Below are 57671 nucleotides of genomic sequence, written 5' to 3' on the forward strand. Positions count from 1 at the left end.
GGGGTTGGGTGGGGCCGGCGATGACGGTGGTGGTGGGGCCGTTGTGGGCGGCGATGGTGAGGTGGGGGTGGTGTTGGAGGTGGTGGTGGAGGGTGATGGCGGGGAGGGTGATGGAGGCCATGGCGCCTTGGCCGGCGAGGTGGTGGGCGATGATCTGGCTGCGGAGGGCGACGATGCGGGCGGCGTCGTCGAGGGTGAGGATGTCGGCGATGGTGGCGGCGGCGATTTCGCCTTGGGAGTGGCCGATGACGGCGTCGGGGCGGATGCCGAGGTCTTGCCAGGTGTGGGCGAGGGAGACCATGACGGCCCAGAGGGCGGGTTGGACGATGTCGACGCGGTCGAGGGGGGCGTCGGGGTTGCGGAGGATGTCGGTGAGTGACCAGTCGACGTAGGGGGTGAGGGCTTGTTCGCAGCGGTTGATCCAGTGGGTGAACACGGGGGAGGTGTCGAGGAGTTCGGCTCCCATGCCGGGCCACTGCGAGCCCTGTCCGGGGAACACGAACACCACCTTGCCCGGAGCGCTGGCGGTGCCGCGGACGACGGCGGGGTGCGCCGTGCCGTCGGCGAGCGCTGCCAGCGCCTCGGCGCGTTCCGTGACGGTGGCACCGAAGACCGCGGCCCGGACTGCGAAGGCGTCCCGGGCCACCGCGAGCGTGTGGCCGACGTCGGCGGGATCCGTGTCGGGCTGCGTGGTCAGCTGGTCGAGCAGGCGCCCCGCCTGCTCCCGCAGCGCGCGCTCGTCGAGTGCTGAGAGCAGCCACGGCGCGTCGAGGTGCTGTTCCTCCGTCACCTCGTCCCGGGTGTCGACGGGCGGCTGCTCCAGGATGACGTGGGCGTTGGTGCCGCTGATGCCGAAGGAGGAGACGCCCGCGCGGCGGGGGTGGTCGTGGTCGGGCCAGGGCTGCGGTTCGGTGAGGAGGGAGACCGCGCCCGCCGTCCAGTCGACGTGCGGGGTGGGCTGGTCGGCGTGCAGGGTGCGGGGGAGTACGCCGTGCTGCATGGCCAGCACCATCTTGATGACGCCGGCGGCGCCGGCGGCGGCCTGGGTGTGGCCGATGTTGGACTTGAGCGAGCCGAGCCAGAGGGGCTGTTGGCGGTCCTGTCCGTAGGTGGCGAGGAGTGCCTGGGCTTCGATGGGGTCGCCGAGCTTCGTTCCGGTGCCGTGGGCTTCGACGGCGTCGACGTCGGAGGGCTGGAGGCCGGCGTTGGCGAGGGCCTGGCGGATCACCCGTTGCTGCGAGGGCCCGTTGGGCGCGGTGAGCCCGTTGGAGGCACCGTCCTGGTTGACGGCCGAGCCGCGGACGACGGCGAGGACGGGGTGCCCGTTGCGCCGGGCGTCGGAGAGCCGCTCCAGGACGATCAGGCTGACGCCCTCGCCCCAGCCGGTGCCGTCCGCGTCGGCGGAGAAGGCCTTGCACCGCCCGTCGGGGGAGAGACCGCCCTGCCGGCTGAACTCCACGAAGATGCCGGGGGTGGACATCACGGTGACGCCGCCTGCCAGCGCGATGCCGCACTCGCCGCGCCGCACCGCGTCGGCGGCCAGGTGCAGGGCGACCAGCGAGGAGGAGCAGGCGGTGTCGACGGTGACCGCGGGCCCCTCCAGGCCGAGGGCGTAGGCCACCCGGCCCGACACGACACTCGTCGTGGCACCCGTCAGCCGGTACCCGTCGGTTCCGTCCGAGGGCTCGTGCAGCCGCGGGCCGTAGTCCTGTGCCATCGCGCCGACGAACACCCCGGTGGCGCTGCCGCGCAGGCTCCGGGGATCGATCCCGGCCCGTTCGAGCGCCTCCCACGAGGTCTCCAGCAGCAGCCGCTGCTGCGGGTCCATCGCCTGCGCCTCGCGCGGGGAGATCCCGAAGAACGCCGCGTCGAAGTCCGCGACGTCGTAGAGGAATCCGCCCCGGGACGTCGCCGAGGCGGTCGTCACGTCCAGGTCCCAGCCGCGGTCGGCGGGGAACGCCCCGACCACGTCGCGGTCGTCGAGGAGCAGTTGCCACAACTGTTCCGGCGTCGACGCACCACCGGGGAGACGGCAGGCGAGACCGACGACCACCACCGGGTCGTCGTCGCCCGTCGCCGGCCGGTGGGCCCGTACCGGCTCGCTGACCGTCGTGCCGCGCACCCGCTGAGCCAGGTGCTCGGCCAACGCGACGGGCGTCGGGTGGTCGAACACCGCCGTCGCGGGCAGCGCCAGGCCGGTGGCCCGGGCCAGGCCGGCGCACACCTCCGCGCCGCCGACCGACGTCAGCCGCTGCTCCCGGAACGGCGTCGTGTCCTCGACCGCCTCCGGAGCGTCCAGGCCCAGGACCACCGCGGTGTGCCGGCGCACCAGGTCGAGCAGGACCTCGCGCAGGTCCGCGTCGCCTTCCTGGCGCAGCCGCAGGGCCAGCGCGGACTCCTCGCCGGTCGCCGGCGCGTCCACGGTGTCGAGCCAGTGCCGGACGCGCTGGAACGGATAGGTCGGCACGGGCACCCGGCGCGCGCCGCTGCCGTCGAACAGCGTGGCCCAGTCGACGGCGACGCCCGCGGTCCAGGCCTCCGCGACCGAGGCCGTCAGCCGGGTGCGGGAGCCGTCGTCGCGGCGCAGCGTGCCGATCGCGGTGACCGCCGCCCTCGCCCGGTCCGCGGTGTCCTGGATGTGCACGGTGAGCACCGGGTGCGGGCTCGGTTCGACGAACACCGCGTGGCGGCCCATCAGCGCCTCGACGGTCGGATGGAACCGCACCGTGTGACGCAGGTTGCGGCACCAGTACTCGGCGGTGAGTTCGGTGCCGGCCAGTTCGGTGCCGGTCACCGTGGAGTGGAAGGCGATCTCGCCCGCCCGCGGGGTGATCGGGGCCAGGGCGTCGACCACCTCGTCGGTGACGGCGTCGACGTAGGCGGAGTGCGAGGCGTAGTCGACCGGCACCCGCCGTACCCGCACCCCGTCGGCCTCGAGCCGGGTGAGCACCCGCTCGAGCGGTTCGGAGGGGCCGCTGACCACGGTGGACCGCGGCCCGTTGAGCGCCGCCAGGCTGACCTCGGGGTACTCGGCGAGGAGGTCGCCCAGCTCGTCGGCCGGCAGCGCGACCGATGCCATGCCGCCCTTGCCGGCGAGGTGCCGGGCGATGATCAGGCTGCGCAGCGCCACCACCCGCGCCCCGTCGGAGCGGGACAGGATGCCCGCCACGGTCGCGGCGGCGATCTCGCCCTGGGAGTGGCCGACGACCGCGGCCGGCCGGACGCCCAGCGCGGCCCACACGTCGGACAGCGCGACCATCACCGCCCACAGCGCCGGCTGCACCACGTCGACCCGCTCCAGGTCGGCGGGGCGCCCGGCGCGCAGCACCTGGTCGAGGGACCAGTCCACGAACGGCGCCAGTGCCTGCGCGCTCCGGGAGATCGACTCGGCGAAGACCGGTGAAGTGTCGAGCAGTTCGGCGGCCATGCCGGCCCACTGCGACCCCTGGCCGGGGAAGACGAACACCGGGCCGGTCGGGTCCGAGGCGAGCCCGGTCACCACGGACGCCGAGGGCATCCCCGACGCGATCGCGGCCAGCCCGTCGCGGACCTGGCCGACGGCGCCGCGGTCCGCCCCGAGCACGACGGCCCGGTGCGCGAACTCCGAACGCGTGGTGGCCAGCGACCACGCCACGTCGAGCAGGTCCGGGTCGCCGTCGAGGGCGGACGCCAGCCGCGCCGCCTGGGCCCGGAGCGCGCCGGCGTCCGCGGCGGAGAGCACCACGGGCACCGGGGACGGCCCGCCGCCCGGGGCCGGGTCGGCCTGCCGCGGCTGCGGCGGAGCCGCCACCGCGATGTGGCAGTTGGTGCCGCCGAGGCCGAAGGAGCTGATGCCGTAGACCGCGTCGTCGGGCGCCGCCTCGACCGCGTTCTGGACGCGGAGGTTCAGGTCCGCCAGCGCGATCCGCGGGTTCGGGGTCCGGAACCCGGCGGTGGGGACGAGGGTCCTCGCCCGCGCGCACAGTGCGGTCTTGATGAAGCCGGCGATGCCCGCCGCGGCCTCCAGGTGGCCGATGTTCGACTTGATCGAGCCGACCCGCAGCGGATCGTCCGCCGCGCGCGCCGTGCCGATCACCGAGCCGAGCGCGGCGGCCTCGACCGGGTCGCCCGTCGGGGTGCCCGTGCCGTGCAGTTCGACGTGTACGACCTCGGCGGGGTCCAGGCCCGCCCGGCGGTACGCGGCCCGGATGGCCTCGGCCTGGCCTTCGGCGGTCGGCGTCACCAGCAGGTCGCCGCCGCCGTCGTTGGTGACGGCGCTGCCGCGGATCACGCAGTACACGTCGTCGCCGTCGGCGAGCGCGGCCGCCAGCGGCTTCAGCACGACGGCGCCGCCGCCCTCGCCCTGGGCGAAGCCGTTCGCGCGGGCGTCGAAGACGTGGCACCGCCCGTCCGGGGACAGGGCTCCGAGCCGGTTGGCGGCGATGGCGTGATGCGGGGTCATCCGGAGGGCGACGCCGCCGGCGATGGCGATGTCGGATTCGCCGCGGAGCAGGCTCTCGGCGGCGAGGTGGACCGCGACCAGCGAGGAGGACTGCCCGGCGTCGACGATGAGGCTGGGCCCCTTCGCCTTCAGGAAGTAGGACACGCGGTTGGCCACGATGGAGCGCTGGGAGCCGGTGAAGGTGTGCGCGGTGATCGCCCCGGTGCCCCGGGTGCGGACGAGCGTGCTGTAGTCGTCCGTGGCGACGCCGAGGAACACGCCGGTGCGGCTTCCGGTCACGGACGGCCCGGTGATCCCGGCGTCCTCGAGCGCCTCCCAGCTCAGCTCCAGCATCAGCCGCTGCTGAGGGTCCATCATCGCGGCTTCCCGGGCCGGCACCCGGAAGAACCCGGCGTCGAACCCGGCGACGTCGTCCAGGAACGCTCCGCGCCGGATGACACCGGCCTCCGACTCCGACAGGCCCCGCAGGGCGTCGGGCTCCCAGCGCCCCTCGGGCAGCGGTGCCTCGACGGCGGTTCCGGTCGTCAGCAGCGACCACAGGGCGTCGGGGCCGTCCGCGCCGGGAAATCGGCAGGAGACGCCGACCACCGCGATGTCGGCTTCGTGGCGCAGCGACATCCACATCCTCCTTCATAGAGCACCGCGCACATCGGACCGAGTGCGTGGCCCCGGTCAGCGGGCGTGCGGGCGAGCCCGCATGGACGGTGATTCGAACGGCTTGGCCGGGAGCGGGGCGGTCGGCGTTCCGCGACATTCGCGAGCGACACGAGTCGAAGCCGAGGATTGTCTTTGCGCACTATGCCCCGTACCTATTTTTTATACAAAATCGACCCCGATACGTGAAGTGAACCTTGGTACACGGACGGCGGTTGACCTGCGGAATCATGTGGTACGAAGGTCCACTTGACGCCTCTGCGGAATATCGCGTAAAAAAACTTCCGACATCGACCGAGTGCGCCGGAGGAGTCCGGCGTGAGCGTCTTCACACGTGCGCATTCGACGGACATGGGGGTGCTGGGTGCGCATTGAGCTGGACACCGACAAGTGCCAGGGGCACCTGCGCTGCATGGACCTGGCGCCGGAGCTGTTCGACTGCAACGACCTGGGCTACGGCACGTTGCTGACGAGCGGGCGGATACCCGGGGAACTGGAGCCGGTGGCGCGCCGCTGCGCCGCGAATTGCCCGGAACGGGCGATCACGCTCCGGCCCGCGGATATCGGGTGACGGCTGTGCGAGTGGAGAGATCCGGCCGGCGGTCGGGACGAAGAAGTAAATCTGAAAGTGTCGAAAAGGGGTCGGTGTGATGGCAAACCTGGAGAATGCGGGCGGCAGACCGGAGGGAGCGGTCCGGGACAGCGTGGGAAAGGGCCCGCTGTGGTACGTCGCGGCGATATCGTGTGTCGCCTACTTCATGGTCCAGTTCGACAATGCGGTCGTGAGCATCGCGCTGCCGTCGATCCAGCGCAGTCTCGGCCTGGACGTGACCGGGCTGCAGTGGGTCGTGAACTCCTACAGCCTGGCGTTCGCCGGGCTCCTGCTGCTGAGCGGTCGCCTGAGTGACCTGTTCGGCCGGCGGGAGGTCTTCCTCGCGGGGCTCTGGCTGTTCACCTTCGGCAGCGTGCTGGGCGGGTTCGCGCAGAACGGCTGGGAGTTGGTGGCGGCGCGCGCCTCGCACGGCGTCAGCAGCGCGATCCTGCTGCCGTCCTCGCTCGGCCTGATCATCGCCGCCTACCCGGAGAAGCACCAGCGGAACCGGGCGATCTCGGTCTGGGGCGCGGCCAGCATCATCGGCGGTGTCAACGGCGCGGTGCTCGGCGGTGTCCTCACCCACCACTGGGGCTGGCGCTCGACGCTGTTCTTCTGCCTGCCGATCGGCTGCGTCCTGCTGGTCTTCGGCACCCGGACGCTGACCCGCCGGGTCGCGGTGGCGCGCACCGGGATGCCGTCCCTGGACCTCCCGGGAGCGCTCTGCGTGGTGAGCGCGGTGACCGCCGCGGTGTACGCCACCATCGGTCTCAAGGACCACGCGTGGCTGTCCGCCCACACGCTCCTCTCGTTCGCCGTCTCGATCCTCTTCCTGGCCGCCTTCCTGCTGATCGAGTCGCGGTCGAAGCACCCGATGGTGCCGCTGGGCATCTTCCGCTCGCGGTCGATCTCGATGGCGAACCTGGTGTCGTTCGTGGCCACCACGGCGATGGCCTCCCAGGTGATCCTCGTCGTGCTCTACATCCAGAAGGTGCTCGGCTACGACCCGCAGGAGGCGGGACTGGCCGAACTCCCGGGCGGTCTGACCACGTTCGTCGTCGCGATCCTGACGGCGCGGTTCGTGAAGCGGATCGGTGCGCGGCCGATGCTGATCGTCGGGCTCCTGGTGTACGCCGCCGGTGTCGTGTGGATCGCCCGGGTGCCGGTGCACGGCGACTACTGGGGCGCCATCTTCTTCCCGATGGAACTGCTGTGCGCCGGCATGGGCCTCGCCCTGCCGTGCATGACGATCACGGCGACCGCCGGGGCCCCCAAGGAGAGCGCGGGCCTCTACTCGGGCGTGGCCACGACGACGCGTCAGATCGGCAGCGCCATCGGTGTCGCCGTGTTCACGAGCATCGCCGCGACGGCCAGCATGAGTGCCACCGGCAGCAAGCAGGCCGTGCTCGCCTCCGGTTACCGCACGGCACTGCTGGCCGGTGCCGGGGTCGCCGTCGCCGCCGCCCTGCTGGCGCTCGCGATCCCGCGTGAACGCCGGTCGGAGGCCCAGGCGGACGTCCGGGTGAGCGTCGAGGCGAACGCCTAGCACCTGCCCGACCCGCAGGGCCCGCGGACTGCCGCGGGCCCTGCGGGCGTTACGGCTGCGGGCGTTACGGCGGCCCGGCCGGGCGCGCGGTCACCGGGGCAGCGTGGCGGAGAACAGGTAGGTGGCGAAGGTCATCTCGAACGAGCCCCCGAAGCGGTCGATGGTGCTGCCGATCTCGTCGAACAGGTCCCGGCGCACATCGGGCGGCAGCGCCGCGTGGTCGGTGTGCGTGCCGATCTCGTCGAGCCACTGGTCCCGGGTGTAGGTGGCGGTCCACGGGACCGACCTGGCCGGCGCCTCCACCAGGTGCCGGAACGCGCGGGGGGATCCGGTCACCACGCTGAAGTCGAGCGGCAGGTCGCTGGACCGGCTCACGGCGTAGCCGAGGGTCTGCTTGGGGGTGCCGGGCGGCAGGACCCGCCGGTAGGTGTCCGCCAGGGCGTCCGCGAGCTCGTCCGGATGGAACCCCGCGCTCCAGAACAGGCAGAGCCGGCCGCCCGGCCGGAGCACGGATGCCGCCTTCTCCGCACTGCTGAACGGATCCATCCAGTGCCAGGCCTGCGCGCAGGTGACCCGGTCGAACGTCCGCCCCGCCGGATTCCAGGTCTCGAACGGGACGATTTCGGTGGAAATGCCGTGCCGTTCGGCGACCGCGCTCATCCCGGGGCTCATGTCGAGTCCGAGGACCCGGGCGCCCCGCTTCGCCAGCTGGCGCGAGGCGATCCCGGTTCCGGAGCCCACGTCGAGCACCGACAGGATGTCCGCGGAATCTCCCAGGATATCGTCGATGACCTCGTCGGGATAACTCGGCCGCGATCTGTCGTAGGCATCGGCCATCTCGTCGTACAGCTTCACCCGTTCCCGACGGTCCATCTATTCCCTCGCATCTCTCCGGGTATTCGGCTATACGCCTAATCCACTCCTATCAAATTGCATTCGATTATGTACAGTGCACCTTCGTCCACTGGCACGTGGGGCGCCGCACCGGCAGGATCGCAGCGTGTGCCTCCCCTCGGACGGCGGCGATACCAGCTCCGGAAAAGTCTCCGTACGAATCCGGAAGTTTGCCCAAGGCCGGGGCGGCCGCGGCCGCGGCCGAGATTCCAGCGGAATGTCCGGATGCGGACGGAACCCTGCGGCCTGCCTCGAAAAACCAGCGACGTGGACCGGGAGTAAGCGGTGACGGAATCCAGCCAGGTAGCACCGGGTTCGGAAAACGAAGAGGAATACTCCGCGCCGACGGCGGTCCGCGAGTTCTGGCGGGAGGCCCCCGTACGGGAGGTCACCACCGCGGACGGCGGCAAGGCGTGGCTGATCAGCGGCATGGCGGAGGTGCGGACCGTGCTGTCCGACCCCCGGTTCAGCCGGGCCGAGGCGCACCGCCGCGGCTCGGTGACCGGCCGCGCGGCGGTCTTCTCCCGACCCGGGATGCACGACCTCGACCCGCCCGAGCACACCCGGCTGCGCCAGGCCGTGGCGTCGGCGTTCAGCGTCCGGCGGATCCGCGCGCTGCGGCCGCGGGTCGAGCAGATCACCGACGAACTGCTGGCCGGGGTACGCGACTCGGGCCCCTCCGCGGACCTCAGTGCCGCCCTGTGCTTCCCGCTGCCGGTCGCGGTGATCTGCGAGATCCTGGGCGTGCCCTTCGAGGACCGGCACCTGTTCCGCCCGTGGTCCGAGCAGATCACCTCGACCAACGCCTACCCGCCGGAGCAGGCGATGGCGGCCCGGCGGGCCCTGGTCGACTACATCGGCGGCCTGGCCGCCGAGGCCCACCGCTGCCCCGAGGGCAGCCTGCTGCGGGACCTGGTGACCGCGCGCGACGTCGACGGCCGGCTGAACGCGGAGGAGGTCGTCCAGATCGTCTTCGGCGTGCTGGTCGCCGGGCACGAGACGACGGCCAACATGCTGGGCAAGGGCCTGGTGGCCCTGCTCGACCACCCGGACCAGTTCGAGGCGGTGCGCGCCGACCCCTCGCTGGTGCCGTCCGTCATCGACGAGGTGCTGCGGTACGTGGTGCTGAGCCCGAGCACCGATCCGCACGAGGGCCTGCACCTGGTGACGACGACCGACGTCGAACTGGGCGGCCTCACCATTCCCGCGCACAGCGTGGTCCTCGCCAGCCCCACGGCCGCCAACCTGGACCCGAGGGCCTTCCCGGAGCCCGACCGGTTCGACCTCGGCCGGACCAACGCCGGCGACCACGTGGCGTTCGGGCACGGCCCGCACCGCTGCCTGGGCGCCCAACTCGCCCGGCTGGAGCTGGAGGTGGCCTACACCGCGCTGCTCCGCGGGTTCCCGGGGCTGCGGCTGGCCGTACCGGTCGACGAGCTCGCCTACACGAGCGGGATGCTGCTCAAGGGGCTGCGGGCACTGCCCGTCACCTGGGACGTCTAGCAGTCCGGCCGGGCCGGCCCGGCCGGACTGAACCGAAGTGCACCGAAGCGAACAGAACCGAACTGAACCGAACGGGAGAGTGCCCCACGTGACCACGCGCGGTGCGGACCGGGATCTGTGGATCCGCCGCTACCACCCGGCCGCCGAAGCGCGGGCACGGCTGCTCTGCCTCCCGCACGCGGGAGGCTCGGCAAGCTTCTTCTTCCCGGTCTCCCGGGCCCTCTCGCCACAGGTCGAGGTGCTCGCCGCGCAGTACCCGGGACGACAGGACCGGCGGCAGGAACCCTGCATCGACAGCATCCCCGAACTCGCCGACCGGCTGCTGCCGTTGCTGGTCGGCGAGTGGACCGACCGGCCGCTGGCCCTGTTCGGGCACAGCATGGGCGCGTCGCTGGCGTTCGAACTGGCCGGGCTGCTGGAGCAGCGGGCCGGGATCGTTCCGGCGATGCTGTTCGCTTCCGGCCGCCGGGCGCCGTCCCGGTTCCGGCCGGAGGACGACGTGCACCACCTGGGGGACGAGGCGCTGCTCCGCGACGTCGGACAACTGGCCGGCACGGACAGCCGGGTGCTCGGTGACGACGAGGTGCTCCGCATGGTGCTGCCCGCGCTCCGCAGCGACTACCGGGCGGCCGAGCTGTACCGGCCGGAGCGGGTGCACCGGGTGGGCTGTCCGGTGACGGCACTGGTGGGCGACGACGACCCCAAGGCGCCGGTGGACGACGTCCGGGCGTGGCAGGAGCACACGAGCGGTGCGTTCGCTCTGGAGGTGTTCCCCGGCGGCCACTTCTACCTCACCGAGCAGGCACCCCGGCTGATCGCGAGGATCGCGGACGCGCTGGCGGACGTGCCGTCGGGAGCACCGGCGGACCGCTGACGGACGGTACGGACAGGAGCCGCGGGCCGCAACGGCCCGCGGCTCCTCGCGTCGTGCCCAGCCGCACCCAGCCGCACCCAGCCGCGCCCTGCGTGCCGTATCGGCACATGCCGCTGCCCCCGCCGGGAGACCGACGGGGGCAGCAGGCGTTCCGTCCCGGGCTCAGGCCATCTGTTCCTGGTCGGCCCGGTCGCTGCGGTCGAAGAAGGTCGAGTTGAACACCGGCTTCGACTCGAGGCGGGGCCCTTCGAGCGCCTCCGACTCGCGGCCGTCCGGGCCGACCGGCACCTCGCCGACCAGGGTGACCCGGTGCAGCACCCGCTCCACGTCGAGGTGGTCGAGGTCGCGCGGCGGGATGTGGCAGGTGGCCCGGTTGTCCCAGAAGATGACGGTTCCCGGGGCCCAGCGGAACCGCACCGTGTACTCGGGACGGGCGATCTCGTCGAAGAGGTAGCCGAGGACGAGACGGCTCTCGATGGGCGACAGGCCGACGATGTGGTCGGTGTAGATCGGGTTGACGAACAGCCCCTTCTCCCCGGTCCGCGGGTGCACCCGGACGAGCGGGTGGTGGGAGACGAGGGCGTTCTCCTCGACGCGCTTCTTGAACCCCGCCACGCTGGGCTGCGGCATACCCGACCAGTTGGCGCCGTACCGGTGCTCCGCGCGCAGCCCGTCCACGAACTCCTTGAACGGCTCGGAGAGGCCGTCGTAGGCGGCCGCCAGGTTCGTGTACTGGGTGTCGCCGCCGTAGTTCGGCAGCACCTCGGCGCGGAGGATGGCACCGGCCGGCGGGTTGACGAACGGGGTCAGGTCGGAGTGCCAGCCGTTGTTGCCGGCGTAGGCGTACTTGCGCAGCTGCCGGGTGGAGTCGCCACCGAGCTGCTTCTCGAAGCGGCGGTGCTGGATCGTGTAGATCTCCGGCGCGTCCTTGGGCGGCTCGTGGTGGGGGTGACCGTACGTCAACTCGCCGAACTGGCGGCCGAACGCGGTCTGCGTCACGTGGTCGAGCTGCTGGTTCCGGAAGATCACGACCTTCCACTCGTCAAGCGCCTGCTGGATGGTGCTGATCTGCTCGGCGTCGAGTGGGCGGGAGATGTCCACGCCCTCGATCTCGGCGCCGATGCGCCCGGCGGCAGGGTTGACGGTGATGCCAGTCATTCTGCGGTACCTCCGTGGGTGTGGCGGCGAGACGGGTCTCCGCTGCCGCGCTGTGGGGCGGGACGGCACTGTCGTCCGGACGGGGCGCCCGCACCGGCCTTCGGCTGGGAGCTCGCGGTGGCACCCAGACCTGGTCGGCGGAGATTCCGAGGTGTCGATCGACGCGCAGCTGGAGCGAAGTCCGTTCCCGGCCGCCGAAGTCAAGGGATTCAGAATGCGATGGCGGGAGCCGATTTCGTTTCCGCTCTGCGGACGGCGAGTTCCCCGGAGGCCGGGGAATCGTTGCGCGCGCGTCCGGACCGGAGCCGGTGCGCCTTCCCGCGTTGAGCCGGTGACCTCCATATTCCCGCCCTATGGAATTCACCGTGCAAAACCACAGCGTACGGTGTCCGGGGATGCGGCGGGAATGGAACCTTCGTACATGTCTTCGTCCATGTGACGTGCGGTGACGCCGGTCGCAGGGAGCCCCGTGCGGGAGTGGTCGGGGCAGTGGAAGGGCGTCATCCGGTTTGGCTTGATCAGGTACCCGTCAAGCAAAAAAGACCGGCTGACCCCGAATCAGGAGATCGCCACCAAGCTCGAGTTGACGGAGGGCGGGTTCGCGGCCCCGGGATTCGCCGGCGGCCCGCGCTCGCCGCGCGGTGCCTCCCGTCAGCGGAAAAGCCCACGGTGCAGCGTTCGTTCGGGTGGAGACGGCCCGTCAGATCCGAGCTCGGCGGAGTTTACCGCCGCCGGCTTTCGCACAAACGCTCTTCATTAGGCCAGTTTGCCGACTACGCTGCTACGCACCGAACTTCGGCTGGATCCCGTCGGTCGAGGGGGAAACCCCCCGCCGGGGTCCGTCGCGTCTCGAAGCGCACCCGGTCAGCCGGGGTACGCCCAACCGTTTCCTCATTCCAGAGATTGAGATCGTCATGCCGATAACCACTTCGCTGGCCCGGAGAACCGCCGTCGCCCTGCTGGCCGCTGCGAGCTTCGCGACGGTGGCCGGAATCGCCCCGGCTTCCGCCGCCACCGTTCCCGCGCCGCCCCGCGACGGTCTGACCGCCGTCGACGCCCAGCGCTCGAGCGTCGCCCTGGAGCGCAACAAGAGTGTCGCCGTCGAGGTGCTCACCCAGCTCTTCGAGAAGGGCAACACCAAGGTCGCGGACCAGCACGTCCGCGCCGACTTCATCCAGCACAGCCCCACCGTCCCGGACGGACGCGACGCCCTCAAGAGCCTGGCCGGCGACCTGCACGCGCGCTACCCGGGGCTCACGTACAACGTCAAGCGGGTCCTCGCCCAGGGCGACCTGGTCCTGGTGCACTCCAACCCCGTCCAGGAGCCCGGCACCCGCGGCGAGGCCGTGATGGACATCTTCCGTTTCGACGAGAGGGGCAGGATCGCCGAGCACTGGGACACCCGCGAGAACGTGCCGGCGACCACGGCCAACGGCAACGACATGTTCGGCACGGTCAGCAACCCGACCACGAACCAGCCGAGCGGGCCCTGCTGGCTGACGGCCCGCAGCCAGCAGGTCGTCCTGGACTACTTCAACACCCTGCTCGTCCAGAAGAACCCGGACGCCGTCAGCTACCTCAAGCCGGAGTACTACCAGCACAACCCGACCGTCCCCAGCGGAACGGTCGGCATGCGTGACGGATTCGCCCAGTTCTTCAAGCTGTTCCCGAACGTGACCACGGATCTGAAGCGCAGCATCGCGGACAAGGACTACGTCGCCGTCCACTTCCGCTACCGCCTCCACCCCGAGGACAGCGGTCAGGCCATCATGGGCATCTTCCGCGTGGAGCAGCAGCCGAACGGCGAGCTGAAGATCATCGAGCACTGGGACGTCATAGAGAACGTCCCGGCCACCTCCGCCAACACCAACACCATGTTCTGATCCCTGCCCGGATCGCTGCCCGGATCCCGCCGGGATCCCTGCTCGTGGCCCGCCGTCGCACTGCCGGCGGGCCACGAGCCCCCGGCCGGTTACGGACGGTTGCTCAGATCCGTTAGCCGGCCGTCCGGTTCGACGGCCGGCGCCGGCGGAGCGGCCGGAGTCCGGGGGAGCAGGAGGGGGCTGGTGAGGATGGCGAGTCCGGCGACCCCGAGCGCGATGCGCGGGCTGGTGGCGTCGGCGAGCAGCCCGGCCAGCGCGGTGAAGACCGCGATGCCCGCCTGCTGGCCGATCAGCCAGGCCGAGAGCGTGCGGGCGACGCGGTGCGGGGGAGTGTGTTCGAGCCGGTAGGTGGCGACCACCGGCGTGAAGAGGCTCATGTTCAGGATGATCGCCAGCTCCACGGCGATCACCGTCACGAGGCCGACGGGGCCGGGGCGGACGAGGACCAGGCCGATCAGCCAGACCACGCGCAGGGTGCCGGCGACCCGCAGGACCCGGTGCTGCCCGTACCGGGCCACGACGCGGGGTGCCAGCCGGGAGCCGATCAGCCCGCCGACGCAGGGGGCGGCGAAGGCGAGGCCGTACTGCCAGGGGGCGAACCCGAGGTCGCGCAGCAGGATCACGGCCAGCAGCGGCTCGGTGGCCATGATGAGCCCGGAGACGAGCATGTTGTTGAGGAAGAGCGCCCGCAGACCGTGATGGGCCATGATGTGCCGCCAGCCGTCCAGCAGGTCGGCGGACCGGAGCTTCTTCCCGCCGGACCTCTGCGGGGGCTCCTCCCGGCCGCGGATCGCGGTGATGCCGAAGGCGGAGAGGAGGTAGCCCGCCGCGTCGGCGACGATGGTGACGACCGGTCCGAAGACGCCGATCGCCGCGCCGCCCAGTGGCGGCCCGATCGCGATGGAGCTCCAGTTGGTGGACTCGAACCGGGCGTTCGCGACGAGCAGGTGCTCCGGCCGGACGATGGTCTGGAGGTAGGCGCCACTGGCCGAGTTGAAGGCGATCTTGGCGGCGGCCACGATGGCCGAGGTGATGAGCAGTTGGGCGAAACTGAGCCAGCCGAAGGCGTAGGCCACCGGGACGGTCAGGATGACCGCGCACCGGGTCAGGTTCATCGCGATCATGACCGGCCGCTTGCGGCGGTACTCCACCCAGGGCGCGAGCGGCACCGCGATCAGTGCGCCCACGGTCGGCGCCACCGCGGACAGCGCGGACACCTCCGAGGTGCTGGCGTGCAGCGCCAGCACGGCGATCAGCGGAAACGCGCCGAACCCCAGCCCGGACCCGTAGGCGCTCACCGCATAGGACGCCCACAGCCAGCCGAACGGCCGGCCCAGGGATCGTTTCGTCATGGAGCCTCGTGCCCCCTCATGTCCCGTCGCGGCCCTCGCTGCGGGTCTCCGGGCATCAAAGCAAGGCTTCGGGAGGAGGAGCAAACAACCGATCGACGGAGTATCCCCAACCATGCGTTGTGTCTCTAGCGGAGTGTGAACCATCCGTTGGAGAAGGAGTCCGTCGGTGCGGTGCGGTGCGGTGCGGTGCTGGCGCGGGTGCCACCCGCGATCAGACCGGCAGGCCGCCGCGCAGGGCCGCGGCCAGCGCGGTGAGGTCCGGTGCGCTCGGGAGCCCACCCGCCAGTTCGGCGACCAGCTCGGCCTGGGCGCGGGAGAGCGTCCGTTCGGCGTTGATCCGGAACTTGGTGGTCAACTCCGCCGCCGTCAGCGGGTTCTCCGGGCCGCCCCGGTTCACCTCGACCCGTTCGACGTGCCGGGAGCCGTCGGCGAGCTCGGCGGTCAGCACGGCGGGGAACTGGTGGGGGAAGATGCCGGTGCACCGCTCGTCCGCCACCACCCGGACCTTCTCGGCCAGGGCCAGCCGGTCCGCCGACCGCACGGCGGCATCGGTGAAGTCCTCGTGGGACACGCCCAGTCCGCCGCCGCCCAGCAGCGCCGCCGCGATCGTGAACGGGCCGCTGAACGCGCCGTGGTAGCCCGACTCCGGCCGGACCTTCGCCGCGTGGGGTTCGCCGATCGTGTGCACCACCGGCGCCGGAACCCCGAGGGTCAGGGCCGTGATGGCAGCCGGATCGACCCCCTTCGCCCGCAGCCGCAGGGCGGCGTCGATGCCCGCGTGGGTGAAGTGGTTGCACGGATACGGCTTGACGAACAGCCGCCGGGCCTCCCAGCGGCTCCCGAGACCGTCGGTGAGCCGGCTGACGTCGGCGCGATCACCGCAGAACGCGGTGAGGAAGCCGAACCGCCCTTCCAGCGCCGTCGTCGGCCCGGTGATCCCGTGCCGGGCCAACTCGGCGGCGACCACGCCCGCATGGGCCGACCAGCCGCAGTGCGTGCGCTTGACGGTGCCGCCGGTCCGGTTCGCCTCGATGATCCCGGAGCCCATGCTGCAGGCGATGCCGATGACCGAGGTCAGCTCCTCCTCACCGAGCCCGTACAGCATCCCGGCGGCGACGGCCGCGCCGACCGTGCCGCAGATCGCGGTGGCGTGCAGGCCGCGGTCGAAGAAGATCGAGTTGTTCGCCTCCGGGTCGTACCCGGCCATGCCGAGCCGGCAGGTGACCTCGACGCCGATCGCGGCGGCGTCGAGCAGCGCGCCGCCGGACGCCCCCACGGTCTCGGCGACGGCGAGCGCGGCCGGCAGCACCGCCGCGGACGGGTGCAGCACCGAGGGCAGGTGGGTGTCGTCGAAGTCCAGACCGTGCGCGAGGGTTCCGTTGACCAGCGCCGCCGCGGGAGCGGGCAGCCGCCGGGCCGAGCCGATCACCGTGGCCTGCGGGGCACCGCCCCAGGCCCCGGCCATGGCGGTCACGGCCGCGGCGACCCCGGTCGGAACGGCGGCGAGGCTGTTCCCGAGGAGGTCCAGGACCCGCCCGGCCAGCTCCGCACGGAAGTCCCGGGGCAGGCCGGTACGGGCGGTGGTGTGGGCCAGCTGCGCCAGCCGCTGCGCGGGAGTGCGGGTCATGCGCCGGCCTCCCGTCGGGCGAGTGCGTCGGCGAGGTCGACCAGCCACCTCGCGTTGGCCAGCAGCGCGGCGTCGACGAACCGGCCCCGGTCGTCGAGCCACGCGACGGCGTCCCGCCCCACCTGGCCGGCGAGGCGTACCCGGGCCGCGGCCACCTCCTCGGGATCCGGGGTGAAGATCCGGTTCACCACGTCCACCTGTTTCGGGTGCAGGACCGAGCGGCCGAAGAAGCCGCGCCGGCCGGCCGCGACGGTGTCCGCGGCGAGGCCGGCCACGTCCGCGACATCGGTCCAGGCGGCCAGCGGCGGACTGGGCAGCCCCGCGGCCCGGGCGGCGTTGACGATGCGTTGGCGGGCCCAGTCCAGTGCACCCGGATCGCCGAGCCGGAGGTCCGCCATGAGGTCGGCCTCACCGAGGGAGAGCAGAGCGACACCGTCGTGGGCCGTGGCGATCCGGTACGCGTTCTCCACGCCCAGCGCCGACTCGATGATCGCGTGCACGGCCAGCCCGGAGCCGGCCGCAGCGGCCCGGACCAGGTCCGGGTCCTCGACCTTGGGCAGCCGCAGCCCGGCTGTGGCGGTTCCGGCCAGCGCCGCCAGATCGGCCGCACCCCACGGCGAGTCGGGCGAGTTGACGCGCACCCAGACCGGCTTGGGCCACTTCTCGGCCAGCGCCTCCAGGACCTGGTCGCGGGCGAGCCGCTTGGCGTCCGCGGGCACCGCGTCCTCCAGGTCCAGCACCACGGCATCGGTCTGCCCGGCCATGGCCTTGCCGAGCAACTCGATCCGGTGGGCGGGAACGTAGAGCCAGCTGCGAATCGGTTCCACCGTCACCACTCCTCAGGGGGACCGCCGGTGCCCGGCGGCGGTTCGCGTCCGCCGAGCACCCGTCCCCGTCGTCGATGCCCGCGCGCCGACCGGCCCGGGCGGCGTTGCCCGGCGTCGGGCAACGCGGATCTCCGGAGGCGAACCCGGTCCTCGCCTCCGCCAGGCCTCCGCCTCGCCTCCGCCAGGCCTCCGCCTCGCCTCGGTCAGGCCTCCGCTACGCCTCGGCCCCGCCGAGCAGCAGGTCCAGCCGGCGCGGCCCCCAGACGTGCCCGGTCGACCACTTCACGGCGTCGCCGGGGGCGAGCGTGAACTCCGGAATCGCCCGCAGCCATTCCTCCAGGGCGATGCGCATCTCCATCCGGGCCATGGAGGACCCGATGCACCGGTGGATGCCGACCCCGAAGGCCAGGTGACGGTTGACCTCCCGACCGATGTCGACCCGGTCCGCGGCCGGGAACTCCGTGGCGTCCCGGTTGGCCGACGGCATCCCCAGCAGGATGGAGTCGCCCGCGCTGAGCTGCGCACCGTGGAACTCGGTGTCGCTGGTGACCACGCGGGCGATCTGCACGGGGGAGAAGGCGCGCAGGAACTCCTCGACAGCGGTGGGGATCAGCTCGGGCTCGGCCACGAGCCGCTTGCGGTCCTCCGGGTGCTGCGCCAGGTGCCACAGGCTGCTGCCGAGGGCGCTCCACGTGGTGTCGATGCCCGCGGTGATGATCAGGACCAGGGATCCGATCAGTTCGGGGCCGGTCAGCGTGCGGCCGTCGATCTCGGCGGACAGCACGCAGCTCACCAGGTCCTCGCCGGGCTCCCGGCGCCGCTGCTCGATCAGGTCCTCGAGGAACGGCTGGGTCAGCGCCATCGCGGCCTGGATCTCCGCCATCTCGTTGGCCTCGAGGAGGGCGCGCATCTGCTCGGCGAACTCGTCCTGGCGGTCGTCGTCGCAGCCGATCATCCGCGCCATGAAGCGCGACGGGATCTTCTTGGCGTACTCGGACGCGGCGTCGCAGCGGTCCCGGCCCGCGATGCCCGCCAGCAGGTCGCGGGCGTGTTCGCGGACCGACGGCTCCAGCGCCTTGATCTGCCGGGGGCTGAAGGCGGGGAGCAGCGTGCGCCGGAACGCGCCGTGCCGCGGCGGGTCCAGGGTGATCGGCGGCCGTTCCGCGAGGTCGTCGCCGAAGGCGTTCTTGGGCACGCTGATCGACACCGACGAGAACAGCTCGGGGTTCTTGGCCACGTCGTCGACCGCCTGGTAGCTGGCCGCGATCCAGTAGCCGCCGTGCTTCTCGCTGCGGGCCACCGGACAGCCGCTGCGCATGTCGTCGTACACCGTGAAGGGGTTCTCCGCGGCGGGCGGGGAGAACAGGTCGAAATCGTCGTCGTAGGGCACGGTCGTGCTCACCTGCTTAGGAGTGCGAGGGGGCGAACGGGGGATCCGGTGCCGCCGACGATCGGCAGCGGCGCCAGGACGAAGCCGAATTCCACCGCGGCACGACCGGCGAGCCCGTCGAACCGCATGTTCTCCACGATGTGGACGCCGGCGTCGACGAGCATGATCCGGTGCACCGGCATGATCGTGTGGCCTCGTCCGGCCGGGATCTGCTCGAAGGCCGTGGTGTCGGTGCCCGCGGCGCGGATGCCCCGCTCCACCAGCCACCGTGCGGCGTCCGGGGTGATGCCGGGGACGCCGGTGTCGAACCCGAGGTAGGCCTGGGGCTCGCTCCACCAGCGGCTCCAACCGGTGTTGACCAGGCAGACCTCGCCCGGCCCCGGTTCGACGCCGGCGCGCCGGGCCGCGGCGGCCAGTTCGTCGGCGGTGACGCCGTGGCCCGCGGGAAGGCAGTCCGTGCCGTGCAGCGCCGCGATGTCGAGGAAGGTCGCCCGGCACACCATCGGTTCGACGGTGTCGATGCCGTGCACGGAGAAGGCGCCACCGCGCTGAGCCTCGGCGCTGTCCAGGCCACCGTGCAGGAGGCCGTCCTGGGAGACGTGGGAGAGGGCGTCGATGTGGGTGCCGACGTGGCCGCCGGTGGTGATGATCTCGCTGGCCGACGAGCCGCCGTCGGCGCGGACCGCGTCGCCGTGCCGGCGCGCCAGCGCCATCCGGAAGCCCGGATGGTTCGGCGAGCAGGGCATGCCGTTCGCCAGGGGCTGCGCCAGGTCCACGACCTCCACTCCGCCCGCCAGTGCGGCGAGCAGGCGGTCGGGGCCGGCGGGGGAGCCCGTCATGACACGTCCGGGAGGAGTTCCAGCGAACGGGCCAGTTCGAGCACCCGGCGCGCATTGGCGACGATCGGCGGCGCGACCAGCCGCTGACGGTCCGACACCACGACCGCGGTGTCCTGCTCGCCGGCCCGGTCGGCCGCCTCGCAGATGCCGACCGCCTCGGCGATCTCGTCGGGCGCCGGCCGGTAGACCTCGTGGATGATCGGCAGTTGGCCGGGGTGGATGGCCATCCGCCCCAGGAAGCCGAGCCGCTTGCCGTGCAGGCAGCTGTCGCGCAGGCCCTCGGGGTCGCGGACCTCGGCGTAGACGCTCTGGCAGGGGCTCGGCAGCCCCGCCGCGCGGGAGGCCATGACCACCCGGATGCGGGCGGCGTCCATCGTCCGTCCGTCCAGGTCGCAGCCCAGGTTCACCCGGAGGTCCGACTCCCCCAGCCCCAGCATCGTCACGGCGGGCGACGCCGAGGCGAGCGGGTAGGCGAGTTCCAGCGCGGCGGCCGACTCGATGAGGAGCTGGACGCCGGCCGGATGGCCGAGCTCGGCCAGCAGCCCCGTGACGCGGGCCAGATCGTCGAGGCCGCGCACCTTCGGCAGCCGCAGCCCGCTCAGCGCGGGCCCGGCGACCGCGAGCACGTCATCGGTGCCCAGTCCGCTCGCGAGGGAGTTCACCCGCACGAACGTCGGCTTGGCGACGGGGCCCGAGACGACGTCGGAAACCAGCTCGCGGGCGTATTGCTTTTTCGAATCCGGTACGCCGTCCTCCAGGTCGAGCACGACCGCGTCAGCATCCGAGGAATATGCGCTTCCGATTCGCTTCAGGTGGTGGCCCGGTACGTAGAGGTAGCTCAGGAACAGTGAGCGAGTACTCGCGGACTGCCCGGCGGAATGCTGTGGCTTGGAAAGTTGCACTACACCCCCAAGGCGGGTATCGTGGCGGCGTCACAATTTGACATGCAAAAGCCGGTAAATGTCGAATAATTTTTACGCAGGACACGTCGGGGAGGTAAGTGGACCTTGGTGCAGGACGAAAATTGTGCACCAAAGGCCACTTCACCTGGATCGTCCCGCGTGGTAGGACTCAAGGCTGTCGTGCCGAGCGGTCGGCAAGTGGGCGCGCACAATGCGCGAATGCGGTGAATGGGATGGTTCATGAGTAATTCGGGCGATGAGCAGCAGCAGGGGACGTCGTTCGGGTCGAATGCGGCCGGGTACGCGGAGCACCGGCCGGACTACCCGCGCGAGGCCATCGAGTGGGCACTCGCGCCGGTCGCGGGGCGGCCGCAGCTGACGGTCCTCGACCTGGGCGCGGGGACCGGCCAGCTGACCAAGGGGCTGCGGGCCGCCGGGATCGCGGTCGTCGCCGTGGAGCCCGACGCGCGCATGCGGGACGAGCTGGTCCGCAACCACCCCGGCGTCGAGGCGCACATCGGATCGGCGGAGAGCATCCCGCTGCCCGACGCGTCCGTCGACGCGGTCCTGGCCGGCAACGCCTTCCACTGGTTCGACCAGGACAAGGCCTTCCCGGAGATCGCCCGGGTGCTGCGCCCGGGCGGGGTGGTCGCCGCGCTGTGGAACGACGACGACGCGCGCGTCGACTGGATCGCGGGGCTGGCGCGGATCTTCGGCTGGGACAGCACGACGTCGGCCACCGACCGGCTGCGGCAGCACCCGCTGTTCACCGACCTGGAGCACACCGACTTCAAGCACGGCCAGCGCTGCACCACCGACTCGATGGTCGCCCGGATGGGGACGCTGTCCCCCGTCCTGAGGCTGTCGGAGCAGGAGCGCGGCGAACTGCTGGGCCGCATCCGCCGGCACCTGGACGAGCACCCGGACACCCAGAAGGGCGAGTTCGACCTGCCGATCCGCCTCACGGTGACGCGGGCGGAGCTGCGCGGAGCGGGCGAGTAACAGCGCGGGTAAAAGATATCCGAGGAATTCTGGCGGCGGCTGCGGACACCCGGTGAACGGGGCCCGCAGCCGCCGCCTTTCCATTCTTCACGCCGTTTCCCGAGGCCGTTTCCCGAGGGCATTCCCCGAGGTCATTCCCGGGGTGTTTTACCGGTTTCGTGGCGGCCGTGTCGGAATCCGCCGGAACGCCGTGGGGAATGCGCTTCGGGTCCGCTCCGCTTAGCGCTCCGGACGCGGGCCCGATTGCCGCGGTCCGGGAATCCGCCGGCGAACCCTTCGTGTGAGAAAAAGTGTGATGTACCAAGGTCCACTTTACGCATATCGACCGGCCGGGCGAAACTGGCGGCATGCCAACCCAGCTCGATGATCCATTTTATCCGATGGACCGGACGCCCGGGTGCCCGCTCGATTTGCCGGTGAAACTCCGTGAACTCGCCGAAACCGCCCCGGTGTCCCGGGTGCGGATCTGGGACGGCAGTGCACCCTGGCTGGTCACCGGGTACGCCGAGGCCCGAGCGGTGCTGACCGACGCACGGGCCAGCTCCGATCAGCGGCTGCCGGGATACACGTTCGCGGCGCCGCAGGCGAAGGCGTTCCACACCCGTAACCGCTCCATGCCCACCGTCGACGACCCGGAGCACGCGTACCTGCGGCGCATGGTCACCGCGGACTTCTCGAACCGGAAGGCGGAGGCCCTGCGCCCGGTCTTCCAGCGGACCATGGACGAGCTGGTCGACGCCATGCTCGCCGCCGGGAACACCGCGGACCTGTTCGCCGACCTCGCCGTGCCGATGTCGTCCAAGGCGATCTGCGAGGTCCTCGGCGTCCACCACAGCGAGGGCGAGCGGTTCGCCGCGCTCGGCCGGATCATGGCGGTGCCCGGGTCTCCCGACTCGGTGCACGCCAAGGTCGTCGAGGACATGCGCGCACTGCTGGGCTCGCTCGTGCAGCAGGCCCACACCGAGCCGGGCGACGGCGTGATCGGCCACCTGGTGAGCGCCGGCGAACTGCCCGACGAGGAGATCGTCGCCACCGCCCTGCTGGTGATGGCCGCCGGGCACGGCGCGACCGCGCACATGACCACGCTCGGGACGATGGCCCTGCTGACCCACCCCGACCAGCTCGAACTCGTCCGGGAGTCACGGGATCCGGCGTTCATCGCGAACGCCGTCGAGGAACTGCTGCGCTACCTCAGCGTCGCGCACCTGGGCAGGCGCCGGGTGGCCAAGGAGGACCTCGAGGTCGGCGGTGTGCTCATCCGCAAGGGCGAGGGCATCATCGTCGCGACCGACACGGCGAACCACGATCCGCGGGCCTTCGACGGGGATCCCGACGTACTCGACCTGCACCGGGACGCCCGGCACCATCTCGCGTTCGGGTTCGGTGTGCATCAGTGCCTCGGACAGCAGCTTTCGCGGGTTCTGCTGCAGGTGGTGTTCGGAACGCTCTACCGGCGCATTCCGACGCTCGAACTCGCGATTCCGGTGGACCAGATCTCGTACAAACTCGATCTGGCCATCTACGGGGTGAACCGACTTCCGGTCAAGTGGTGACCGTCAACGCGGGGAGAGGCTTCGTGCGCATCAATCTGGACAGGGAAAAATGCATCGGTTCCGGTCAGTGTGTGCTGGCCGCACCCGATTGGTTCGACCAGGACGAGGACGGAATCGCCGTCGTCCTGGAGGAGGAGACGTCTTCCGCGGAGGACGCGGAGGACGTGCACCAGGCAGCGTTCACCTGCCCGGCGCTGGCTATCAGTCTGGACTCGGAATAACAGGATGACCGTGGAGCCCGTAACCGGCGAACTCGCCGACCTGTCACCCAGCGCCGTCTCCCTGAGAGGCAGTTGGGACGACCTGCCCGCGACCGTCGTCGCCGCGATCGAGTCGAACGTCGGACCCGTCGAGCGGGTTCAGCCGGCACGGGACGGTTACAGCAGCCACGTCGCGGCCACGGTGTGGAGCGGCCGTGAGCGCGTCTTCGTCAAGGGGCTGCGCACCGACCATCCGGCGGCGGTCGCCCAGGGCTGCGAAGTGGCGGTGAACCCGTTCGTCGTCCCGCTCGGGCCGCGCGTGCTGTGGCGCGTCGAGGCCGACGGCTGGGACGTGCTCGGCTTCGAGCACCTGGAGGGCCGCCGCGCCGAGTACCACGCCGGATCGCCCGACCTGCCGCTGGTGGTCGACGTGATGGCGGAGCTCGGCGCGGTCGCCGGCCGGGACGCCCCGGTCCCCCGGGCCGAGCAGCGCTGGGCGCCGTACCTGGACGATCCGGCGGAGGCCCGGATACTGCACGGGGACACCCTGCTGCACACCGACTGGCACCACACCAACATGCTCGTCACGCCGACCGGGCAGGTCCGCCTGGTCGACTGGGCCACCGCCACCCGGGGGGCCGGGTGGCTCGACCCGGCCTGCTGGGTCGTGTGGCTGGTCTACGCAGGGAACTCGCCGCGCACGGCGGAGCAGTGGGCCGGCCGGGTGCCCGCCTGGCGGACCGCGGAGCCCGGCGCGCTCGACGCCTTCGCGGACGTGCTGGCCAGGTACTGGCAGTACGTCGCGGTCCACCATCCGAACCGCATGACCGGCGAGCTCCGCGACGCGAGCGCGCGATGGGCGGCCTACCGCCGGACCGCCGGTCCGGCAGGCCAGTGAGGACGAACCGATGAAGTATGTCCCCCTCGGCGCGAGCGGACTCGCCACCTCGCTCTACGCGCTCGGCACCGCGACCTTCGGGGGCAGTACCGACGAGGCCGAGTCGGTCCGGGTGCTGGACACCTTCGCCGACGCCGGCGGCCTGCTGATCGACACGGCGGACGCGTACGGCGACGGCATGGCCGAGGTGCTCATCGGCCGCTGGCTGCGCACGCAGACGGCGGAGGTGCGCGACCGGATGCTGCTGTCCACGAAGGGCGGTGGCTTCACCACCTCGGCGGGCCGCAACCAGTGGGGCAACACCCGGCACAACCTGACCCGCGCGCTGGAGGCGTCCCTGCGCAACCTCGGCGTCGACTGCGTGACGCTCTACCAGGCGCACACCTGGGATCCCCTGACGCCGCAGGAGGAGACCCTGCGGTTCCTGGACGACGCGGTGCGCGCCGGCAAGATCCGCTACGTCGGCATCTCCAACTACACCGGCTGGCAGCTGCAGAAGGCCGTCGGCCTGGCCGACGCCATGGGGTCGGCCAGGCCGGTCACGTTCCAGGCGCAGTACAGCCTGCTGTGCCGGGAGGTCGAATGGGAGATCGTCCCGGCGGGCCGGGCCAACGGCCTGGGGATGCTGGCGTGGTCGCCGTTGTCCGGCGGCCTGCTCAGCGGCAAGTACGCGCCGCAGGCCGTGCCGGACGGCCCGGCGAGGTTCGCCGACCAGCGCGAGCGCGGGAAGATGCACGCCGCCTACGTCAGCGCCCTGTACCGCTCGCACGCCGCCAGCGACCGCACCTGGCAGATCCTGAAGATCCTCGACGACATCGCCGGCGCGCGGAACGTGTCGCCGGCTGCTGTCGCGCTGGCCTGGGTGACGGCCCAACCGGGCGTCAGCGGTGCCGTGCTGGGTGCGCGCGACGCGCGGCAGCTCGCGGACAACCTCCAGGCGCGGTGGATCACGCTGGAGGACGACGAGGTCGCCCGCCTCACCGAGGCGAGCGACCCGCGACCGGCCGGCTACCCCTACGGCGCCTTCGGGGCGATGCAGCGGAGCCGGACGATCGAATGAGCCGACCGGACGGGTCAGCCCAGCGTCGCGGAGACGAGGACGTAGCCGAACTCCGGCGTCTCGGAGAAGTCGCGGGTCGCCGTGATCAGGGCGTCGACCTTGTCGGAGTTCCCGTCCTCCACCAGCTGGTCCCGCACGTCCTCCCAGGCGTCGGCGAGGAGGTGCCCCGTGCGCGCCACGTTGTCACTGATGTCGAGGACGTCGAAACCGGTGAAGCCGTGCGAGGACAGCTGGGCGAGGTAGTCGTCCAGGGGGCTGATGGTGTGCACCCCGAACGTCTCGCAGATCCGCTTGACGGCCTGCAGGCCGTCCTCGCTGATCGGGGTCCGCAGCACGAAGTCCGCGATCACCAGCCGGCTGTCCGGCCGCAGGACGCGCGCCGCCTCGGCCAGCGCCCGGTCCCGGTCGGGGACGTGGAACAGCGATTCCAGTGCCCACGCGGCGTCGAACGAGTCGTCCGGGAACGGCAGTTGCTGGGCGTCCGCGTACTCGAACGTCGCCCGGTCGGCGAGGCCGGCCTCGGCCGCACCGGCCCGTGCCTGGGCCACCTGGGACTCACTGATCGTGATGCCGACCACGTCCACCGGGTGGGCCCGGAGCAGCCGGGCGGCCGGCTTGCCGATGCCGCAGCCGATGTCGAGCACGCGCTGTCCGGGCTGCGGGGCCAGGCGCTCGATCATCAGATCGGTGAGCCGGTCCGTCGCCACCTCCGGGGGAGCGTCGTCGGCATCGTCGTGCCAGTACCCGTTGTGCAGGTTACCGCCCCAGCGGTCCCGTATTTTTCCTGCTACGCGAACTTTTCCACTGCCGTTGTAGAAATTCGCGACGTCGCTGTTCGCGCCGGCTGGTCCGACCGTCATGGCGTCACTTCCTTGCGAGATTCGGATACCGCTGAGGTCCGGGTAGAATTTAATGGCTCACGGGGGGTGGTCAGAAGTGGACCTTCGTACACGCGCACCCATATATGTACGAAGGTATTATTCACCCGCCCGCGCGGATCCGATAGAACCGAATGAGGATTCCGGCATGCCGGGCGGAAGGGCGGGACGATGTCCGAAGAGCGGACTGAAACAGATTTCGATCATCACTCGGCGGAGTACGCCGCAGACCCCTGGGCCGCGAACATCGCGATGAACACCCAGTGTCCGGTGTCCTACAGCCGGAAGCACGGCGGCTTCTGGCTGGTCTCCGGGTTCGAGCAGGTGTCCCGGGTCGCGCACCAGCCCGTGCTGTTCTCCTCCGCACACGAACTCCCCAATGTGCCGGGCCGCCCGCAGGGCACCGTCGTCCCGTCGTCGTCGTTCCGCGGCCTGCCGCTCGAAATCGACCCGCCCGAATACACGGAATGGCGCAAGGCGCTCAACAGCTTCTTCTCCCCGCCGGCCGCCCGCCGGCTGCGCCCGCGCATCCAGCAGTACGCCACCTGGTGCGTCGACAAGTTCATCGAGAGCGGCGAGATCGACCTGGTGCTCGACCTGTCGAACCCGGTGCCCGCGCTGATCACGCTCGAACTCGTAGGACTGCCGATGGACGACTGGCGGGTCTACGCCGACGTCCTGCACGCACTGGTCTACACCCACCCCGGAACCCCGGAGTTCGACCGCGTGGAGGCCGACTTCGCGCGGCTGATCGAAGAGGTGCGGGCCCTGGTCCCGAAGCGCCGCGCCCACCCGGGCGACGACTTCATCAGCTTCCTGACCCAGGTCGAGATCGGCGGGGAGAAGCTCTCCGACGAGGACGTCGTCGGCGTCTGCAACGCCGTCATCCCCGGCGGGGTCGACACCACCACCGCCCTGCTCGCCTCGACCCTCGACTACCTCGACCGCAACCGGGACGCCCGGCAGACGCTCATCGACTCGCCCGAGCGGATCCCCGAGGTCTGCGACGAGTTCCTGCGGTACTTCACCCCGGTCATGGGCGCCGGCCGCACGGCGATGGCGGACACCACGGTGGACGGCTGCCCGATCCGCAAGGGCGAGCGCGTCCTGCTGTCGTGGGCCGCGGCCAACCTGGACGCCAAGGTGTTCCCGCAGCCCGAGGTCATCGACCTCGACCGGGACGCCGGCCGGCAGGCGGCGTTCGGCGTCGGAATCCACCGGTGCATCGGCCGCCACATCGCCCGGATGGACTTCGAGGTCGTGATCGGCGAGGTCCTGGCGCGCATGCCGGACTACGAGATCGTCACCGGCGAGGCCGAGAAGTACCCCACCGTCGGGCAGATCCACGGCTACCTGCGGATGCCGGTGCGGTTCACCCCCGGCGAGCGCATCGGTGCGCAATCGGCGACCAACCCACTGCCGGCAGCACTGTCCGAGTGACCGGCCGGAGAACATCTGCGGGAGGCGACATGGCACGGCAGCCCAGAGTGCTGCGGCTGGGAGCGATCATCGACGGTCCGGGAGGCCACATCGCCGCGTGGCGGCACCCGTTGACCCGGCCCGACGCCCAGCTCGACTTCGAATTCCACCGCCGCAACGCGCGCACGCTCGAACGCGCGGTCTTCGACTGCCTCTTCGTCCCCGACGTCGTGGCGTTGTGGGGCACCGACGTGGAGCACCTGAGCCGGACCGCGCGCAACGAGCACTTCGAGCCGCTCTCGCTGCTCTCCGCGTTCGCGGCGGTCACCGACCACATCGGCCTCGCCGCGACCGCGACCACGACGTACAACGAGCCCTACGACATCGCCCGCAAGTTCGCCTCCCTCGACCACCTCAGCGGTGGCCGGGCCGGATGGAACGTGGTGACCTCGGCCGCGCCCTGGGAATCGCGCAACTTCGGCTTCGACGAGCACATGGAGCACGACCTGCGCTACGTCCGGGCGGACGAGTTCATCTCGGTGACGAACCGGCTCTGGGCCAACGGCAGCGAACCGGTGGACCACACGGGGCGGTTCTTCAGCGTCCGCGGACCGCTCGACGTGCCGTCCCCGCCGCAGGGCCGGCCGGTGATCTTCCAGGCCGGCGCGTCCCCGGTCGGACGGGACTTCGCCGCCCGGCACGGCGAGGTGCTGTTCACCCGGCACACCAGGCTGGCGGACGCCCAGGAGTTCTACGCCGACCTCAAGAGCCGCGCGGCCGCGTACGGCCGCGATCCCGAGTCGATCCAGATCTGGGTCGGTCTGCAGCCGATCGTCGCCGACACCGAGGCCGCGGCCCGGGACCGGTTGCGGGAGCTGCAGGAGTTGATGCCCGACATCGTCGCGCTGCGGGCGCTCCAGGACCAGCTCGGCGACGTGGACCTGACCGGCTACCCGCTGGACGGACCGGTGCCCGACCTGCCGGTGTCCAACCACTCGCACAGCACCGCGCAGCGCTGGATCGAGCTGGCCCGGCGGGAGAACCTGACGCTCCGTCAACTCTCCCTGCGCACCGCCGGCGACATCGTCGCCGGCACCCCCGGGCAGCTCGCGGACCACATGGAGTCCATGTTCACCCAGGGAGCGGCCGACGGGTTCATCGTCGACTTCCCCTACCTGCCGGGATCGTTGGACGACTTCGTCGACCACGTCGTGCCGGAGCTGCGCCGCCGCGGCCTGGTGCGGACGGCCTACACCGACGGCACCCTGCGGGACAACCTCGGACTGACCACCGCGTCACGGGTAGGTGTGAAATGACGATCGCGCTGTTCACCACGCTGCCCGCCGGCCCCCACGGGGGCGGCGGATTCGCCCGGGCGCGCGACCGGGCCCGCGCCGCGCAGGACAGCGGCATCGACGCCCTGATCCTGCCGGACCGGCGCTCGGTCGGCCCGGCGGGCCCCGACGGCTTCGAGGCGGGCACGCTCGCCGCCGCGCTGGCGGTGGCGACCGAGGAGATCGGCCTGGTGCCCACGATCTCGACGGAGTACGCCGCGCCGTACCACGCCGCCCGGGTGCTCGCGACGATCGACCAGCTCGGTGGCGGCCGGGCGGGGTGGGCGATCGCCTCCCCGGCGGTGGCGGCGGACGCGGCGAACCACCACACCGACGCGCCCGCCCCGGTCGCGGCGCAGCGGGCCCGCGCGGACGAGTTCGCCCGGGTGCTGGCCGGGCTCTGGGACAGCTTCCAGGACGACGCCTTCCTCCGGGACCGCGAGTCGGGCGTGTACTTCGTGCCCGAGCGGCTGCGCAGCCTCGACCACCGCGGCGAGCACTTCGCGGTGGCCGGTCCGCTGAACATCGCCCGCCCGCCGCAGGGCCACCCGGTGCTGGTCCGTCGCGTCTCCTGCGCCGAGGACGCCGCCTCCGCCGCCGGGCTCGGAGACCTGGCGGTCGTGCCGCTGGAGTCCTCCGACGCCGCGGCGGAGCTGGCGCACGCGTGGGACGGCGCGTGCACGGCCGCCGGGCGGCGCCGGGAGGACGTGCGGCTGCTCCTGGAGCGGACGGCCGACACCCCCGTGGACGAGCTGCTGCGCGAGGCGGAAGCCGGGCCGGCGGACGGCTTCGTCCTGGTCGCGTCCTCCGACGCCGGGTTCGAGACCGCGCTGGAGACGGCCCGCGCGGTGCGGCAGAAGTTCCCCCAGGGCTCCGGCGCCACGCTGCGCGCCCGCTTGGGACTGCCCCGCCCGGCCGGCCGCTGACCGACGACAGCGACGGGCCTGCCCGCCACCTCGGTGGCGGGCAGGCCCGTCCGCGTGCGGACCACCCGGCGATCAGTCGAGCAGACGCCCGGCCAGCGCCCGCTGGTCGTCCTCCGTCCACCCGTGGGCGGTGAGCCACGCGCGGACGCCGCCGAACCGCTCGTCGAACGTCCCGAGCAGGTCCTGCATGTAGGCGGGGCGGGGGAGGAGGCTCGCGAACGGCCGGGAGCTGATGTCGGCGGCGTACAGCGGGTTGTCGCGCAGCCGCTCCACGATCTCGGCCATCTGCTCGCCGGAGCGCACGTAGTCCGCGACGACGGCCTCCCTGCTCACCCCGACCGCGTCGAGGGCCAGCGCGCACACCACCCCGGTCCGGTCCTTGCCCATCGCGCAGTGCACCACCGTCGCTCCGGTGCCGTGCGCGATGACGCGAAGCGCCGCCAGCACGGAGTCCGGCCGTTCGGTGCAGTAGCGGAGGTAGTGCCCGGTCGATCCCGCGGGCTTGGGCTGCCCGTCCGCGCCCGCCCGGTTCCAGGGCATCGCCCGCTCGGTGTCCACCCGCACGGTGTCCACCCGGTCCACCCGGTCCGCGCCCCGGCCCGAGGCGTGGGCGGAGTCCGGGGGAGAGTCGGCGAGCAGCGACAGGTTGTGGATCGTGACACCGGGCACCCGGGCCAGCGGCCCCGGCACTTCGCGCCGCACCTCGGCGGTGCTGCGCAGGTCGATGACCTCGCGGACGCCCAGCGTCCGGGTGAGGTGTTCGACGTCCGCCGGGGTGAGCTCCTGGAGGCCGCCCGCGCGGATCAGCCGGCCGAACCGGGTGACGCCGTTCGTCGTGGTGGCCAGTCCGCCCAGGTCGCGGATGTTCAGTGCGCCCGCCAAGGCGATCCGCCGGGTGCCTGTGTTCATCGAGCAACCTCCGTGTTCGCCGTCAGGGGCAGTGGCCGCAGGTCGGCGCCGTCCGCGGACCGCGGTCCGATCCACCGGGCGAGGGGCGCCCGCGGGGTGTACGGCGACCAGCCCGGATCGCCGTCGCGTGCCAGGCGCACGAGGCCGCCCTGCTCCTGGGCCGCGACCGCGCGGTCGGTGTCGGTGCCCTCCTGCCCGTCCGGGTCGCAGAACAGTGCCGCGGTGTCGGCGGCGTGCACGGCGCGGCGGGCGATCCCCGGGTACCCGGCGAGGTGCGAGGTGGTCGGGTGGTAGTCGAACACCTGGGCCCAGCAGGGCGCGGCGCCGGCGGTGCCCGGGCCCGGCGTGTCCAGCGCGGACAGCAGCCGCTCGGCCGGCCGGACGTACAGCTCGTCGGACAGCCGGCGGACCTTCTCCCCGCGGGTCGCGCCGTCGGCGTCGCCGATCAGCCGGGAGTACTTCTCGTCGACGGCCGCGCCCTCCTCGACGATGTCCAGGATTCCCGCTTCCTCCGAGGTGACCGAGACCAGCACCGGAACCGGGTCCGGGCGGTCCGCGATCGCCGGCAGGGGCGGCCGCGGGATCAGGTCACCGTCCACCACCGCGTGGTACCGCACCTGGCCGGCGCGCAGGGTCTGCGCATGCGCGTACCGCAGGGCCACGTTCGACAGCCCGGCCAAGGCGCCGGCGTCGTTCGCGAGACCGCCCGCGGCGCTCAGGAAGCGCTCCGCGAGCCCGGCCGCGTCCTCCCGCGAGTGCGCGAGCTCGGCGTTGCCGCTGTAGACGGCGGCCTTGTGGAACAACCCCGCGGCCGAGGGCACGCCCAGCAGGGTCGCCACGTCGGTCCCGCCGGTCGACAGTCCGAAGATCGTCACGTTGCCCGGGTCTCCGCCGAAGGAGGCGATGTTGTCACGGACCCAGCGCAGCATCAGCAGCTGGTCGCGCACCGCCAGGTTGGTGCTGTCGGCGAATTCCGGGTCGAGGTCGGCCAGGGAGAGCCAACCCCACGGGCCCAGGCGGTAGTTGGCCGTCACGATGACCAGGTCGTGCCGGGCCGCGTAGGCCCACGGGTCGACGGTGCGCATCGTCCCGCCGACCATGTGCCGCCCGGGGTGGAACCAGACCAGCACCGGCTGGGGATCGGGGCGGTCCGGCCGCGCCGACCAGATGTTGAGGTTGAGGCAGTCCTCGTGCTGCACGGCGTCCGGGTACAGCGGACTCCAGCGCTGCGGCGTCGGGGACATCGGCACCTGCCAGCTCACCGGTCCCCACCGAACGGCGTCGACGGGGTCTCCGGCCGTGGCCGGAAGGGCCGGGCGGAACCGGCCCGGAATCCGTCCGTACGGTATTCCGCGCCAGTTGGGGACGCCGCGATCGAGGAATCCGCGGACAGGTCCGGAGGTGGTCTCGATCGCTGACACGCTGTCTCCTAGTCGTCGGAACTCACACTCGTCGAGCCAACTGCAGGAACGTGCCCGAGGCGGTGCGGACGGTTCCGCCGTGGCTCTCGATCACCTCGCGCACCCCGTCGAAGAGGGCGGACCGGTCGGCGGGCGCCATGCGGTGATGGTCGCTGAACGTGCCGATCAGCCCGATCCACTGGTCCGCGTCCAGGGCGAGGCTCCAGCGGTAGTCCCGCTGGGCCACCGCGACGAAGTCCGCGCCGTCCGCCAGCGGATCCCGCACACCGGCCGTGCTCTTCTGCCGGGCTCCGCCCACCTGCACGCCGGGGGCGTGTTCCCGGTAGACAGCGTCGAGTTCCTCGAGCATCGGGTCGTCCAGGACGTGGAAGCTCCAGAAACGGGCGATGTGCCCACCGGGCGCCAGGACCTGCGCGGCCTTCCGGGCGCCCTGCGCCGGGTTCACCCAGTGCCAGGCGTCCGCGCTGACGATCAGGTCGAACTGCCGCCCGCCCGGATCCCAGGCCTCGAACGTCGTGGTCTCGACGGGCAGGCCCCGGCGCCGGGCGACCTCGGCCATCCGGTCGTCGGGCTCGATCCCGGACACCGACAGCCCCCGCGCCGACAGGGCCGCGGACGCCTTCCCGGTGCCGCACCCGATGTCGAGGACGGCCGTCGCGCGCAGTCGCACGAGGTCGTCGATCAGCTCGACCGGGTACTCCGGGCGGTGGCGATCGTAGTGCTCGGCCGTGGCGCCGAACGATTCGGCACGGGCACGGTCGAGATGACGTGTGCTGAAGGACATGGTATTTGTTTCCCCCGCCACGCGGACCGGCTGAAGTTCGGCAGTCAGCATGCCGACGTTCCCCATGGAACCGGTATCGCCGGGGGAGGTGAAGTGGACCTTCGTGCAGAATCACCGGTGTACCAAGGGCCACTTCACACCGGCGTCGAACGATCGATAGAAGTGGGCAGTGTCCAGTATTCTGCCGACGCCGGAGGGCGATTCGATGCCGGAACAAGAGTTTGGTCCGGACTGTTCGCCGGCGCCCCTCGCCGATGTGAAGGTCATCGACATCGGGACTTTGCTGGCGGCCCCGTTCGCGGCGGCGATGCTGGGTGATTTCGGTGCCGACGTGATCAAGATCGAGCACCCCACCGGAGATCCGCTCCGCGGCTACGGCTACCAGTACGACGACGTTCCGCTGATGTGGAAAGTCGTGAACCGGAACAAGAAGAGCGTCGTCCTCGACCTGAAGGACCCGCAGAACCACGACCGCTTCATCGAGTTGGTGGCGGGCGCCGACGTCCTGATCGAGAACTTCCGGCCCGGCACGCTGGAGCGCTGGGGGTTCTCCCCCGAAGTGCTGCAGAAGGCCAACCCGGACCTGGTCGTGACACGGGTGACCGGCTTCGGCCAGGACGGTCCGTACGCGGGCCGGCCGGGATTCGGCACCCTCGCGGAGGCGATGAGCGGTCTCGCGGCGATGTCCGGGGACCGTGACGGCCCCCCACTGCTCCCGGCGTTCCCGCTGGCGGACGTCATGGCCGGCCTGCAGGCCGCCTGCGCGACCCTGATCGCCCTGCACGCCCGGCAGCGGATCGGTCGCGGGCAGGTGGCCGACGTCTCGATCACCGAGGCGATGATCGCGGCGATGGGCGCCCAGGTGACCGTGTACGACAAGCTCGGGGTCAAGCCCCGGCGGGTCGGCAGCGGCTCGGACAACAACGCCCCCCGCAACGTCTACCGGTGCGCCGACGGGCGGTGGGTGGCCGTGTCGGCGCCCGCGCGGTCCGTGGCCGAGCGGGTGGTCCGCCTGGTGGGCCGGCCCGAGCTGGCCGACGAGCCGTGGTTCGCCTCCGGCCGCGGCCGGGTGTCCCGCCGTGAGGTGCTGGACGACGCGCTCGGGCAGTGGATCGGCCGCTTCCGCCGGGACGAGGTGATCGTCGCGTTCGAGGAGGCCGGGGCCGCGGTCGCGCCGATCTACGAGGTGGATGAAGTCCTGCAGGACCCGCACTTCCGGGCGAGGCAGGCCACGGTGACCGTACCGGACAGCGAACTCGACAGCGTCTGCATGCCGAACGTGGCATTCCGGCTCTCCGAGACGCCGGGACGGATCCGCTGGGCGGGCCCGCAGCTGGGCGAGCACACCGACGACGTCTTGAACGGAGACCACCGATGACCGCTAGCGCCGAGGACCAGCGCTGGAAGGTGCTGGACCCGTCCTTCGATCCGACCGACCCCGACGAGTACCTGCGGACCGCCGTCCGCTGGCACTTCGGCGCGGAGACCGGATCCCCGTTCTGGCTGCGGCGCATGGGGCAGTTGGACTTCGATCCGCTGACGGCGGTGCGGACCTACGACGACCTGCAGCTCTTCCCGAACATCGTGGACGAGCTGCGCGGCGTGCCGGTCGAGGACCTGATACCGCGCGGCTACGGTCCCGACCGGCCCGCCCCGCGGGTCTTCGAGAGCGGCGGGACGACCGGCGCGCCGAAGCGGGCGATCTTCATGCCGGACTGGATCGCCGACTCGGTGGACCGGATGCTGAAGGGGCCCCAGTTCGCGGACCGGGAGCCGTCCAACATCCTGGTGCTCACGCCGACCGGACCGCACAAGATCGGCTGCATGTACGACTACATCGCCGAACGCCAGAACACGATCAAGTTCTGCATCGACATGGACCCCCGGTGGGTCAAGAAGGTCATCGCGAACAAGCAGGCCGACCAGGCCGAGGCCTACCTCGAGCACATCCTCGACCAGGCGGAGCACATCCTGGCCACCCAGCGGATCGGGCTCCTGGTGACCACCCCGCCCGTGCTGCGCGCCTGCGCGCGCCGGCCGCGGCTGGTCGAGCTCATCAACGCCAAGGTGGAGCTGATCTTCTGGGGCGGCGCCCACATGACCGTCGACGAGCGGTTCGTGCTGCGCTACGAGCACTTCCCGAACGTCCGCATGGTCAGCCGGTACGGCAGCCTGATGATCCTGGAGAGCGCCACCGAGCGCCCGGGGCTCGGCCCGGACGAGGACATCGTGTACGACCCCCGCAGCCCCGTGGTGACCTTCCGGGTCGTCAACCCCGCCACGGGCCGGCCGGTGGAGTACGGCGAACGCGGGCAGATCGTGATGAACCACGTCAGCAAGGGCATGTTCCTGCCCAACAACCTCGAACGCGACACGGTGATCCGGGTGCCGGGACGGCCGGGGCAGATCGGCGATTCGGTGTCCTCCCCGGCTCCGGTCGACACCTTCGCCGGCGAGAAGGTCATCGAGGGTGTCTACTGACCCCTCCCGCGCGCACCGGTCCGGGCGGCCCGACGGCCGGTCCGGGATCCCGGCCGGTCCGGCGAGGTCCGCCCCCACCCCGGCGCGGGCGGACCTTCGGGATGCCGTCGACGACACGGCCGGGCTCGCGGTGCGGCACTTCCCCGGCCGGGACGGCACGAGGCTCGCGTACCGGGAGTCAGGTACCGGGCGCCCCCTGGTGCTGCTGCACGGCTTCTTCTCGTCCGCGACCCGGAACTGGGTGGAGTCCGGGTTCTCCGCCGTCCTCGCCGACCGCGGCCACCGGCTGATCATGCCGGACCTGCGGGCCCACGGCGACAGCGCCGCACCCCGCGACGCCGCCCGCTACCCGGCCGACGTGCTGACCGACGACGCCTTCGCGTTGATCGAGCACCTGGGGCTCACCGACTACGACCTCGGCGGCTACTCCCTCGGTGCCCGCACCGTCGTGAGGATGCTGGTGCGGGGTGCGGCGCCGCGCCGGGCGGTCATCGCCGGCCAGGGCCTGCGCGAGGTCACCGGTCACGGCGGCACGGTGGCACGGCACTTGCGGCACGTCTTCGGCAATCTCGGCACGTTCGAACCCGGCTCCGCCGAATGGAAGGCCGAGCAGTGGCTCGTCTCGACCGGCGGTGATCCCCGGGCGCTCCTGCACGTCCTGGACTCGGTCGTCGACACGAGCGCCGGCACCCTGAACGGGATCAGGGTGCCGGCGCTCGTGGTGGTGGGTGCCGACGACGATCGTGACGGCTCCGCGGACGCCCTCGCCAGGGCGCTGCCCGATGGGACGCTCGCGGTGGTGCCCGGGAACCACGCGACCGCGTTCACCGCGCCGGAGCTGGCGGAGACGGTCGCGGGCTTCCTCGCGGACCCGGTAGCGGGTCAGTAGCGGACCCAGTAGTGGATCAGTACCGGATCAGTAGCTGCGCTCGCCGTTGCCGTCGATCGGCGACCACCACTGGGTGTAGTTCGTCCCGCCGTCGCCGAAGATGCCGCCGTACCCCTCGACCACCTTGCCGTTCTCCCACTTGAGCATCTGCACGCCGGAGATGTCGAGCACGTCGAAGGGCGAGGTGCTGCCCTCGGGCGCCCCCTCGCGCACGGCGTGGATCCGGTTGGCGTCGACCGAGAAGCCGTCCTCGTTGTTGATGAGCAACGTGATGGGCTGCATGGTCCACGAACCGCCGGACGCCTTGAGCATCTCCTGCACATAGGACAGGAAGTCGTCGAGCCCCACGCGCCAGCCGGATCCGGCGTGGCTGCCCGGAGCGAAGAAACGCAGGTCCTCGGACCAGTACAGCGCGGTCTTCTCCCGGTCGCCGCAGGTCACCGCCTCGTACGCGGCCGCGACCAGTTCCGGAGTAACCTCAGTCATGTATCCTCCGCTTGCGCGTAGCAGAATTCGAGAATTTCGTCGTCGTGCGATCCGGTCGCGCCGTCGAATTCTATTCGCGCGGCGCTGTCGACCGGTTCCCACGGGTAGGATTTCCGCCCGTCGGGGGCAGGTTCCAGCGGACCGATTTTATCCTCGGAACTTGCCCCGGGCGAAAGCTGGACCTTCGTACAGGTGATGAGTGGATGTGTACAAAGGTGCAGTGATGCGGCCGACCCCCGAGTGGTACGAGGAATGCGGGCGAATTCCGGGGGAATCGCCGGGGCCTGCCTGAACCCTGCTGCGGTCAGGGATGAATCGGAATTCCTGTGCGGAGTCCTCCGAATTTACCGGGCCCGGTCGATGCGGGTGGGCCGGCCGGCCGCGGACCTCATGGGTGCGACTACCGCGGCGGGCGGGGCCAGGATCGGCGGGGTTCCGGTGGCGTCGCCCTCAATCGGCGGCCGAAACGGCGTCCGGAAACGCGTCCGGAAACGGCGTCCGGAGGCGGATGCCCTGATGTGTCATCGACCTGGCGACGGGTGCTCGTGAGGCGCCGTCGTGCAGGGCCCTGAACGCGGTCTCCACTCTTGAACGGGAGTCGGCGGGATCGAGGGCCGGTGGATTCCTGGGAGCGGCTCCGTCGAGGTTCTGCCGATGCGGTCGGCCCCGGCGGGTTCGCGAGGAGAGGGCGGAAGCCCCTGACATTTGACGCGCAGCCCGTCCAGGGCTCGCGGATGGATCACGGACCGGGCGCCGTCGCCACGGTCATCCGGAGCGGAGGGCACCCACGGGGACCGGCTCCATGGTGTTCTCCGCGCGGTCGCGGAACTCGATGATGCTCCTCACCTTGGGTGCGCCGGAGACCGCCGCGGCCTGCAGGGACTTCTGGTAGGCGTACGCGGCGAGGCCGGCCTGGAGCCGTGACTCCACGACGATCTTGTTCATGATCCGGGCGACGTGCGCCTTGACCGTCCGCTCGGTGATCCCCAGCCTCGTCGAGATCGTCCGGTTCGAGAATCCCATGCCGAGCAGGAGGAACACCTCGATCTCCCTGGGCGTCAGCAGCGCGGCCCGTTCCGCCTCACTGTCCCAGGTGCGCGGTTCCATGCCGCGCACGCCGGCCTCCTGCCGGACTTCGGACACCTGCCATACGGTGCAGGAGAGTTCCTGCGGCAGGGCGGGTGCCATCGGGTGGTCGGGCGCACCGCATATCTCGCGCATGCGCGCATCGATGTTCGCGAGCCGGACGTCGGACCGTTCCAGGGTGTCGGCCAGGTTGGCGAACCCCTTGCTCCGGCGGACGACGTTCAGGAACTTGGCCAGGGCTTCCTTGTCCTCCCAGAGCTCCTGCACGGTGTTGATGATCAGTGACTTCAGATATTCCGACTCGGACACTGCCTCGTCCGTGGTCACACCCGACCCCCTTCTGGTGTTGGGAGGGTCAGCCAATCAACCGACGGCCGTGACTCGCAAGACCCTTGGCCCGGGCACGGCGGGGTTCCTGACGCAGTACGACCGTCATATGACAGGACAACGGCTCAAAGTCCCCGTCCAGCCGCCTTCCCAGGTCAGATGCCCCTCCGACGCCAGGATGGCCAAAAAGCTGTCCGGCCGGCCAGTGTGATCACGGCGGGAACGGGGAACCGCTCCGATCGGCTTTCGGACAGCGGGGGAGACGCGGTCGGGCCGGTCCGCGGGGTCGCCGGAGGGAAGGACGCGGACGCACCTTCCCCAGGCGGAACCGGGTCTACCGCTTCCGCCTGGGCAACGCCGCGGCCCGGTGTGGAACCGCCGGCGTGTCCGAGGCGGGCCGTGCCGGTGCCGTTCGCATCCCGGCGCGCGCCACCGGTGGCGGATGCGGCTGACGCGTTTCGGTCGATCTCGTCCGACGTGCGGGTTTCGGCCGCCGGAACCCGCCGCACTGTCCGGAAACCGACGGCGTAACACCGGTGTGTCCGACCCGAACTGACCAGGGATCAGTACGCGGGCCCGGTCGGATCCGGTTCAGCGTCACCGGATCCGATGGGGCTAAGCTGAGGCCTTCAGCCACGCCCGGAGGTGCCCCAGCCGTGTCGGATTCGTTCGTTCACCTGCACAATCACACCGAGTACTCGATGCTTGACGGTGCGCAGCAGATGAAGCCGATGTTCGAGGAGGTGGCCCGGCAGGGGATGCCGGCCATCGCCATGAGTGACCACGGCAACATGTTCGGCGCCTATGAATTCCAGTCAGTTGCCAAGGGATTCGACGGAGTCAAGCCGATCATCGGCATCGAGGCCTACGTCGCTCCGTCCTCGAGGCGGATCCGGAAGCAGGAGTTCTGGGGGCCCGGCGGCCAGCGGGCGATGGGCGACAACGGTGAGGGGTCGAAGGACGTCTCCGGCGGTGGCCGGTTCACCCACATGACGATGTGGGCGGAGAACGTCGAAGGCCTCCGCAACCTCTTCTACCTCTCCACCGAGGCGTCCTACACGGGCCAGTTCCCGGCAGGCAAGCCGCGGATGGACATGGAGCTGATCAGCGGACACGCGCAGGGGATCATCGCCACCACGGGCTGCCCCTCGGGAGCCATCCAGACCCGTCTGCGCCTGGGCCAGTACGACGAAGCCCGCGCGGTCGCCGGCGCTTACCAGGAAATCTTCGGCCGGGACAGCTATTTCCTCGAGCTGATGGACCACGGCCTCTCCATCGAGCGCGAAGTACGGGACGGACTGCTGCGGCTCGCGAAGGAGTTGAGGATTCCTCTGCTCGCGACCAATGACGCCCACTACGTCCGCCCGACCGACGCCGAGGCCCACGACAACCTCCTGTGCATCGGCGTCGGCAAGAACAAGGACGATCCCAACCGCTTCAAGTTCCAGGGCACCGGCTACTACCTGAAGACGGCCGTCGAGATGCGTGAGCTCTTCTCGGAACTGCCGGAGGCGTGCGACAACACCCTGCTGATCGCCGAGCGGATCGGCTCGTACGACGACGTGTTCGACTACGTCGACGAGATGCCGCACTTCCCCGACGTACCCGAGGGCATGTCGCAGGAGGCCTTTCTGCGCCAGGAGGTCCTCAAGGGGCTCGCCATGCGCTACGGCGATCCGATCCCCGACTACGCCATGGAACGGTTCGAGACGGAGATGACCGTCATCGGACCGATGGGCTTCTCCTCGTACTTCCTCGTCGTCGCCGACATCTGCCGGCACGCCCGCGACAACGGCATCCCGGTCGGGCCGGGCCGAGGCTCGGCGACCGGCTCCATCGTCGCCTACGCCACCCGGATCACCGAACTGTGCCCGCTGGAGCACGGGTTGCTGTTCGAGCGGTTCCTCAACCCGGAGCGCATCAACCCGCCGGACGTCGACCTCGACTTCGACGACCGCCAGCGTGACCAGATGGTGCGCTACGTCACCGAGAAGTACGGCGACCCGTACACCGCCATGGTCAACACCTTCGGCAAGATCAAGGCGAAGAACGCGATCAAGGACTCCTCGCGCATCCTCGGCTACCCGTTCTCCCACGGAGAGCGGATCGTGAAGGCGCTGCCGCCGGACCAGGGCGGAAAGACCATCCCCCTGTCGGGCATCTGGGACTCCGCCCACCCCCGCTACGGCGAAGCCGGCGAGATCCGGGCGCTCTACGAGAACGAACCCGACGTGAAGCGGGTCATGGACACCGCCAAGGGCGTCGAAGGCCTGATGCGCGGCACCGGCGTCCACGCGGCCGCGGTGATCCTCTCCAAGACCCGCCTGACCGACCGCATCCCCCTGCACATGCGCGCCTCGGACGGCGTGAAGATCACCGGATTCGACTACCCCAGCTGTGAGTCCATGGGGTTGATCAAGATGGACTTCCTGGGCCTGCGGAACCTGGGCGTCATCGACCAGGCGATCCAGAACATCCGGGAGAACCGCGGCATCAAACTGGCGACGGTCGATCCGATGGACGGCGACCCGGAAACCGTCGTCATCCCCCTGGACGACGCCAAGACCTACCAACTCCTGTCCGACGGCAACACCTTCGGCGTGTTCCAGCTCGACGGCGGCGGCATGCGCGCCCTGCTGAAGCTGATGCAGCCCACCCGATTCGAAGACATCGCCGTAGCGCTCGCGCTCTACCGGCCCGGCCCGATGGCCGCCAACGCCCACACCAACTACGCGCTGCGGCAGAGCGGCAAGCAGGAGCCCGCGCCGATCCACCCCGAACTGCGGGAAGCACTCGACCCGATCCTGGGATCCACCCACCACTTGCTGGTCTACCAGGAGCAGATCATGGCCATCGCCCGGCAGCTCGCCGGGTACACCCTGGGCGGTGCCGACATGCTGCGCCGGGCCATGGGCAAGAAGAAGCCCGAGGTCCTGGCCGCCGAGTGGGACAAGTTCTCGAGCGGCATGCGGGCGAACGGCTACTCGGAAGAGGCGATCAAGGCCGTCTGGGACGTCATGCTGCCGTTCTCCGGCTACGCGTTCAACAAGTCCCACACCGCCGGCTACGGCCTGGTGTCCGCCTGGACGGCCTACCTCAAGGCCAACTACCCGGCCGAGTACATGGCGGCGCTGCTGACCTCGGTCGGGGACGACAAGGACAAGGCCGCCGTCTACCTGGCCGACGCCCGGGCGAACGGGGTCCGGGTCCTCCAGCCGGACGTCAACGAGTCGACCGCCGAGTTCACCGCCATCGGCGACGACGTGCGGTTCGGCATGCGGGCCGTGCGCAACGTCGGCGACGCGGTGATCGAGGCGATCGTCGCCGGACGGCGCTCCAAGGGCAAGTTCATCTCCTTCGCCGACATGCTGGACAAGTGCGAACTGCCGGCCCTCAACAAGCGGGCCATCGAATCGTTGATCAAGGCGGGTGCCTTCGACTCCCTCGGGCACTCCCGGCGAGGCCTGGTCGAGGTCCACGAAGCCGCGATCGACGCCGTCGTCCCCGTGAAGAAGGCCGCCTCCTACGGACAGGACGACCTGTTCGCCGGACTGGGCGGCAGCGAGGCCGACGGCTCCGCGACCGGATTCGGCCTCGACTTCTCCATCGAGGAGCAGGAGTGGCCCCGCTCCCAACTCCTCGCACTGGAACGGGAGATGCTCGGACTCTACGTGTCGGCCCACCCCTTGGACGGCGCCGAGCACATCCTCTCCGGAGCCCGGGACACCACGGTCGCCGAGCTCCTGGCATCGGGACGCACGAAGGGCGACGTCCAGCTGGCCGGCCTGATCACCGGAGTCCAGCGGAAGATGACCAAACAGGGCAACAACTGGGCCATCGTCAACTTCGCGGATCGCGACGGGTCCATCGAGGTGCTGTTCTTCCCGGCGGTCTACCAACTCGTGTCCCACGTGCTGACCGAGGACACCGTCATCTCCGTCAAGGGCAAGATCGAGGACCGGGACGGCACCCTCAACATCTTCGGCAGGGAGCTGTCGGTGCTCGACGTCTCCAGCGCCGAGCACGGCGGCAAACCGCCGGTACGACTGGCACTGCCCTTCCACCGGGTGTCCGAACAGGCCGTCGTCAACCTCAAGCGCATCCTGCACGCCCACCCGGGCGACAGCCCCGTTCACCTCAGCGTGCGCGGCCCGCAGAAGACGACCGTCTACGCCCTGGCAGCACAGGTCGACGCTTCCTCGCTGGCGTCCGACATCAAGGGCACCTTCGGACCGGACGCCTGGAGCGGTGTGGCATGACGGAGGAGAGCCCGACAACCGCCGCCTCCTCCTCCGAACTCGTCGACGAGGACGAGTTACGCGTCGCCATCGCCGACGTGCCCGCATGCCTGGCATGCGGCACGCCGGGGCTGCTCCTGGTCCGCTACCGCCACACCTGGCAGAACCAGAGCGGCGTCGACGTGACCGGAATCCGGGAGGCGGTGCTCTGCCCCCAGTGCTCTGCCGGTAACCAACGCTCTGCCGGCAACCAGGCCGCCGGCGAGCTGACGGCGTTCTTCGCCGTCGAGGAAACGGCGAGTCCCGAGAACGTCGACGTCCTCGCCGAACTCGTCGCCGCATGGGTGGAGTCGCTGCGCCGGGAAGCCGTCGACGAGGAACTCCTCGCGGCGGAGTACGACCAGTGGCTGCGAGGCGTTCTCTGATCCTCCCGGGACAAGGCCGCGCCACCGCTGCGGAGCGGTCGGCGACGGCCGGCCCGGGCTGCCGTGCGACACCGAAAACCGGGCGCACCCCGGCGGCCCCTGGCGGTACGTGTCCGGACCGTGCGGGCAGGCGCCCCGGGGACCGCGGCATGCCTGACGCCGTCAAGACCGCGTCAGGCCGCACCCGGCTCGCATCAAGAGCGCGTAGCAAACGGGATCCGAGGATCGGCAGCGTTCCACGATCGTGTCAGTCACGATCGATGGAGAACGCATGTCCGACATCACTGTCCCGGCCGTCATGGTGGAACCCGAGCCGCCCGATACCGCCGCGGGAGACGAGCGACACCGGCTCAGCGCGCTCGGTGGGCTGGCAGCGCTGTCGTTGGACGCGATGGCTTCGGTGGCGTACGGGCCGGAGTCGATCGTGCTGGTGCTGGCCGCGGCCGGGGCGTACGGGCTGGGCTTCACGCTGCCGGTCACCGTGGCGATCGCCGTGCTGCTGGCGGTGCTGGTCGCGTCCTACCGGCAGGTGATCGCGGCGTTCCCGGACGGCGGCGGGTCGTACGCGGTCGCCAAGGAACACCTGGGCCGTCGGACGGCGCTGACCGCGGCGGCCTCGCTGGTGATCGACTACGTCCTGAACGTCGCGGTCTCGGTCACCGCCGGCGTGGCCGCGCTGATCTCGGCCGTACCGGGCCTGTACGGCCAGCGGGTCTGGCTCTGCCTCGGCGTGCTCGCTCTGGTCACCGCGGTGAACCTGCGGGGGATCGCCGAGTCGGCCCGGTGGTTCCTGGCGCCGACGGCCGTCTTCGTGCTCGCGATCCTGGCGATCATCGTGGTCGGCCTGCTCCGCGACGGCCCGGCCAGCACCGCGGCCGCCGCCGGGCACGCCTCGGCGCTCGCCGAGAACGCCGCCGCCGTCGGTGCGCTGCTGCTGCTCAAGGCGTTCGCGGCCGGCTGCTCCGCGCTGACCGGTGTGGAGGCGGTGGCCAACGCCGTCCCCTCCTTCCGCACCCCGCGGGTCAGGCGCGCGCAGCACACCGAGGTCGCGCTCGGCGCCCTGCTCGGCGTGATGCTGATCGGGCTGGCCGTGCTGATCGGGCGCTTCCACCTCCAGCCGGTCGAGGGCGTCACCGTGCTCGCCCAGCTCGCCGACGCCTCGCTCGGCCACGGCGCCGGCTTCTACGTCGTCCAGTTCGCCACCGTGGTGCTGCTCGGCCTGGCCGCCAACACCTCCTTCGGCGGCCTGCCCGTGCTGCTCGACCTGCTCGCCCGGGACAACCACCTCCCGCACGTGTTCGCGCTGCGCGCCGACCGCCAGGTGTACCGGTACGGCGTGCTGTTCCTCGCGGCGGTGTCGGCGGCGCTGCTGGTCGGCTCCGGCGGCGACGTCAACCGCCTGGTGCCGCTGTTCTCGATCGGCGTGTTCGTCGGCTTCACCGTCTGCCAGGTCGGCATGGTCCGGCACTGGTCCCGGGAACGGCCGGCCGGCTGGCGGGCCAAGGCCTCGCTGAACGGCTTCGGCGCGCTGCTCACCGGCGTCGCCGCGCTGGTCGTCACCGGCACCAAGTTCGCCGAGGGCGCCTGGGGCATCGTGGTGGCCCTGCCACTGCTGGTGGTGCTGTTCGAGGCGATCCACCGCAGCTACGGGCGGATCGGCGAACGGCTGGAGCTGGGCCGGGTACCGGGCCCGGTGACCAGGCAGCGCAGCCTGGTCGTCGTCCCGGTCACGGCGATCACCCGGCTCACCCGGGACGGCCTGTCGGCGGCCCTCTCACTCGGCGACCAGGTCATGGCGGTGACCGTGGTGCACGAGCCGTCCCACGCCGAGGCCCTGCGCCGGGACTGGGAGCTGTGGCAGCCCGGCGTGCCCCTGCTGGAGATCCCGGACGGCCACCGCCGGCTGGGCCCGCCGATCGCCGCCTTCGTCAACGACCTCGCGGCGGAGCACGCCTACGACCGGCTGACCGTGCTGATCCCCGAGGTGGAGCCGGCCCGCTGGTGGCAGCGGGCGCTGCAGAACCGGCGCGGCGCCGTGATCGACCGCGCGCTGCGCCGGCACACCGACGCGGTGGTCTGCCGGCTGCGGATGCGGATGTAGTGGCGCGGCAAGCCGACGGTCGGCCGGGCCGGTCAGGGCAAGCCCCGGTCTCGGGTACATGACGTGGAGGTCATCCTCAGCGGCACGGGCGATCCCTGCCGGGGCCGGATCGAGGACCACGGCGGTCCGAGCCACCGCGAGGACCGCAGGACGCCCGGCGCCCGGACGTGTGACGGGGCCGCCGAGCAGCAGCGGACGATCACCCGCTGAGCCAGGATCCGCACGTGCACCGTCGCAGCCGGGCACCTGGACGGATCCTGTGCCAATGCCCCGTCAAGATGCTCCCCGGCAGCGTCAAGAACGCGTCAGGACAGGCGGACGGCTGTTCGGTCGCACCTAGTGTCAGCTGCGAGGAAACGGTTCGCTGCCCGGGCGTGGGGCCTGGCGGCGGACCGTTGCCGAACCCCGACCCCAGGCGGGTTCCTCCGGGGAACAGGTTCGGCGGCCAGTGAAAAACAGGGGGAGGGGGCGCGCGGCGATGCCAACGGGAACGTCGGGCGGTACGGCTGTCGTGGGGAGAAGGACCGCGTCGCAGACGGCGCGGCAGGAGACGGCCGTACCATCCCCCGGGCCACGCGCCCCCCGTCACCGGCCCGGCCGTTCCTGGCGCGGCCGGGCCTGGTGGAACACCCCGCGCCTGGTGCGCGGGCTCACCGGCCTCTGCCTGGTCGCGCTGCTCGTCGCCGCAACGGTGACCGCCGCCGTCCTGGGCGGGGCCCGGGACGGCACGGACGTCATCGGCCACCAGGCCGCCCCGCAGGTCGTGCGCTCGGCGGACCTCTACTTCGCGCTCAACGACATGGACGCCCAGGCCGCGAACCTGCTCCTCCTCGGCGCCGACGTGGACTACGCGGCGTTGCGCAAGGAGACCCTGGACACCTACGAACAGCGGCGCACCCAGGCCGACACCGACCTCCAGCGCGTCACGGAAGCGGTGGCGGGCGACCAGGCCGGGCGGCGGGCCGTACAGACCGTCATCGGTGAACTCGGCGGCTACGAGGCCATGGTGGCCCGCGCCCAGTTGCTGGAGGACCAGGCCCGGGCCCCGGCCGGCCGGCCGTCGCCGGAGGCCCTCGCGGCCTACCGACAGGCCACCGACCTGCTGCGCCAGCGCCTGCTGCCGGCCGTCGACGACGTGACCAAGGCCAATGAGGCCGTCGTCGAGCGCAACTACGACGGCCAGCGTGGCGCGCTGGCCGGCGGCTGGTGGGCGATCCTGGTCACCGGCCTGGTCGTCCTGGTCACGCTCGGGTTGCTGCATCGGCTGCTGGCGGTGCGCTTCCGGCGGCTGGTGAACCTGCCGCTGGCCGCGACCACGCTGCTGACCGTCGTGGGCCTGGTCACCGCGCTGACGCTGACGTCCCGGGCGGACCAGCACCTCGTGGTCGCCAAGAGCGACTCCTTCGACTCGGTGATCGCCCTCAGCCGGGCACGCGCGGTCGCGTACGACCTCAACGCCGACGAGAGCCGCTACCTGACCGACCCGTCCCGGGCGGCCGCCTACGAGCAGAGCTTCCTCGACAAGACGCAGTCCTTCGCCCGGGTCGACGGCGCGACCATCGCCACGTACAACGACCGGCTCGCCGCGCTGGCCGACAAGCACCGGGCCGACCGCGGTCAGGTCGGGTTCGGTGGGTACCTCGGCGACGAACTGCGCAACATCACCTTCCCCGGGGAACGGGACGCGGCGGAACGGGTGTTGGCCGCCTTCCAGCAGTACCAGCGCGATGACCGGAAGATCCGCGAGCTGACCGCCCAGGGCGGGCTCAAGGAAGCCGTCACCTTCAACACGGGCCTCAACCCGGGCCAGTCCAACGCCGACTTCGGCGTGCTCGGCACCGCGCTCGAGGACGACCAGGCGATCAACCAGCATGCCTTCGAGGCAGCGGTGGCCGCCGGCGACGACGACCTCGGCGCCACCACCGCCGGCCTCGGCGCGGCGGCTCTGGCGGCGGCGCTCACCCTGACCGCGCTGGGCGTGCGGCCGCGCCTGCGCGAATTCGCCTGACGGGGCAAGAGGGCCGGCGACGTCCGACCCACTTCCGTCCGCCACCCGCAGTCGGAGGAGCGCGCGCGAGTGACCGCCGACGGGCGCGGACTGAGACGGCCATGCCCGTCGGCCCGTCGGCCCGGCAGCCAGGCGCTGGGAGCCCCCTGCCGGGCGGAGGGGTTGCTGCCGCTCCGCCGAGCGCGCCTGTCGCGGGTAGTACCGAGGTACCGCCCCGCCTGCGAGGTTCCGTCCTGGGTACCACGGTCTGCCGTTGTGCTGCCGATAGCGTGAATGGCAGGACGGCTGGTCGGCCGGCCGGCTACCGACTCGACGGCCCCACCGAGGCCTCGGCCGGATCCACCGGCACTCCGGACCGTCCGTGCTTGCGACCGGCATCACCGTCGACGGCATTCGGAGGGTGGCATGAACACCATGACCTGCCTGACCGCGAACGGCCACGGCCTCGCCCGGGCCGTCCGGGCGCCCAGCCCCGCCGCCACGCCCGCCGAGTGGGCGACCCGCAACCCGTCCGCACTCCCGACGACTCCACCCACCACGCGGCAGCCCCTGCGCGCAGCGGAAGCGGCCACCTGGACCTTCAGGACACCGGCGCCGCCGCGGTGCCCCTGCCCGTGCTCGTCGTCCGCCGGCGCGGCGGCCCCGTGGCTGGCCCCGCTGGCCCCGCTGGCCGACCGGCGGGACGGGGCCGCCCTCGACCGGCGCCGAAACCCGACCGGGACGGAAACCCGACCGGTACGAAGGCCTGACCTGGACGGAAGCCCGACCGCGAAGTCGTGGCCTGCCGCCCCTGGGGGCAGCCCGCACCACGCCGGCCCGACGACGGACTCACCTGCGCTGCCATTGATACTGGAGCGGTGACCGTTCACCGAGTCCTCGTCGTCGAGGACGACCACGGACTGCGCGACGTCCTGGCCCGCGGCCTGCGCGAAGAGATGTTCGACGTCCTCACCGCCGCGGACGGGGCCGGTGCGCTGCGCACCGTCGACCGGCAGATCGACGCCGTGGTGCTCGACATCGGGCTGCCCGACTCCGATGGCCGCGACGTCTGCCAGGCCATCCGCGCCCGCGGGCTGGACCTGCCCGTGGTCTTCCTCACCGCCTACGACGGACTGACCGACCGCCTCGCCGGATTCGCCGCCGGCGGCGACGACTACCTCGCGAAACCGTTCCACGTCACGGAACTCGCGGCCAGGCTCCGCGCCGCGCTGCGCCGCGCGGGCACGGACCCGGCACTGGAAGCCGCAGAGCTTCGACTCGACCCGATCCGCCACCTCCTGGAGGCCCGGGGGCGGACCGCCGCCCTCACTCCCACCGAGTTCCGCCTGCTGGGCTGCCTGATGGCAGCACCGGGAACGGTGGTGCGCCGACGCAACCTGGTACGGGCCGGCTGGCCCGAGGGCGCCATGGTCTCCGACAACACCCTCGACCAGTACCTCACCCGCCTGCGCCGGAAACTGCGCGACGTGGGCAGCGACCGCACCATCGACACGGTCCGCGGCGTGGGCCACCGGTTCGGATGAGGAAGCCCAAGCGCCCGCCAACCCTGCGCGGCCGACTGGCTCTCGTCGCGCTGATCGCCACCGCCGCCCTGGCCGCGCTCCTGACCGCCGCGTTCAACCTGCTCCTGGCCGCGCAGCTCCGCGGCCAAGCCGATGACGTGCTGCGCACCAGGGCCGCCGCGGTGGCGGCCACGGTCGAGACGAGGAACACCGAGCTGCTGATCCACGACCCGGCCGATGACAGCGCGCTGGACACCGGCATCTGGATCTACCAGGGCGACCACGCCGTGGAGCGGCCCAACGCCTCCCCGCAACTGGACCGCGCCGCAGACCAGTTGGCCAACCGGACGACCTCGGACAGCCTCCTCGAGGACCACGGGCCCTTCCGTCTCTACGCCGCGCCGATCACCGACGGCCCCACGCGGGTGGGCGCCGTCGTCACCGCGCTCGCCCTCGACCCCTACCAGCGCACCGCCCACGAAGCCCTGGCCGGATCGATCATCGTGGCCCTCGTCCTGGTGGGCGGCGTCTACGGTGTCTCCCGGGCCCTGGTGGGCCGCGCCCTGCGCCCCGTCGCCGTGATGAGTCTGCAGGCCGCACAGTGGAGCGGCCAGGACTCCACTCGGCGCTTCGGCTCGGCCCCGCGTCCAGCGGAACTCGCCTCCTTGGCGACCAACCTGGACGCGCTGCTCGACCGGGTCGCCGCGATGGTGCGCCACGAGCAGCAGCTGTCCAACGAGCTCTCCCACGAACTGCGCACCCCGCTGACCCGGATCACCGCCGAGACGGAATGGCTCCTCCGCCGTCCCCGCACCGCAGCCCAGCAGACGGCCGCCCATACGGCGATCAGCGCAAGTGCCGCCTCCATGCGGCAGATCTGCGAGACCCTGCTCGCCGCCGCCCGGACCCACTCCACCCGCCGGCCGGGAACCTGTGTCCTGCGGCCGGTCCTCCAGGCGGCGGCGGAGCAGGCATCCGGAACCGGCTCCCGAGCGGTGCCCGTGGTACTCCTGACGGGCGACCACGACGCCGACCGGACCGTGGGAGTCTCCGCCACCGTGGTGCAGCGCATCCTGGCACCCTTGCTGGACAACGCCGCACGCTACGCTCGCCGACGCGTGACGCTCGACTTCCGGTGCCTGCCCGGCCGCGTCGAAGTCGTGGTGGCCGACGACGGCCCGGGCGTGCCGTCCGAAATCGGGGACGCGGTCTTCGAACCCGGCCGACGGGCCGATCCGGATGACGGCCACGACGGGGCCGGCCTGGGCCTCCCCCTGGCGCGCAGACTGGCCCGCGCCGCAGGCGGAGACCTCACGCTGGTCGCCGGCGGCACCGGCGGCCGGTTCCTGATCACGCTGCCGACGGGATGAGCGACCCTTCTGCTCAAGGTCACAACGCCTCAGGGTGCCCGCCGGTCCCGCGCCGGCGGGCACCCCCGCTTCAGACCTGTCCCCGAGGTGCCATCGCTCAGCTGAGCGAGGTGAGAAGGGTGTTGAGAGCCGCGACCTCGGCGGTCTTGTCCGGGTTCTTGGCGCGTAGCGCCTTCAGAACGTGGTCGATCTCGCCGTCGAGGAAGGTCCAGGCCTGCTCGTTCTTGGGCTCGAGGGTGTGCTGGGCGTCGTCCCATGCGGTCTCGAGGTCAGTCACCCGGGCGGTAGCGGCAGCCTGATTGCCGGCGTTGAGCTTCGTGAGGGTGTCCGCCGTGATCGTGCGGAACTTCGCGATGTCAGCGGGAGGGAACGGTGCCGTCGCCTGCTGCGGGCTGAGAGCGGCGCTCGCGGGCGCGGGGCTGTCCGCCTCGCTGGCCGCAGCCGCGTGTGGTTGCTGGTGCGCCCAGACGAGGAGTGCCGCCGTCGCGACCGCCACGACGGCGTAGTAGCCGAGCATGATCCGCTCACGCATCGGGTTCACGACCCGTGGGGCGGCGGTCGAGTCGCCGGTCTCGATGACATCGCTGCGGCTGCGCGCGAGGTAGAGGACCGTCGCGAGGATCGCGACCAGGAACACCACGCTGGTCACCGCGGTGCCGAGGCCCAGGCCGCCCTGGTCGCCGGGCGAGCCGAGCCAGTCACCGAGGTTGGCGCCGAGCGGGCGGGTGAGGATGTAGGCCAGCCAGAAGGAGAGCACCGCGTTGGCTCCGAGGCGCCACGCGAAGACGGTCGCCACGATCAACCCGAGGGGGAGGAGCACGGAGACGTCCGCGGTCCAGCCGGTCAGCTCCAGGGTCCAGTCGCCGGTCGCGGTGCCCAGCGCGAAGGTGACCAGGACCGCGAGCCAGTAGAAGAGTTCACGGGGGCGGGTGACGATGCTGTGGATCGACAGGGTCCGCTCGCGGGCGTACCAGATCCCGAAGACGACGGCGAGGACAGCGGCGAACACACTGCTGCTCACCGCGAGGGGAACGCCCTGGCTGTCGGTGAGGATGTCCGTGTAAAGGGTGCCGGTCACGCTCAGCACCACGACGGTGAGCCAGTACGCGAACGGGCTGTAGCGCCTGGTGCTGAGCTGCCAGCCCAGAACGCCGGCCAGAACGGCGGTGAAGATCAGTGCGGTGTTGATCAGGCCGACGCCGAGAGTCGTGTTGATCCAGTCGGCGAAGCTCTCGCCGACCGTGGTGCACAGGACCTTGATCACCCAGAACCAGATCGTGACCTCGGGAACCTTGTTCAGCGTCCGGCGGGCGTCGGGCAAGGCCGCGGGCTGTTCAGTGGTGGTAACCATGGGGGTGAGGCTCACACGTGGAGCCTGAACACAACCTGAGCACCGGGTCCACGGACGTCCACAGGGGGGAGTGCTGCGGGGTCTCGAAGCGTCACGTGGGGTCGAACTCACCGATGTCCGCGGTCTCCGGTCCGGGGCGGGTTTCCGCTGACGTTTCGGCGCGACGTCAGTAACATGAGCAGTCCTCACGTTATTGCCAGGAGGCTGCCATGCCGGATCGCTACGACCTGCCGGCGGGGTTCCGCTGGGGTGCCGCCACCGCCGCGTACCAGATCGAGGGGGCGGTCGGGGAGGACGGGCGCGGGCTGTCCGTCTGGGACACCTTCGCCGCCCGGCCCGGCGCCGTCCGCGACGGGCACACCGGCGCCGTGGCCTGTGACCACTACCACCGCTATCCCGAGGACATCGAGTTGATGCGCGGCCTCGGGCTGGACGGCTACCGCTTCTCCATCGCCTGGCCCCGCGTGCTGCCCACCGGAGGCGGCGCCGTGAACCCCGCCGGACTCGCCTTCTACGACCGCCTGGTCGACGCCCTGCTGGAGGCGGGCATCACGCCGCTGCCCACGCTCTTCCACTGGGACCTCCCGCAGGGCCTGGAGGACGGCGGCGGCTGGCTCGACCGTGACACCGCGTACCGCTTCGCCGAGTACACGGCGGTGGTCGTGGACCGCCTCGGCGACCGCGTCCCCGCCTGGATCACCCTCAACGAGCCCTTCGTGCACACCGTCTTCGGCTACGCGCTGGGCACCCACGCCCCCGGCCGCACCCTGATGCTGGAGGCGCTCCCCGCGGCCCACCACCAGGTGCTCGCCCACGGTCTGGCGGCGGCGGTCCTTCGCGAGCGCGGCCTGAGGGTGATGCTCTCCAACAACCTCACCCCGGTGTGGCCGGCTTCCGACTCGCCCGGGGACGCGGCCGCCGCCGAGGCCTACGACGCCCTGCACAACCGCCTGTTCACCGACCCCGTCCTGCTCGGCCGCTACCCCGACCTCGCCGCCTTCGGCGTCCCCGACGACCTCTACGGCGCCATCCGCCCCGGCGACACCGACCTGATCCACGGCCCCGGTCTCGACGGCCTCGGCGTCAATTACTACAACCCCACCCGCGTCGCCGCCTCCACCGGCCCGGGCCTCCCCTTCGACCTGGTCGACATCCCCGAGGTGCCCCACACCGCCTTCGGCTGGCCCGTCGTCCCCGAGGCCCTCCGTCAACTCCTGGTCAGTCTAGGGAAGTTGTACGGCAAGGCCCTCCCGCCCATCACCATCACGGAGAACGGCTGCTCGGTCGACGAGTCCACCGACCCCGACCAGCCCCGCATCGACTTCCTGGCCGCCCACCTCGACGCCCTCGCCGCCGCCGTGGCGGAAGGCGTCGACGTCCGCGGCTACTACACCTGGTCCCTCCTCGACAACTACGAATGGGCCGAGGGATTCAGCCAGAGGTTCGGTCTCGTCCACGTCGACTTCGAGACGCAGAAGCGGACCCCCAGGGCCTCGTACGCCTGGTACCGCGACCTGATCGCCGCCCACCGGGCTCGTCATTCACGGTAGAGGTCACCGCCGCGGCAACCGTGCGGCGTCCAGCGAGTCCACTCCTCGCGGGGCTCCCGCAGGCTCCTGATGCCGGTCACCAGCGGCTGATCTGCAGCGTGTCGCCGTACGGGCCGCCGCTGCGCACGGAGATCCGGGCCCGGGCCGACCAGTCGGTGAAGCTCTGGCCGGGTTGAAGGGCGGCCATGTCGAGCGGGGTGCAGCCGGTCGGCGGCACAGCGGTGGGGTTGCCGTTGGCGACCTCGACCGGGCCCTGGCCGGTCTGGGCGGCGGTGTCGATCCGGTAGACGAGGACGCCGGTGGAGCACGTGGACGCGTCGCCGCCGATGGCGCGGCGGGATTCGGCGACGTACGCGGTGGTCTCGCCGGTGCGGATCACCGCGATCTTGGTGCCGCCGGGGCGTTCGATCGCGTGCAGGCGGACCGTGCGGCTGCCGGTGGCCGCCAGGCAGGTGACCTGGCGGTCGTCGATCCAGCCGAACTTCCAGCGCTCCCAGCCCAGATGTTGTGGCGACGGGCCGGAGATGAGGCCCATCAGGTCCCAGCCACCGACGTAGCGGTGGGTGTCGGCGCCTTGGAAGGCGTACAGGTCGGGAAGGCCGAAGGTGTGCGAGGTCTCGTGGTCGGCGACCTTCGGGCCCCAGCGGTACATGTCCTGGCCGAAGGTGACCGCCCACTTGATCCGCGTGCCGCCTGCCACGATGCCGGTGGCGGTGGGGTCGTAGAGGTAGGTGGGCGAGAAGCTGATGGCGGTGGCGCTCCTGGTCGGGACGATGTAGAGCAGGTCGTACCGGGAGAAGTCCACGTCCGGCCCGGCGGCCTCGACGGCCTGGCGTACGTACGCCTCGTGCTGCTCGAAGCTGATGCCGCGCTGGAAGCCGTAGGAGACGGAGTCCTGCGGCATGTGGACCCACCGGCCGAGCGGGGTGATGTCCAGGCGGGTCCGGCCGTACGAGTCCTGCCGCATCCAGTCCGCGGCGGGGGCGAGCCGGTCGTAGTAGTCGCTCGGGTCGCCGGCGGCGGGGGCGTCGGGGAAGTCGACGAGGAGCATCAGCACGTGCTTGGTGCCGAGTGGTTGGAGGAACTGCGTACGGTCGGTGTCGTGGCCCTCGTCCGTCCACCCGGTGCGGCCCGGCAGGGCGCAGGCCGAGGCCGAGGCAGAGGGGGACGGGGACGCGGCGGCAGGGGTGGCGGTGATCAGGGGGAGGGCCAGCGCCAGGGCGCCGACGAGCGGGCGAAGTTTCACGTCTCTCTCCGTCGGATGTGTGGTCACGCCCGGCCGGAGGCCAGGTCCATGAGGCGGGCGAGGACGCGCCCACCGGAGGCGGTCACGCCGTCGTGCTCCCACTCGTCGGTGACCCAGGTCCGCAGTCCGCCGATCGAGCGGGCGGTGCGCAGGGACAGGCCGGCGTCCACGTACATGTCGTCGTGATAGACGGCGGCGGCCGTCGGCACGCGGTTGGCGGCGAGTCGGTCCGGGTCGTACAGCGCGGTCCAGTCCGTCCGTGCGGCGAGCAGGTCGGCAGCCTCGGCGAACGGGCGCAGGCCGCGGATCTCCCGGAACATCCAGGGGTAGATCATCTCGCCGGTGAGCAGCAGCGGGTCGGCGGCCTCGGCGAAGGCCGGGTGGGCGGCCAGGGCGCGCTCGGCGGCCCAGCCGGTGCTGGTGCCGGGGTGGCCGTAGATGGATTCCTGGAGGACGGCGAAGAGCGGGTTGTCGGTGAAGGCGGTCAGCTGCACGACCTGGTGGAGGAAGGCGGCGGTGGGTTCGTCGTCGGGGTCGAGGGCCTCGTCGAGCAGCCAGTGCAGGCGGGCGGAGCCGTCGCCCATGCCGAGCATCAGGCCGAGGACGCGCAGCCGCCGTACGGTGAGCCGGTCGCCGTCGGGGAGGCGGACCGCGCTGTGACCGAGGCGGTCGGCGAGCCGGCGGAGGGCGGACAGGTCGCCGGGGTGGCGCCGGTAGTGGGCGAGCACCTTGTCGCGCACCCGGGGGTAGGTGGCGGCGTACACGTCGTCAGCGGTGGCGTCGAGTCCGGGCAGGCCACCGGTGATGTAGCACGCGCGCAGGCCCTCGGGTGCGAAGGACAGGTAGCTGAGGGTGACGAAGCCGCCGTAGCTCTGGCCGAGCGTCTCCCACGGTTCCTGATCACAGAGTTGGCGGCGGATCAGTTCCGCATCGGCGACGATCGAGTCGGCCCGGTGCAGGGCGAGGTGATCGGCCAGCTGCCGGGGCGAGCCGAACCCGGCCGCGGCGCGGGCGGTGACGGGGGTGGAGCGGCCGGTGCCGCGCTGGTCCAGCAGCAGCACCCGGTGGGTCTTCAGGGCGTGGCCGAGCCAGCCGCCCGTGTTCAGCGGGCGCGGCGCCTTGCCGCCCGGGCCGCCCTGGAGGTAGAGCAGCCAGGGCAGTCGGTCGGCGTGGCGGCCGGGGTCGACGAGCTCCCGGGCGAACACCTCGATGGTCGCGCCGCCGGGGTCGGTGTGGTCGAGCGGGACGGTGAAGACGTGGTCGGTCACCGCGAGCCCGGGTAGGCGGTGGGTGGTCAGGATCACTGGTGCAACTCCGAGCTGTGTTGAATGTTCCCCTCGTTCCCCTTGCTCCGCTCGGCACTGTGCCGGTCGTTCCCCTTGTTCCCCTCGCTCCGCTCGGCGAAGTGACAGGCGACTTCGTGGCCCGGCGCGATCTCCCGCAGGACGGGCCGTTCGGCGGCGCAGCGGTCGGCCGCGATCGGGCAGCGGGTGCGGAAACGGCAGCCGCTGGGCGGATCGAGGGGGCTGGGCAGGTCGCCGTGGAGCACGACCCGCTCGCGACCCTGTTCGGCGTCCGGATCGGGGAGCGGTACGGCGGACAACAGGGCGCGGGTGTACGGGTGGGCGGGGGTGTCGAAGAGGGTGTCGCGGTCGGTGGTCTCGACGACGGCGCCGAGGTACATGACGGCGATCCGGGTGCTGATCTGCCGGACGGCGCCGAGGTCGTGGGCGATGAACAGGTAGGCGAGGCCGTGCTCGTCCTGGAGGTCCTTGAGCAGGTTGAGGATCTGGGCCTGTACCGAGACGTCGAGGGCGGAGACCGGCTCGTCGCACACGACCAGCTTCGGCCGCAGGGCCAACGCCCGGGCGATTCCGATGCGTTGGGCCTGGCCGCCGGAGAACTCGTGCGGGTGGCGGTCGGCGTGTTCGGGCCGGAGACCGACCCGCTCCAACAGGTGTTCCACCGGCTCGTCCGGCTCCAGACCCTGGTAGGCGAAGGGCGAGGAGAGGATCCGGCGGACGCTCTGTCGGGGGTTGAGCGAGGAGAACGGGTCCTGGAAGACCATCTGGAGCTCGCGGCGGACCGGGCGCAGTCCGCGTTCGTCCAGCTCGGTGAGGTCCCGGCCGGCGAACCGGACGCTGCCGGAGGTCGGCTGTTCCAGCCGGGTGAGCAGGCGTGCCACGGTGGACTTTCCGCAGCCGGATTCGCCGACCAGGCCGAGGGTCTCGCCCGCCGCCACGTGCAACGAGACGCCGTCGACGGCGGTGACGTGCCCGGCGAGGCGCCGGGTGAGGCCGTGGCGGACCGGGAAGCGCTTGACCAGACTCCGCGTTTCGAGCAGGGGGGCTTCGCGTCGGGCGCCGGTCATCCGGCCACCTCCGGGGTAGGCAGTTCCAGGGTGGGCAGCCGGTGCGGCAGCGGCCCGTCGATGCGGGGGACGCAGGCGAGCAAGCCGCGGGTGTACGGCTGTTGCGGGCGGTGGAAGACGTCGCGGACGGTGCCGCGCTCGACCGCCCGGCCGTCGTGCATCACGACGACCTGGTCGGCGAGCCCGGCGACCACGCCCATGTCGTGGGTGATCAGCATGATCGCGGTACCGGTCTCCTGGCGCAGTTCGCGCAGCAGGTCCAGGATCTGGGCCTGGACGGTGACGTCGAGGGCGGTGGTCGGTTCGTCCGCGATGAGCAGGTCCGGCTCCAGGCACAGCGCCATGGCGATCATCACGCGTTGCCTCATCCCGCCGGAGAACTCGTGCGGGTAGGAGCGGGCGCGTCGTTCGGGCTCGGGGATGCCGACCCGCTCCAGCATCCGGACGGCGACCCGGTGGGCCGCCTTCCGGCCCGCCCGGTGGTGGGCGCGGTAGGCCTCGGCGATCTGGAAGGCGACCGGGTAGTACGGGTTGAGGCAGGAGAGCGGGTCCTGGAAGACCATGGCGATCCGGTTGCCGCGCAGGCGGCGCAGAGCGCGCTGGTCGAGACGGGTCAACTCGCGTCCGTCGAAACGGATTTCACCGTTGACGCGAGCATCGCGGGGCAGCAGCCCGAGGACGGCGAGGGCGGAGACGGACTTGCCGCTGCCGGATTCCCCGACCACACCCAGGACCTGTCCGGCCGCGAGGTCGAGGTCGAGCCCGGACACCGCCCGAACGCCTGACGCGAAGTCGACCGTGAGGTCCCGTACGGTCAGCAGGGTCATCCGACGGCCCTCACCCTCGGGTCGAGCGCGGCGTAACCGAGGTCCACTGCCAGGTTGACGAGCACCACGAAGGAGGCGGCGAACAGCGTCACGCCGAGGATCACCGGCTGGTCCGCGCTCGCGATCGCGTCCGCGGCGAGCTTGCCGACGCCGGGCAGCCCGAAGACGGATTCGGTGATCAGCGCGCCGCCGAGCAGCGCGCCGAGGTCCATGCCGAAGATGGTCACGACCGGCATCAGCGCGGGTCGTAGCGCGTGTCTGCGCACCACGGTGACCTCGGCCAGCCCCTTGGCACGTGCCGTGCGGACGTAGTTCCGGCCGAGGCTCTCCAGCATCTCGCTGCGGGTGACCCGGGCGTACACCCCGGCGTAGAGCATGGCCAGGGTGATCCAGGGCATGACCATGGACTGCGCCCAGCCGGCCGGGTCCTGCGTGAGCGGGACGGCCGTCGGGTAGGGCAGCACGTTCAGCCTGACCACCAGGAGGTACTGGAGCACCAGCGCCGTGAAGTAGACCGGCAGCGAGACCCCGCCGAGGGCGGCCGTCA

General features: G+C 71.5%; 45 protein-coding genes (1 of these 45 running past the window's edge). 24 read left to right on the forward strand and 21 right to left on the reverse strand.

The features are described from left to right. Positions 1–5059 (reverse strand): beta-ketoacyl synthase N-terminal-like domain-containing protein (locus tag AC0B61_RS31550; protein WP_471745023.1); only part of this gene is annotated, 5059 nt, incomplete at its 3' end. Between the two features lie 400 nt (positions 5060–5459). Here AC0B61_RS31550 and AC0B61_RS31555 point away from each other — a divergent pair. Together AC0B61_RS31555 and AC0B61_RS31560 are read left to right on the forward strand one after the other, a co-directional pair. Then, the gene (locus AC0B61_RS31555; RefSeq protein WP_471745025.1) at positions 5460–5666 is read left to right on the forward strand and encodes a ferredoxin; all 207 of its coding nucleotides are present in this window, start codon (positions 5460–5462) and stop codon (positions 5664–5666) included. A gap of 79 nt (positions 5667–5745) precedes the next feature. Further along, the gene (locus AC0B61_RS31560; RefSeq protein ID WP_471745027.1) at positions 5746–7233 is read left to right on the forward strand and encodes an MFS transporter; all 1488 of its coding nucleotides are present in this window, start codon (positions 5746–5748) and stop codon (positions 7231–7233) included. 90 nt (positions 7234–7323) lie between these two features. Here the strand turns inward: AC0B61_RS31560 and AC0B61_RS31565 are convergent, their stop codons facing one another. Continuing rightward, positions 7324–8106: a class I SAM-dependent methyltransferase gene (locus AC0B61_RS31565; protein ID WP_471745029.1), complete on the reverse strand. Its 783-nt coding sequence runs from the start codon at positions 8104–8106 to the stop codon at positions 7324–7326. 306 nt (positions 8107–8412) lie between these two features. Between AC0B61_RS31565 and AC0B61_RS31570 the strand changes: the two genes are divergently transcribed. Both AC0B61_RS31570 and AC0B61_RS31575 read left to right on the forward strand, forming a co-directional pair. Next, positions 8413–9630, forward strand: a complete 1218-nt coding sequence (locus AC0B61_RS31570) for a cytochrome P450 (RefSeq protein WP_471745031.1) — start codon at positions 8413–8415, stop codon at positions 9628–9630. 88 nt (positions 9631–9718) lie between these two features. Further along, positions 9719–10504, forward strand: coding sequence for a thioesterase II family protein (locus AC0B61_RS31575; protein WP_471745033.1), 786 nt, complete (start codon positions 9719–9721; stop codon positions 10502–10504). Positions 10505–10666: 162 nt separating this feature from the next. On the opposite strand, the gene AC0B61_RS31580 is transcribed toward AC0B61_RS31575, so the two are convergent. Then, the gene (locus tag AC0B61_RS31580; protein WP_471745035.1) at positions 10667–11662 is read right to left on the reverse strand and encodes a TauD/TfdA dioxygenase family protein; all 996 of its coding nucleotides are present in this window, start codon (positions 11660–11662) and stop codon (positions 10667–10669) included. Between the two features lie 914 nt (positions 11663–12576). On the opposite strand from AC0B61_RS31580, the gene AC0B61_RS31585 reads away from it, so the two are divergent. Then, complete coding sequence (locus AC0B61_RS31585) at positions 12577–13545, forward strand: nuclear transport factor 2 family protein (protein WP_471745037.1); 969 nt, start codon at positions 12577–12579, stop codon at positions 13543–13545. 89 nt (positions 13546–13634) lie between these two features. On the opposite strand, the gene AC0B61_RS31590 is transcribed toward AC0B61_RS31585, so the two are convergent. The 6 genes from AC0B61_RS31590 to AC0B61_RS31615 form a co-directional block, all read right to left on the reverse strand. After that, positions 13635–14897 (reverse strand): MFS transporter, encoded by a 1263-nt coding sequence (locus AC0B61_RS31590; RefSeq protein ID WP_471745039.1) that lies wholly within the window; start codon positions 14895–14897, stop codon positions 13635–13637. Between the two features lie 211 nt (positions 14898–15108). Continuing rightward, a complete protein-coding gene (locus AC0B61_RS31595) occupies positions 15109–16524 on the reverse strand; it encodes an MmgE/PrpD family protein (protein ID WP_471745041.1) in 1416 nt (471 codons plus the stop codon). Further along, positions 16521–17351 carry an HpcH/HpaI aldolase/citrate lyase family protein gene (locus tag AC0B61_RS31600; RefSeq protein WP_471745043.1) on the reverse strand — a complete coding sequence of 277 codons (831 nt, stop codon included), beginning with the start codon at positions 17349–17351 and terminating at the stop codon, positions 16521–16523. The genes AC0B61_RS31595 and AC0B61_RS31600 overlap by 4 nt, the downstream gene beginning before the upstream one ends. 214 nt (positions 17352–17565) lie before the next feature. Further along, on the reverse strand, positions 17566–18753 hold the full coding sequence (locus tag AC0B61_RS31605; RefSeq protein WP_471745044.1) for a cytochrome P450: 1188 nt from the start codon (positions 18751–18753) through the stop codon (positions 17566–17568). Beyond that, a complete protein-coding gene (locus tag AC0B61_RS31610) occupies positions 18750–19580 on the reverse strand; it encodes a cyclase family protein (protein ID WP_471745046.1) in 831 nt (276 codons plus the stop codon). Before AC0B61_RS31610 ends, AC0B61_RS31605 begins: the two co-directional genes overlap by 4 nt. Beyond that, the gene (locus AC0B61_RS31615) at positions 19577–20482 is read right to left on the reverse strand and encodes an HpcH/HpaI aldolase/citrate lyase family protein (protein ID WP_471745048.1); all 906 of its coding nucleotides are present in this window, start codon (positions 20480–20482) and stop codon (positions 19577–19579) included. Before AC0B61_RS31615 ends, AC0B61_RS31610 begins: the two co-directional genes overlap by 4 nt. A 240-nt stretch (positions 20483–20722) precedes the next feature. Here AC0B61_RS31615 and AC0B61_RS31620 point away from each other — a divergent pair, with 240 nt between their 5' ends. From AC0B61_RS31620 to AC0B61_RS31640, 5 genes are all read left to right on the forward strand, one after another. Beyond that, positions 20723–21484, forward strand: a complete 762-nt coding sequence (locus tag AC0B61_RS31620) for a class I SAM-dependent methyltransferase (RefSeq protein WP_471745050.1) — start codon at positions 20723–20725, stop codon at positions 21482–21484. 347 nt (positions 21485–21831) lie between these two features. Then, a complete protein-coding gene (locus tag AC0B61_RS31625) occupies positions 21832–23037 on the forward strand; it encodes a cytochrome P450 (protein ID WP_471745052.1) in 1206 nt (401 codons plus the stop codon). Continuing rightward, on the forward strand, positions 23034–23258 hold the full coding sequence (locus tag AC0B61_RS31630; protein WP_471745054.1) for a ferredoxin: 225 nt from the start codon (positions 23034–23036) through the stop codon (positions 23256–23258). The genes AC0B61_RS31625 and AC0B61_RS31630 overlap by 4 nt, the downstream gene beginning before the upstream one ends. 10 nt (positions 23259–23268) lie before the next feature. Beyond that, complete coding sequence (locus tag AC0B61_RS31635; RefSeq protein WP_471745056.1) at positions 23269–24135, forward strand: phosphotransferase family protein; 867 nt, start codon at positions 23269–23271, stop codon at positions 24133–24135. A 10-nt stretch (positions 24136–24145) separates the two neighbouring features. Further along, positions 24146–25195: an aldo/keto reductase gene (locus AC0B61_RS31640; protein WP_471745058.1), complete on the forward strand. Its 1050-nt coding sequence runs from the start codon at positions 24146–24148 to the stop codon at positions 25193–25195. A 14-nt stretch (positions 25196–25209) separates the two neighbouring features. On the opposite strand, the gene AC0B61_RS31645 is transcribed toward AC0B61_RS31640, so the two are convergent. Continuing rightward, on the reverse strand, positions 25210–26055 hold the full coding sequence (locus AC0B61_RS31645) for a methyltransferase domain-containing protein (protein WP_471745060.1): 846 nt from the start codon (positions 26053–26055) through the stop codon (positions 25210–25212). A gap of 288 nt (positions 26056–26343) precedes the next feature. Between AC0B61_RS31645 and AC0B61_RS31650 the strand changes: the two genes are divergently transcribed. From AC0B61_RS31650 to AC0B61_RS31660, 3 genes are read left to right on the forward strand one after another with little or no spacing between them, the layout of a single operon-like run. Beyond that, complete coding sequence (locus AC0B61_RS31650; protein ID WP_471745062.1) at positions 26344–27513, forward strand: cytochrome P450; 1170 nt, start codon at positions 26344–26346, stop codon at positions 27511–27513. Between the two features lie 29 nt (positions 27514–27542). Beyond that, positions 27543–28808: an LLM class flavin-dependent oxidoreductase gene (locus tag AC0B61_RS31655; protein WP_471745064.1), complete on the forward strand. Its 1266-nt coding sequence runs from the start codon at positions 27543–27545 to the stop codon at positions 28806–28808. Next, the gene (locus tag AC0B61_RS31660; protein WP_471745066.1) at positions 28805–29752 is read left to right on the forward strand and encodes an LLM class flavin-dependent oxidoreductase; all 948 of its coding nucleotides are present in this window, start codon (positions 28805–28807) and stop codon (positions 29750–29752) included. The genes AC0B61_RS31655 and AC0B61_RS31660 overlap by 4 nt, the downstream gene beginning before the upstream one ends. A gap of 72 nt (positions 29753–29824) precedes the next feature. Here AC0B61_RS31660 and AC0B61_RS31665 read toward each other — a convergent pair whose 3' ends face one another. The 3 genes from AC0B61_RS31665 to AC0B61_RS31675 are packed head-to-tail and all read right to left on the reverse strand — an operon-like array spanning position 29825 to position 32866. Beyond that, on the reverse strand, positions 29825–30661 hold the full coding sequence (locus AC0B61_RS31665; protein ID WP_471745068.1) for a tyrosine-protein phosphatase: 837 nt from the start codon (positions 30659–30661) through the stop codon (positions 29825–29827). Further along, the gene (locus AC0B61_RS31670) at positions 30658–32082 is read right to left on the reverse strand and encodes a carboxylesterase family protein (RefSeq protein ID WP_471745070.1); all 1425 of its coding nucleotides are present in this window, start codon (positions 32080–32082) and stop codon (positions 30658–30660) included. The genes AC0B61_RS31665 and AC0B61_RS31670 overlap by 4 nt, the downstream gene beginning before the upstream one ends. A 22-nt stretch (positions 32083–32104) precedes the next feature. Continuing rightward, the gene (locus AC0B61_RS31675) at positions 32105–32866 is read right to left on the reverse strand and encodes a class I SAM-dependent methyltransferase (RefSeq protein WP_471745072.1); all 762 of its coding nucleotides are present in this window, start codon (positions 32864–32866) and stop codon (positions 32105–32107) included. 256 nt (positions 32867–33122) lie between these two features. Here AC0B61_RS31675 and AC0B61_RS31680 point away from each other — a divergent pair, with 256 nt between their 5' ends. The 3 genes from AC0B61_RS31680 to AC0B61_RS31690 are packed head-to-tail and all read left to right on the forward strand — an operon-like array spanning position 33123 to position 36236. Continuing rightward, positions 33123–34244 (forward strand): CaiB/BaiF CoA transferase family protein, encoded by a 1122-nt coding sequence (locus tag AC0B61_RS31680; RefSeq protein WP_471745073.1) that lies wholly within the window; start codon positions 33123–33125, stop codon positions 34242–34244. After that, a complete protein-coding gene (locus AC0B61_RS31685) occupies positions 34241–35347 on the forward strand; it encodes a phenazine antibiotic biosynthesis protein (RefSeq protein WP_471745074.1) in 1107 nt (368 codons plus the stop codon). Before AC0B61_RS31680 ends, AC0B61_RS31685 begins: the two co-directional genes overlap by 4 nt. After that, the gene (locus tag AC0B61_RS31690; protein ID WP_471745076.1) at positions 35337–36236 is read left to right on the forward strand and encodes an alpha/beta fold hydrolase; all 900 of its coding nucleotides are present in this window, start codon (positions 35337–35339) and stop codon (positions 36234–36236) included. Before AC0B61_RS31685 ends, AC0B61_RS31690 begins: the two co-directional genes overlap by 11 nt. Before the next feature lie 27 nt (positions 36237–36263). Here AC0B61_RS31690 and AC0B61_RS31695 read toward each other — a convergent pair whose 3' ends face one another. Together AC0B61_RS31695 and AC0B61_RS31700 are read right to left on the reverse strand one after the other, a co-directional pair. Then, a complete protein-coding gene (locus AC0B61_RS31695; RefSeq protein WP_471745078.1) occupies positions 36264–36722 on the reverse strand; it encodes a nuclear transport factor 2-like protein in 459 nt (152 codons plus the stop codon). A 765-nt stretch (positions 36723–37487) separates the two neighbouring features. Then, positions 37488–38117 (reverse strand): helix-turn-helix transcriptional regulator, encoded by a 630-nt coding sequence (locus AC0B61_RS31700; protein ID WP_471745080.1) that lies wholly within the window; start codon positions 38115–38117, stop codon positions 37488–37490. Positions 38118–38791: 674 nt separating this feature from the next. On the opposite strand from AC0B61_RS31700, the gene dnaE reads away from it, so the two are divergent. The 7 genes from dnaE to AC0B61_RS31735 all read left to right on the forward strand — a co-directional run bounded on the left by dnaE (position 38792) and on the right by AC0B61_RS31735 (position 49779). After that, positions 38792–42394, forward strand: a complete 3603-nt coding sequence (gene dnaE / locus AC0B61_RS31705; RefSeq protein ID WP_471745082.1) for a DNA polymerase III subunit alpha — start codon at positions 38792–38794, stop codon at positions 42392–42394. Further along, positions 42391–42798: a DUF6300 family protein gene (locus AC0B61_RS31710; RefSeq protein WP_471745084.1), complete on the forward strand. Its 408-nt coding sequence runs from the start codon at positions 42391–42393 to the stop codon at positions 42796–42798. The genes dnaE and AC0B61_RS31710 overlap by 4 nt, the downstream gene beginning before the upstream one ends. Before the next feature lie 271 nt (positions 42799–43069). Next, complete coding sequence (locus tag AC0B61_RS31715; protein ID WP_471745086.1) at positions 43070–44899, forward strand: APC family permease; 1830 nt, start codon at positions 43070–43072, stop codon at positions 44897–44899. 63 nt (positions 44900–44962) lie between these two features. Next, on the forward strand, positions 44963–45109 hold the full coding sequence (locus AC0B61_RS31720; RefSeq protein ID WP_471745087.1) for a hypothetical protein: 147 nt from the start codon (positions 44963–44965) through the stop codon (positions 45107–45109). A gap of 430 nt (positions 45110–45539) precedes the next feature. Continuing rightward, positions 45540–46907 (forward strand): hypothetical protein, encoded by a 1368-nt coding sequence (locus AC0B61_RS31725; protein WP_471745089.1) that lies wholly within the window; start codon positions 45540–45542, stop codon positions 46905–46907. Between the two features lie 857 nt (positions 46908–47764). After that, positions 47765–48430, forward strand: a complete 666-nt coding sequence (locus AC0B61_RS31730; RefSeq protein WP_471745090.1) for a response regulator transcription factor — start codon at positions 47765–47767, stop codon at positions 48428–48430. Then, the gene (locus AC0B61_RS31735; RefSeq protein WP_471745091.1) at positions 48427–49779 is read left to right on the forward strand and encodes a sensor histidine kinase; all 1353 of its coding nucleotides are present in this window, start codon (positions 48427–48429) and stop codon (positions 49777–49779) included. The genes AC0B61_RS31730 and AC0B61_RS31735 overlap by 4 nt, the downstream gene beginning before the upstream one ends. A gap of 97 nt (positions 49780–49876) precedes the next feature. On the opposite strand, the gene AC0B61_RS31740 is transcribed toward AC0B61_RS31735, so the two are convergent. Continuing rightward, complete coding sequence (locus AC0B61_RS31740; RefSeq protein WP_471745093.1) at positions 49877–51130, reverse strand: COG4705 family protein; 1254 nt, start codon at positions 51128–51130, stop codon at positions 49877–49879. A 209-nt stretch (positions 51131–51339) separates the two neighbouring features. Between AC0B61_RS31740 and AC0B61_RS31745 the strand changes: the two genes are divergently transcribed. Next, positions 51340–52680: a GH1 family beta-glucosidase gene (locus AC0B61_RS31745; RefSeq protein WP_471745095.1), complete on the forward strand. Its 1341-nt coding sequence runs from the start codon at positions 51340–51342 to the stop codon at positions 52678–52680. Positions 52681–52756: 76 nt separating this feature from the next. Here AC0B61_RS31745 and AC0B61_RS31750 read toward each other — a convergent pair whose 3' ends face one another. The 5 genes in view from AC0B61_RS31750 to AC0B61_RS31770 are tightly spaced (at most 23 nt apart) and all read right to left on the reverse strand, a layout consistent with a single transcriptional unit that may run on beyond the window. Next, positions 52757–53926: a M6 family metalloprotease domain-containing protein gene (locus tag AC0B61_RS31750; RefSeq protein ID WP_471745097.1), complete on the reverse strand. Its 1170-nt coding sequence runs from the start codon at positions 53924–53926 to the stop codon at positions 52757–52759. Between the two features lie 23 nt (positions 53927–53949). Continuing rightward, positions 53950–55227, reverse strand: coding sequence for an alpha/beta fold hydrolase (locus tag AC0B61_RS31755; RefSeq protein ID WP_471745125.1), 1278 nt, complete (start codon positions 55225–55227; stop codon positions 53950–53952). Further along, positions 55227–56297 (reverse strand): ABC transporter ATP-binding protein, encoded by a 1071-nt coding sequence (locus AC0B61_RS31760; protein WP_471745098.1) that lies wholly within the window; start codon positions 56295–56297, stop codon positions 55227–55229. Before AC0B61_RS31760 ends, AC0B61_RS31755 begins: the two co-directional genes overlap by 1 nt. Beyond that, positions 56294–57124: an ABC transporter ATP-binding protein gene (locus AC0B61_RS31765; RefSeq protein ID WP_471745100.1), complete on the reverse strand. Its 831-nt coding sequence runs from the start codon at positions 57122–57124 to the stop codon at positions 56294–56296. Before AC0B61_RS31765 ends, AC0B61_RS31760 begins: the two co-directional genes overlap by 4 nt. Further along, positions 57121–57671, reverse strand: the 3' portion of a protein-coding gene (locus tag AC0B61_RS31770) for an ABC transporter permease (RefSeq protein ID WP_471745102.1). The gene runs 442 nt beyond the window's last position; only the last 551 of its 993 coding nucleotides appear in the window; its start codon lies beyond the right edge, outside the window; its stop codon occupies positions 57121–57123. Before AC0B61_RS31770 ends, AC0B61_RS31765 begins: the two co-directional genes overlap by 4 nt.

The sequence above is a fragment of the Kitasatospora sp. NPDC023385 genome (assembly GCF_055664045.1).

Coding starts and splice junctions, on each gene's coding strand:
- AC0B61_RS31560 (WP_471745027.1), top strand. CDS start 5,746: ATGGCAAACCTGGAGAATGCGGGCGGCAGACCGGAGGGAGCGGTCCGG.
- AC0B61_RS31565 (WP_471745029.1), bottom strand. CDS start 8,106: ATGGACCGTCGGGAACGGGTGAAGCTGTACGACGAGATGGCCGATGCC.
- AC0B61_RS31580 (WP_471745035.1), bottom strand. CDS start 11,662: ATGACTGGCATCACCGTCAACCCTGCCGCCGGGCGCATCGGCGCCGAG.
- AC0B61_RS31585 (WP_471745037.1), top strand. CDS start 12,577: ATGCCGATAACCACTTCGCTGGCCCGGAGAACCGCCGTCGCCCTGCTG.
- AC0B61_RS31590 (WP_471745039.1), bottom strand. CDS start 14,897: ATGACGAAACGATCCCTGGGCCGGCCGTTCGGCTGGCTGTGGGCGTCC.
- AC0B61_RS31595 (WP_471745041.1), bottom strand. CDS start 16,524: ATGACCCGCACTCCCGCGCAGCGGCTGGCGCAGCTGGCCCACACCACC.
- AC0B61_RS31610 (WP_471745046.1), bottom strand. CDS start 19,580: ATGACGGGCTCCCCCGCCGGCCCCGACCGCCTGCTCGCCGCACTGGCG.
- AC0B61_RS31620 (WP_471745050.1), top strand. CDS start 20,723: ATGAGTAATTCGGGCGATGAGCAGCAGCAGGGGACGTCGTTCGGGTCG.
- AC0B61_RS31625 (WP_471745052.1), top strand. CDS start 21,832: ATGCCAACCCAGCTCGATGATCCATTTTATCCGATGGACCGGACGCCC.
- AC0B61_RS31640 (WP_471745058.1), top strand. CDS start 24,146: ATGAAGTATGTCCCCCTCGGCGCGAGCGGACTCGCCACCTCGCTCTAC.
- AC0B61_RS31645 (WP_471745060.1), bottom strand. CDS start 26,055: ATGACGGTCGGACCAGCCGGCGCGAACAGCGACGTCGCGAATTTCTAC.
- AC0B61_RS31655 (WP_471745064.1), top strand. CDS start 27,543: ATGGCACGGCAGCCCAGAGTGCTGCGGCTGGGAGCGATCATCGACGGT.
- AC0B61_RS31660 (WP_471745066.1), top strand. CDS start 28,805: ATGACGATCGCGCTGTTCACCACGCTGCCCGCCGGCCCCCACGGGGGC.
- AC0B61_RS31665 (WP_471745068.1), bottom strand. CDS start 30,661: ATGAACACAGGCACCCGGCGGATCGCCTTGGCGGGCGCACTGAACATC.
- AC0B61_RS31675 (WP_471745072.1), bottom strand. CDS start 32,866: ATGTCCTTCAGCACACGTCATCTCGACCGTGCCCGTGCCGAATCGTTC.
- AC0B61_RS31685 (WP_471745074.1), top strand. CDS start 34,241: ATGACCGCTAGCGCCGAGGACCAGCGCTGGAAGGTGCTGGACCCGTCC.
- AC0B61_RS31695 (WP_471745078.1), bottom strand. CDS start 36,722: ATGACTGAGGTTACTCCGGAACTGGTCGCGGCCGCGTACGAGGCGGTG.
- AC0B61_RS31710 (WP_471745084.1), top strand. CDS start 42,391: ATGACGGAGGAGAGCCCGACAACCGCCGCCTCCTCCTCCGAACTCGTC.
- AC0B61_RS31715 (WP_471745086.1), top strand. CDS start 43,070: ATGTCCGACATCACTGTCCCGGCCGTCATGGTGGAACCCGAGCCGCCC.
- AC0B61_RS31735 (WP_471745091.1), top strand. CDS start 48,427: ATGAGGAAGCCCAAGCGCCCGCCAACCCTGCGCGGCCGACTGGCTCTC.
- AC0B61_RS31740 (WP_471745093.1), bottom strand. CDS start 51,130: ATGGTTACCACCACTGAACAGCCCGCGGCCTTGCCCGACGCCCGCCGG.
- AC0B61_RS31745 (WP_471745095.1), top strand. CDS start 51,340: ATGCCGGATCGCTACGACCTGCCGGCGGGGTTCCGCTGGGGTGCCGCC.
- AC0B61_RS31760 (WP_471745098.1), bottom strand. CDS start 56,297: ATGACCGGCGCCCGACGCGAAGCCCCCCTGCTCGAAACGCGGAGTCTG.
- AC0B61_RS31765 (WP_471745100.1), bottom strand. CDS start 57,124: ATGACCCTGCTGACCGTACGGGACCTCACGGTCGACTTCGCGTCAGGC.